Annotated in this window: 61 protein-coding genes, 4 pseudogenes, 3 riboswitches and 1 other annotated feature (1 of these 69 running past the window's edge); of the genes and pseudogenes, 13 read left to right on the top strand and 52 right to left on the bottom strand. The window is 34.9% G+C overall.

From position 1 onward, the window contains the following. The 4 genes and pseudogenes from BWGOE10_RS16430 to BWGOE10_RS16445 form a co-directional block, all read right to left on the bottom strand. Nucleotides 1-284 (bottom strand): annotated as a pseudogene (locus BWGOE10_RS16430) (IS4 family transposase); the annotation flags it as partial. Nucleotides 285-459: 175 nt separating this feature from the next. After that, nucleotides 460-1,563, bottom strand: a complete 1,104-nt coding sequence (locus BWGOE10_RS16435; protein WP_070144078.1) for a Ger(x)C family spore germination protein — start codon at nt 1,561-1,563, stop codon at nt 460-462. Further along, complete coding sequence (locus BWGOE10_RS16440; protein ID WP_070144130.1) at nt 1,560-2,663, bottom strand: GerAB/ArcD/ProY family transporter; 1,104 nt, start codon at nt 2,661-2,663, stop codon at nt 1,560-1,562. The genes BWGOE10_RS16435 and BWGOE10_RS16440 overlap by 4 nt, the downstream gene beginning before the upstream one ends. Before the next feature lie 4 nt (nt 2,664-2,667). After that, complete coding sequence (locus BWGOE10_RS16445) at nt 2,668-4,215, bottom strand: spore germination protein (protein ID WP_070144079.1); 1,548 nt, start codon at nt 4,213-4,215, stop codon at nt 2,668-2,670. A 395-nt stretch (nt 4,216-4,610) separates the two neighbouring features. On the opposite strand from BWGOE10_RS16445, the pseudogene BWGOE10_RS16450 reads away from it, so the two are divergent. Further along, nucleotides 4,611-6,003 (top strand): annotated as a pseudogene (locus tag BWGOE10_RS16450) (short-chain fatty acid transporter). Here BWGOE10_RS16450 and BWGOE10_RS30255 read toward each other — a convergent pair. From BWGOE10_RS30255 to BWGOE10_RS16465, 4 genes are all read right to left on the bottom strand, one after another. Continuing rightward, complete coding sequence (locus BWGOE10_RS30255; RefSeq protein ID WP_081338159.1) at nt 5,947-6,300, bottom strand: group-specific protein; 354 nt, start codon at nt 6,298-6,300, stop codon at nt 5,947-5,949. The pseudogene BWGOE10_RS16450 and the gene BWGOE10_RS30255 sit on opposite strands and share 57 nt — an antisense overlap. Then, on the bottom strand, nt 6,297-6,872 hold the full coding sequence (locus BWGOE10_RS16455) for an NAD(P)H-dependent oxidoreductase (protein WP_070144080.1): 576 nt from the start codon (nt 6,870-6,872) through the stop codon (nt 6,297-6,299). The genes BWGOE10_RS30255 and BWGOE10_RS16455 overlap by 4 nt, the downstream gene beginning before the upstream one ends. Before the next feature lie 23 nt (nt 6,873-6,895). Further along, entirely contained in the window at nt 6,896-7,285 is a 390-nt protein-coding gene (locus tag BWGOE10_RS16460) for an SWIM zinc finger family protein (RefSeq protein ID WP_070144081.1), read from the bottom strand. A 263-nt stretch (nt 7,286-7,548) separates the two neighbouring features. Then, nucleotides 7,549-7,869, bottom strand: coding sequence for a hypothetical protein (locus BWGOE10_RS16465; protein ID WP_002110869.1), 321 nt, complete (start codon nt 7,867-7,869; stop codon nt 7,549-7,551). A 38-nt stretch (nt 7,870-7,907) separates the two neighbouring features. Next, nucleotides 7,908-8,006, bottom strand: a riboswitch (SAM riboswitch). A gap of 121 nt (nt 8,007-8,127) precedes the next feature. Between BWGOE10_RS16465 and BWGOE10_RS16470 the strand changes: the two genes are divergently transcribed. Further along, nucleotides 8,128-8,319, top strand: coding sequence for a hypothetical protein (locus tag BWGOE10_RS16470; protein WP_002137285.1), 192 nt, complete (start codon nt 8,128-8,130; stop codon nt 8,317-8,319). A gap of 31 nt (nt 8,320-8,350) precedes the next feature. Here the strand turns inward: BWGOE10_RS16470 and BWGOE10_RS16475 are convergent, their stop codons facing one another. From BWGOE10_RS16475 to ybaK, 16 genes and pseudogenes are all read right to left on the bottom strand, one after another. Continuing rightward, on the bottom strand, nt 8,351-9,073 hold the full coding sequence (locus BWGOE10_RS16475) for a YwiC-like family protein (RefSeq protein WP_070144082.1): 723 nt from the start codon (nt 9,071-9,073) through the stop codon (nt 8,351-8,353). A gap of 184 nt (nt 9,074-9,257) precedes the next feature. Next, on the bottom strand, nt 9,258-9,959 hold the full coding sequence (locus tag BWGOE10_RS16480) for an ECF transporter S component (protein ID WP_070144083.1): 702 nt from the start codon (nt 9,957-9,959) through the stop codon (nt 9,258-9,260). Further along, nucleotides 9,932-11,593, bottom strand: coding sequence for an ABC transporter ATP-binding protein (locus tag BWGOE10_RS16485; RefSeq protein ID WP_070144084.1), 1,662 nt, complete (start codon nt 11,591-11,593; stop codon nt 9,932-9,934). The genes BWGOE10_RS16480 and BWGOE10_RS16485 overlap by 28 nt, the downstream gene beginning before the upstream one ends. Beyond that, on the bottom strand, nt 11,566-12,444 hold the full coding sequence (locus tag BWGOE10_RS16490; protein ID WP_070144085.1) for an energy-coupling factor transporter transmembrane component T: 879 nt from the start codon (nt 12,442-12,444) through the stop codon (nt 11,566-11,568). The genes BWGOE10_RS16485 and BWGOE10_RS16490 overlap by 28 nt, the downstream gene beginning before the upstream one ends. Nucleotides 12,445-12,467: 23 nt before the next feature. Beyond that, the gene (locus BWGOE10_RS16495; protein WP_070144086.1) at nt 12,468-13,292 is read right to left on the bottom strand and encodes a DUF4430 domain-containing protein; all 825 of its coding nucleotides are present in this window, start codon (nt 13,290-13,292) and stop codon (nt 12,468-12,470) included. Nucleotides 13,293-13,348: 56 nt separating this feature from the next. Next, entirely contained in the window at nt 13,349-15,106 is a 1,758-nt protein-coding gene (locus BWGOE10_RS16500; RefSeq protein WP_070144087.1) for a DUF4430 domain-containing protein, read from the bottom strand. Nucleotides 15,107-15,614: 508 nt separating this feature from the next. Further along, nucleotides 15,615-16,100, bottom strand: a complete 486-nt coding sequence (rraA, locus tag BWGOE10_RS16505; protein ID WP_070144088.1) for a ribonuclease E activity regulator RraA — start codon at nt 16,098-16,100, stop codon at nt 15,615-15,617. 265 nt (nt 16,101-16,365) lie between these two features. Further along, nucleotides 16,366-17,214, bottom strand: a complete 849-nt coding sequence (locus BWGOE10_RS16510; protein ID WP_070144089.1) for an endonuclease I family protein — start codon at nt 17,212-17,214, stop codon at nt 16,366-16,368. Between the two features lie 486 nt (nt 17,215-17,700). Beyond that, nucleotides 17,701-18,057, bottom strand: coding sequence for an ATPase (locus tag BWGOE10_RS16515; RefSeq protein WP_070144090.1), 357 nt, complete (start codon nt 18,055-18,057; stop codon nt 17,701-17,703). 224 nt (nt 18,058-18,281) lie between these two features. After that, nucleotides 18,282-19,163 carry a 5'-methylthioadenosine/S-adenosylhomocysteine nucleosidase gene (locus tag BWGOE10_RS16520; RefSeq protein ID WP_070144091.1) on the bottom strand — a complete coding sequence of 294 codons (882 nt, stop codon included), beginning with the start codon at nt 19,161-19,163 and terminating at the stop codon, nt 18,282-18,284. A 177-nt stretch (nt 19,164-19,340) separates the two neighbouring features. After that, nucleotides 19,341-19,444, bottom strand: a riboswitch (purine riboswitch). A gap of 186 nt (nt 19,445-19,630) precedes the next feature. Further along, nucleotides 19,631-20,656, bottom strand: coding sequence for an alpha/beta hydrolase family protein (locus tag BWGOE10_RS16525; RefSeq protein ID WP_070144092.1), 1,026 nt, complete (start codon nt 20,654-20,656; stop codon nt 19,631-19,633). A gap of 15 nt (nt 20,657-20,671) precedes the next feature. Beyond that, nucleotides 20,672-21,343: pseudogene (locus BWGOE10_RS16530) on the bottom strand (transcriptional regulator); the annotation flags it as partial. Between the two features lie 488 nt (nt 21,344-21,831). Beyond that, nucleotides 21,832-22,521 (bottom strand): hypothetical protein, encoded by a 690-nt coding sequence (locus BWGOE10_RS16535; RefSeq protein WP_070144093.1) that lies wholly within the window; start codon nt 22,519-22,521, stop codon nt 21,832-21,834. 22 nt (nt 22,522-22,543) lie between these two features. Then, nucleotides 22,544-23,143, bottom strand: coding sequence for a matrixin family metalloprotease (locus BWGOE10_RS16540; protein WP_070144094.1), 600 nt, complete (start codon nt 23,141-23,143; stop codon nt 22,544-22,546). 106 nt (nt 23,144-23,249) lie between these two features. Further along, nucleotides 23,250-23,594: a hypothetical protein gene (locus BWGOE10_RS16545; RefSeq protein ID WP_236735984.1), complete on the bottom strand. Its 345-nt coding sequence runs from the start codon at nt 23,592-23,594 to the stop codon at nt 23,250-23,252. 281 nt (nt 23,595-23,875) lie between these two features. Beyond that, complete coding sequence (gene ybaK / locus BWGOE10_RS16550) at nt 23,876-24,352, bottom strand: Cys-tRNA(Pro) deacylase (protein ID WP_070144095.1); 477 nt, start codon at nt 24,350-24,352, stop codon at nt 23,876-23,878. Between the two features lie 340 nt (nt 24,353-24,692). Here ybaK and BWGOE10_RS16555 point away from each other — a divergent pair, with 340 nt between their 5' ends. Further along, entirely contained in the window at nt 24,693-25,973 is a 1,281-nt protein-coding gene (locus tag BWGOE10_RS16555) for a histidine--tRNA ligase (protein WP_070144096.1), read from the top strand. Nucleotides 25,974-26,130: 157 nt separating this feature from the next. Here the strand turns inward: BWGOE10_RS16555 and BWGOE10_RS16560 are convergent, their stop codons facing one another. Both BWGOE10_RS16560 and BWGOE10_RS16565 read right to left on the bottom strand, forming a co-directional pair. Next, nucleotides 26,131-26,412: a DUF1292 domain-containing protein gene (locus BWGOE10_RS16560; protein WP_002013967.1), complete on the bottom strand. Its 282-nt coding sequence runs from the start codon at nt 26,410-26,412 to the stop codon at nt 26,131-26,133. Between the two features lie 363 nt (nt 26,413-26,775). Then, nucleotides 26,776-27,828 carry a pyruvate kinase gene (locus tag BWGOE10_RS16565; protein ID WP_070144097.1) on the bottom strand — a complete coding sequence of 351 codons (1,053 nt, stop codon included), beginning with the start codon at nt 27,826-27,828 and terminating at the stop codon, nt 26,776-26,778. 253 nt (nt 27,829-28,081) lie between these two features. On the opposite strand from BWGOE10_RS16565, the gene BWGOE10_RS16570 reads away from it, so the two are divergent. After that, complete coding sequence (locus BWGOE10_RS16570; protein WP_070144098.1) at nt 28,082-29,755, top strand: alkaline phosphatase; 1,674 nt, start codon at nt 28,082-28,084, stop codon at nt 29,753-29,755. A gap of 236 nt (nt 29,756-29,991) precedes the next feature. On the opposite strand, the gene BWGOE10_RS16575 is transcribed toward BWGOE10_RS16570, so the two are convergent. The 5 genes from BWGOE10_RS16575 to BWGOE10_RS16595 form a co-directional block, all read right to left on the bottom strand. Next, nucleotides 29,992-30,678: a hypothetical protein gene (locus tag BWGOE10_RS16575; protein ID WP_070144099.1), complete on the bottom strand. Its 687-nt coding sequence runs from the start codon at nt 30,676-30,678 to the stop codon at nt 29,992-29,994. A 337-nt stretch (nt 30,679-31,015) separates the two neighbouring features. After that, nucleotides 31,016-31,774: an SDR family oxidoreductase gene (locus BWGOE10_RS16580; protein WP_070144100.1), complete on the bottom strand. Its 759-nt coding sequence runs from the start codon at nt 31,772-31,774 to the stop codon at nt 31,016-31,018. A 56-nt stretch (nt 31,775-31,830) separates the two neighbouring features. Then, on the bottom strand, nt 31,831-33,495 hold the full coding sequence (locus BWGOE10_RS16585) for a putative ABC transporter permease subunit (protein ID WP_070144101.1): 1,665 nt from the start codon (nt 33,493-33,495) through the stop codon (nt 31,831-31,833). Continuing rightward, nucleotides 33,488-34,213, bottom strand: coding sequence for an ABC transporter ATP-binding protein (locus BWGOE10_RS16590; protein WP_070144102.1), 726 nt, complete (start codon nt 34,211-34,213; stop codon nt 33,488-33,490). Before BWGOE10_RS16590 ends, BWGOE10_RS16585 begins: the two co-directional genes overlap by 8 nt. Before the next feature lie 102 nt (nt 34,214-34,315). Further along, entirely contained in the window at nt 34,316-34,510 is a 195-nt protein-coding gene (locus tag BWGOE10_RS16595; RefSeq protein ID WP_070144103.1) for a hypothetical protein, read from the bottom strand. Between the two features lie 180 nt (nt 34,511-34,690). Here BWGOE10_RS16595 and BWGOE10_RS16600 point away from each other — a divergent pair, with 180 nt between their 5' ends. Beyond that, the gene (locus BWGOE10_RS16600; RefSeq protein ID WP_070144104.1) at nt 34,691-35,050 is read left to right on the top strand and encodes a DUF3796 domain-containing protein; all 360 of its coding nucleotides are present in this window, start codon (nt 34,691-34,693) and stop codon (nt 35,048-35,050) included. Next, nucleotides 35,038-35,238: a helix-turn-helix transcriptional regulator gene (locus BWGOE10_RS16605; RefSeq protein ID WP_070144105.1), complete on the top strand. Its 201-nt coding sequence runs from the start codon at nt 35,038-35,040 to the stop codon at nt 35,236-35,238. The genes BWGOE10_RS16600 and BWGOE10_RS16605 overlap by 13 nt, the downstream gene beginning before the upstream one ends. A 165-nt stretch (nt 35,239-35,403) precedes the next feature. Here the strand turns inward: BWGOE10_RS16605 and BWGOE10_RS16610 are convergent, their stop codons facing one another. The 4 genes from BWGOE10_RS16610 to BWGOE10_RS16625 form a co-directional block, all read right to left on the bottom strand. Then, complete coding sequence (locus tag BWGOE10_RS16610) at nt 35,404-36,366, bottom strand: cytoplasmic protein (RefSeq protein WP_070144106.1); 963 nt, start codon at nt 36,364-36,366, stop codon at nt 35,404-35,406. 286 nt (nt 36,367-36,652) lie between these two features. Next, nucleotides 36,653-37,357 (bottom strand): YjjG family noncanonical pyrimidine nucleotidase, encoded by a 705-nt coding sequence (locus tag BWGOE10_RS16615; RefSeq protein WP_070144107.1) that lies wholly within the window; start codon nt 37,355-37,357, stop codon nt 36,653-36,655. 87 nt (nt 37,358-37,444) lie between these two features. Continuing rightward, nucleotides 37,445-38,467, bottom strand: coding sequence for a tyrosine-protein phosphatase (locus BWGOE10_RS16620; RefSeq protein ID WP_070144108.1), 1,023 nt, complete (start codon nt 38,465-38,467; stop codon nt 37,445-37,447). Between the two features lie 180 nt (nt 38,468-38,647). Continuing rightward, a complete protein-coding gene (locus BWGOE10_RS16625; RefSeq protein ID WP_070144109.1) occupies nt 38,648-39,370 on the bottom strand; it encodes a GNAT family N-acetyltransferase in 723 nt (240 codons plus the stop codon). Nucleotides 39,371-39,493: 123 nt separating this feature from the next. On the opposite strand from BWGOE10_RS16625, the gene BWGOE10_RS16630 reads away from it, so the two are divergent. Continuing rightward, nucleotides 39,494-40,333: a DUF2785 domain-containing protein gene (locus tag BWGOE10_RS16630; RefSeq protein ID WP_070144110.1), complete on the top strand. Its 840-nt coding sequence runs from the start codon at nt 39,494-39,496 to the stop codon at nt 40,331-40,333. 17 nt (nt 40,334-40,350) lie between these two features. Further along, a complete protein-coding gene (locus tag BWGOE10_RS16635) occupies nt 40,351-40,800 on the top strand; it encodes an NUDIX hydrolase (protein WP_070144111.1) in 450 nt (149 codons plus the stop codon). Between the two features lie 197 nt (nt 40,801-40,997). On the opposite strand, the gene BWGOE10_RS16640 is transcribed toward BWGOE10_RS16635, so the two are convergent. The 6 genes from BWGOE10_RS16640 to BWGOE10_RS16665 all read right to left on the bottom strand — a co-directional run bounded on the left by BWGOE10_RS16640 (nt 40,998) and on the right by BWGOE10_RS16665 (nt 46,017). Next, nucleotides 40,998-41,273: a YbeF family protein gene (locus tag BWGOE10_RS16640; RefSeq protein ID WP_070144112.1), complete on the bottom strand. Its 276-nt coding sequence runs from the start codon at nt 41,271-41,273 to the stop codon at nt 40,998-41,000. Between the two features lie 105 nt (nt 41,274-41,378). Next, complete coding sequence (locus BWGOE10_RS16645) at nt 41,379-41,759, bottom strand: VOC family protein (RefSeq protein ID WP_070144113.1); 381 nt, start codon at nt 41,757-41,759, stop codon at nt 41,379-41,381. A gap of 61 nt (nt 41,760-41,820) precedes the next feature. Beyond that, complete coding sequence (locus BWGOE10_RS16650) at nt 41,821-42,861, bottom strand: ROK family transcriptional regulator (protein ID WP_070144114.1); 1,041 nt, start codon at nt 42,859-42,861, stop codon at nt 41,821-41,823. 122 nt (nt 42,862-42,983) lie between these two features. After that, the gene (locus BWGOE10_RS16655; protein WP_070144115.1) at nt 42,984-44,177 is read right to left on the bottom strand and encodes an MFS transporter; all 1,194 of its coding nucleotides are present in this window, start codon (nt 44,175-44,177) and stop codon (nt 42,984-42,986) included. 56 nt (nt 44,178-44,233) lie between these two features. Next, complete coding sequence (locus BWGOE10_RS16660) at nt 44,234-44,797, bottom strand: maltose acetyltransferase domain-containing protein (protein ID WP_070144116.1); 564 nt, start codon at nt 44,795-44,797, stop codon at nt 44,234-44,236. Between the two features lie 221 nt (nt 44,798-45,018). Next, nucleotides 45,019-46,017, bottom strand: a complete 999-nt coding sequence (locus tag BWGOE10_RS16665) for a tryptophan--tRNA ligase (RefSeq protein WP_070144117.1) — start codon at nt 46,015-46,017, stop codon at nt 45,019-45,021. A 43-nt stretch (nt 46,018-46,060) separates the two neighbouring features. Next, nucleotides 46,061-46,269, bottom strand: a binding site (T-box leader). A gap of 224 nt (nt 46,270-46,493) precedes the next feature. On the opposite strand from BWGOE10_RS16665, the gene BWGOE10_RS16670 reads away from it, so the two are divergent. Further along, nucleotides 46,494-46,793, top strand: a complete 300-nt coding sequence (locus tag BWGOE10_RS16670; protein WP_070144118.1) for a hypothetical protein — start codon at nt 46,494-46,496, stop codon at nt 46,791-46,793. Nucleotides 46,794-46,896: 103 nt separating this feature from the next. Here the strand turns inward: BWGOE10_RS16670 and BWGOE10_RS16675 are convergent, their stop codons facing one another. Both BWGOE10_RS16675 and BWGOE10_RS16680 read right to left on the bottom strand, forming a co-directional pair. Continuing rightward, a complete protein-coding gene (locus BWGOE10_RS16675) occupies nt 46,897-48,018 on the bottom strand; it encodes an AI-2E family transporter (protein WP_070144119.1) in 1,122 nt (373 codons plus the stop codon). A gap of 65 nt (nt 48,019-48,083) precedes the next feature. Continuing rightward, nucleotides 48,084-48,332, bottom strand: coding sequence for a GlsB/YeaQ/YmgE family stress response membrane protein (locus BWGOE10_RS16680; protein WP_002033357.1), 249 nt, complete (start codon nt 48,330-48,332; stop codon nt 48,084-48,086). 137 nt (nt 48,333-48,469) lie between these two features. Here BWGOE10_RS16680 and BWGOE10_RS16685 point away from each other — a divergent pair, with 137 nt between their 5' ends. Together BWGOE10_RS16685 and BWGOE10_RS32930 are read left to right on the top strand one after the other, a co-directional pair. Beyond that, complete coding sequence (locus BWGOE10_RS16685; RefSeq protein ID WP_070144120.1) at nt 48,470-48,940, top strand: GNAT family N-acetyltransferase; 471 nt, start codon at nt 48,470-48,472, stop codon at nt 48,938-48,940. A gap of 28 nt (nt 48,941-48,968) precedes the next feature. Continuing rightward, a riboswitch (cyclic di-AMP (ydaO/yuaA leader) is annotated at nt 48,969-49,113 on the top strand. 97 nt (nt 49,114-49,210) lie between these two features. Continuing rightward, nucleotides 49,211-49,354, top strand: a complete 144-nt coding sequence (locus BWGOE10_RS32930) for a hypothetical protein (RefSeq protein ID WP_000945246.1) — start codon at nt 49,211-49,213, stop codon at nt 49,352-49,354. A gap of 54 nt (nt 49,355-49,408) precedes the next feature. On the opposite strand, the pseudogene BWGOE10_RS16690 reads toward BWGOE10_RS32930, so the two are convergent. The 5 genes and pseudogenes from BWGOE10_RS16690 to BWGOE10_RS16710 form a co-directional block, all read right to left on the bottom strand. Beyond that, nucleotides 49,409-50,163, bottom strand: a pseudogene (locus BWGOE10_RS16690) (class I SAM-dependent methyltransferase). 215 nt (nt 50,164-50,378) lie between these two features. Continuing rightward, complete coding sequence (locus BWGOE10_RS16695; RefSeq protein WP_070144121.1) at nt 50,379-50,930, bottom strand: DUF2179 domain-containing protein; 552 nt, start codon at nt 50,928-50,930, stop codon at nt 50,379-50,381. Nucleotides 50,931-51,150: 220 nt separating this feature from the next. After that, nucleotides 51,151-51,564 carry an ATP synthase subunit I gene (locus BWGOE10_RS16700; RefSeq protein ID WP_002110920.1) on the bottom strand — a complete coding sequence of 138 codons (414 nt, stop codon included), beginning with the start codon at nt 51,562-51,564 and terminating at the stop codon, nt 51,151-51,153. A 53-nt stretch (nt 51,565-51,617) separates the two neighbouring features. Beyond that, on the bottom strand, nt 51,618-52,940 hold the full coding sequence (locus BWGOE10_RS16705; protein WP_070144122.1) for a hemolysin family protein: 1,323 nt from the start codon (nt 52,938-52,940) through the stop codon (nt 51,618-51,620). Between the two features lie 119 nt (nt 52,941-53,059). Continuing rightward, on the bottom strand, nt 53,060-53,467 hold the full coding sequence (locus tag BWGOE10_RS16710; protein WP_081338161.1) for a MerR family transcriptional regulator: 408 nt from the start codon (nt 53,465-53,467) through the stop codon (nt 53,060-53,062). A 301-nt stretch (nt 53,468-53,768) separates the two neighbouring features. Here BWGOE10_RS16710 and BWGOE10_RS16715 point away from each other — a divergent pair, with 301 nt between their 5' ends. After that, complete coding sequence (locus tag BWGOE10_RS16715) at nt 53,769-54,656, top strand: DMT family transporter (protein ID WP_070144123.1); 888 nt, start codon at nt 53,769-53,771, stop codon at nt 54,654-54,656. 21 nt (nt 54,657-54,677) lie between these two features. Here BWGOE10_RS16715 and BWGOE10_RS16720 read toward each other — a convergent pair whose 3' ends face one another. Both BWGOE10_RS16720 and BWGOE10_RS16725 read right to left on the bottom strand, forming a co-directional pair. Then, entirely contained in the window at nt 54,678-55,214 is a 537-nt protein-coding gene (locus tag BWGOE10_RS16720) for a hypothetical protein (RefSeq protein WP_070144124.1), read from the bottom strand. A gap of 20 nt (nt 55,215-55,234) precedes the next feature. After that, nucleotides 55,235-56,089 (bottom strand): pentapeptide repeat-containing protein, encoded by an 855-nt coding sequence (locus BWGOE10_RS16725; RefSeq protein ID WP_070144125.1) that lies wholly within the window; start codon nt 56,087-56,089, stop codon nt 55,235-55,237. A gap of 195 nt (nt 56,090-56,284) precedes the next feature. Here BWGOE10_RS16725 and BWGOE10_RS16730 point away from each other — a divergent pair, with 195 nt between their 5' ends. Beyond that, nucleotides 56,285-56,458 carry a DUF1272 domain-containing protein gene (locus BWGOE10_RS16730; protein ID WP_001162783.1) on the top strand — a complete coding sequence of 58 codons (174 nt, stop codon included), beginning with the start codon at nt 56,285-56,287 and terminating at the stop codon, nt 56,456-56,458. A gap of 69 nt (nt 56,459-56,527) precedes the next feature. On the opposite strand, the gene BWGOE10_RS16735 is transcribed toward BWGOE10_RS16730, so the two are convergent. Beyond that, nucleotides 56,528-57,004: a heme-degrading domain-containing protein gene (locus BWGOE10_RS16735; protein WP_070144126.1), complete on the bottom strand. Its 477-nt coding sequence runs from the start codon at nt 57,002-57,004 to the stop codon at nt 56,528-56,530. A gap of 246 nt (nt 57,005-57,250) precedes the next feature. Next, nucleotides 57,251-57,671 carry the 3' portion of an SGNH/GDSL hydrolase family protein gene (locus tag BWGOE10_RS16740; protein WP_070144127.1) on the bottom strand. Its footprint extends 146 nt past the window's final position, so the window shows 421 of its 567 coding nt (coding positions 147-567); the start codon falls outside the window, past its right edge — the gene reads right to left on this strand; the stop codon is at nt 57,251-57,253.

A 57,671-nucleotide genomic window follows, 5' to 3' on the forward strand; every position in this document is an offset into this window, starting at 1 on the left:
TGTAAAAGTTGGACGGCCGCCTTATTAAACCGTTGATTCAGTCCCTCAGGACTGATGAGTACTTCTGTTGATGCTTCTAAACAGCTAGATAACTGAGTTAAAGAAGTCATAGCTACATTTTGGCTCAACCATACACATAAAGCTACTAAATCTTTTGCTTGGTACTTACTGGTTCGTTGTACAAAGCAAACATCTCTAGCAAGATCCCGTAAGGTATTTGGAGATAAAAAACTTTGAATCTCTTGAGCAAATAGTTGTAATTCGTCATACACAGAAACAGACATAAAAAACGCCATCCTTTCCTATGATTCTACAGAAAGAATAGCGTATTTTTTCATTCTAGGGGGTATTTCTTTTTATTAGCTTGATAGCGATGGGGCGAAACCCCTATTAAAGGTATTTCCCCTTCTAAAATAGAAGGTACTTGCAATTTTATTACGAATTACAGTTGAATTCATGTTACTTAATCGTTCCCATCCCGCTAATTTTAATATTAACCTTGACGTTTACATCGCCTTTTGCTAATTCGTTATTCCATTTATTTTGGACTTTTTTCCATTCTGGATATGTGTAAGTTCTTGCATATTCTCCAAGCCCAATAGGGTCGATTTTGGCAGTTTGTATTTTTTGTATTAATTGCTTGAAATCAGCTTCCAGCTTAGTTTCAATCGCCTTTTGTAATTTTGCTGCGTCCCTTCTTGTATTAAACGAAAAAAGCCGTTCTGTAATACCGATTCTCATCTTTACATCGACATTAAATATAAAATGTTTATCATATCTTGCCTTTGTCTTTACTTTAATACCATAGGCAGTAAAACTTATCAAATCTTTATCTTGGCTATTCGAATTTAGCTTAATTGGAACTGTAAATGGAAACTCACCTGCAGTTCCCTGTTGCAAAATGCGTAATAGTTTGTTTTCATCAGGTTTTAGCGTTAATTTATACCTTCCTTTTTCATCCAATAAAGCTGTACCTGTCACCCATATTTTATCCTTTTTTTTCATCTCAGTAATATTTGCTGTTACCCCTTTGTCTGCTCTTTGTTCATATAGTTCTTGAAGAGTTGTTTTTACTGTGATATTTCTTAAAGAAGCTGTATCAACTAGTGTCGTTAAATATATCGGAAGCCGCGGCTTATCTTTTGGGCTATAGAAGATGACGTCCGAAACAGGTCCATCTACAGCGACAACCCTTGCGGTAACTGTATTTTTGGGATCTCGGTAAAATGGATCGAGGTAATTTTCCCAGTCTTTTCTTTTCAGTAGCCTTTTTCCAACTAAAATAATCTGTGTTTTACTTCCCGCGGTAAGCGCCATAACCGTAGCATCAAATTGGTCTCTAGCTTTTCGAACCGTAGCAGATTTTACACCAGTAGTTTCTTCTTTTATCTTTGCTTCTTTATTGAAAACAGGACTTGATATATACACTAATAAATTATCATTACGATCTAAATCGATGCCAAGAACAAGAGTAAGAGAAACATCTTCAACATTTCTTTGATCAAAGCATCCAGTCATCATGAACACCGATAACAAAATACAACATAGTACTTTTCTTTTCAATGTATCCTCCCCTGGCGAAACTTCTCATATAGACAGCAATACAGCCATAAAATGATAGGTGATATATAGGTTAATCCAAAACCAGCATTCGATAATGTCTGTTGCCAAGTTTCGGCTTCATTCCAACTAGGATGAGTCCAAAATATGAAGCCGATAATGAGCAATAAGAGAACAACTACATGAGAGCTGTGATCTTGTTTTCCAAGTAATTGGCTTGAACAAAATACAGCGCAATATATGATGGGAATCCATGCTGTAGAAACAACGGGTAAGTAAAGAGCCAATAAAATCATGTCAAAACGTTCTAAAAAACGAAACTCAATTACTTTAAGTAAATTTAGTACTGGTTGGTTAAATTGCGTAATGCTATCAGGGCTAAAATAGGCAAAGCAAACAATAGTAGCGAATAAATAAAATAACATCGTTAAAGTATTTGCAATAACCATTCCATGGACTGCATACTGTTTTTTTTGTAAAAAGGGATATAAAAAGAACGCAATATCAAATCCTAAAAAAGCAAAAATAGTGGTCGGTACAGCGGTAAATATAGGTTTCCACCCCTCTTTTAAGAGCGGAAAGAATGGCATCCAACTTCCGTGCTCTTTAAGAGGTATCAAAAAAAATAACGGAATCCAAAGCATCATATAAAAAGTAAGTTCGGAGTACCGCCCTATAATACGAGGGCCGTTACGTGCAACAAGGAAGGTAGGTATCGAAAACAAAAAGATAACGACATAGTCAGGTGTTTTTGGAAGAAGCCATCCCTTAAGATAGAGCATAGCGTTCACAAGAACGATACAAGAATAAAAAGCGAAATACATCATGTAAATAACAACGAATGCTTTCCCTACTATTTTTCCAAACAATCGTATAAGAATGTCATAAATCGTATCCTCGGGATATCTTGCAGCAGTTTTCACCATAAAAACACCTGATATTGTGGAGAATATCCAACCAATCAATATAGCTATCCATCCATCTGTTCCAGCTTTTTCTGCAAGCACGCGTGGAAGCGATAAAACGCCAGTGCCCACCTGCATGCCATTAATTAAAACAATGTACTGTATAAGCGTAATGTCATTATAGGCATACTTTTTCATAGTTTCACCTTTTATTTTGATTCTTTCCTTGTCGAATAGATTGAATTGTTCCATTACCCTTAGGACGCTTTCTTAAAGCCCATAAAGGTAAGCGTATGAAAGTATCTTTCATATCCGCAAAGCGAAATGGTGCTAATGGCGTTCCGTAAGGGGTACCTAGCGATTCAAGACTGATTAGATGTCCAATTAATGTCATCCACCCGATAACAAGTCCAACAATTCCAAATAAGGCAGCTGCTAGCATCATCGGAAAGCGTAAAAGCCTTACTGCCGCTCCCATATCATAATTAGGGATAACAAAAGAAGAGATGGCGGTAACAGCAACAACAATAATCATAATGTTGCTTACAATTCCCGCCTGAACAGCCGCCTGTCCAATGACAATACCACCTACAATTCCAACTGTCTGACCGATTGGAGTAGGTATCCGTAAAGCCCCTTCTCTCATCGTTTCCAATGTTATTTCCATAAGTAATGCTTCCAAAACTGGAGAAAAGGGTACGCGCGTTCTTGATTCTGCAATAGATAAATACAGCTCTACAGGAATAACTTCAAAATTAAAGGAAATAAACGCAACATAACTCGCAGGCAAAAATAAAGCAATCATAAAGGCGATAAAACGAAGCACCCGAATAGACGAAGCACCTAACCACCTTGTACCGTAATCATCCACTCCTTGAAAAAAGGAAATAAAATTTGTTGGAGTAATTAACACATTAGGCGAATGATCCATTACAGTTACAAATCTGCCTTGTAGAATGTGAGATACTGCCAAATCAGGTCTTTCAGTTAATATAAATTGCGGAAACGGTGAGTAAGGATTATCTTCAATGAATTCTATAAGTTCGCCATTACTAGCAACAGCGTCAACTGTAATATTTTGAATTCTTGTTTCTAATTCCTTCAGCACATCTTCCGAAGCTACATCTTTCAAATATAAAATAGAAATCCTGGTTTTGCTTCGTACACCAATTACTATTTCTTTTATCGTTAATTCACGATGAGGAATATATCTTCGAATCATTGCGATATTTTGACTTCCAGTTTCTATGAATGCTTGATGCGCACCTTTAAGAGCTATTTCATTATGAGCGTCTTCAACACTTCTTTGTGGCCATCCTTTTGTATCCAATTGATGTGCTGTTGTTCGACTGTGAATTAATAAAACACTATCTCCCCCAAAAATAGCATTTTCAATCTGATTCAATGTATTAATAATCTTAATTTGTCCTAATGGAATTGGAAGTTCTGTATTGGTATCAAAATCACTATTCATCAAAGGACTTAGAACATGATTTTGAATCAATTCTTTATCTGTTAATCCAGACAAATATACTAAAGCTGCTTCTAATCCATCTACTGTTATTTGAAACCGCCGAATTACTAAATCAGGAGCTTGACGAAATATGTTCTGAATATCAGCTATGTTTTTGGATAAATCAGCGTCTAAGAGGGAGTCTTCAATATTTTTTTCCTGAAAATGAGTATTGTCTCGTATTGAACATAACTTAGAATTGTCTCTATATTTTAAACGCGTCAAAAATTTAGCCATGATTCCCTCACTTTTTGTGTACCTTTTATAGTATGTTTAGTATGCATATATTAAGAAAAAATATTCTAATAACCAGAGAGGTAATGCCAAAATTATTACTATAGAGTTTTTGGTTCATATTCATAAAAGCACGTCACCCTTTCTCATTAACATAAGAGAATCGTAACGTGCTTTTTACTTCAAGAATAGTCTAAATCCTTAAGTTGATGGGCATGGGGTAATACCCCTCTTTGAAATATTTCAGTTCAAAATGAAATAACATTTCAACATAGACTATCAATCTACCTAGATATTACGACAACCTTCTTAATCGTCTGAATTTTCCGCGCATTAAAGGTTATCACCTAAACAACCTCGAATATTGTAATAAATATACATAAGGAGGTTGATCTATTTTGTTTCGTTCATTTACAAATGGATGTGTTGCCCTTGTGCAGCGTTTCTTACCAGAACCGTTTATTTTATCATGTTTATTAACTGTTTTCGTTATCTTCTTCGGCATGTTTGCAACGCACCAAACACCGGTCGAAATGATTACGCATTGGGGCAATGGCATTTGGGGACTTCTCACCTTTTCTATGCAAATGGCTCTTGTACTCGTGACGGGATCTGCTTTAGCAAACGCTCCTCTTATTAAAAAAGGATTAACGAAAGCAGCGAAACTACCGAAAACGAACCGGCCAAGGTATTATCGCAATTTCAATTGTAAGTTTACTAGGAGCATACATAAACTGGGGATTTGGTATTGTTGTCTCTGTTTTATATGCAAAAGAAGTGGCAAGACAGTTAGAAGGATTAGATTATAGGTTAGCAATCGCTTCTTCTTACTCCGGATTTCTCATTTGGCATGCAGGCCTTTCTGCTTCTATCCCTCTTACGTTAGCAACAGGCGGCGAAACTTTAATCAAAACAACGGCTGGAAGTATTAAAGAAGCGATTCCAATAACAGAAACGTTATTCTCACCATACGCTCTCGTTCCAGTCATTATCTTTTTAATTACGATGCCTCTCATTAATAAAGCAATGCATCCAGATGAAAAACATACGATTACAGTGGATCCAAGTGTATTCCGTGAAGAAGCTGCAGCTCAAGAAGTAGAGCAAAAAACATTCGCTGAAAAAATGGAAAATAGTATGATTATTACACTTTGCATCGGGTTATTAGGTCTTATTTATATTTTTAACTATTTTAGTACGAAAGGCTTTAACCTTACACTTGATATCGTTATTTTTATGTTATTAATTGCGGGTCTTATTTTCCACCGTACTCCGATTCAATATATTCGCGCTTTCTCTGACTCAACAAAGAGCGCTTCTGGTATTTTACTTCAGTTTCCGTTCTATGCTGGAATTATGGGCATGATGATTGGAGTAAATAGTGAAGGGCTTTCGCTTGGAGGAGCTATTTCTACTTTCTTTATTAGCATTTCAAATGAAACTACTTTCCCGCTCTTTACATTTTTAAGTGCTGGAATTGTTAATATTTTCGTTCCATCTGGAGGCGGTCAATGGGCAGTGCAAGCACCAATTATGATTCCAGCTGGCGCTGAACTTGGTGTACCTGCTGCGAAAACAGCGATGGCAATTGCATGGGGCGATGCTTGGACAAATTTAATTCAACCTTTCTGGGCATTACCGGCATTAGCAATAGCTGGTTTAGGTGCTCGTGATATTATGGGATTTTGTGTTGTTAATTTACTTTATGCAGGATTTATCATTAGTCTATGTTTCTTATTTATTTCCCATGCAATTTATAATCGTTCCCCACTCTATTTCCGTAAGATTTAATGCCTCAAATGCAAAAAAATCTTCACATATTTTTTCAATCAAATGTGGATTTTCCCTCAAGAAATTCCACTGTAATACTTTAGGAAGAAAATGTATTTCATATTCTTTACTTCCCCGTACTACCTCATCAACTTCTCTTTCACAAATCCCTCTTATTAAATAATCATTTCTTAATTGTATCTGGATTTGTTTTAACGTTTCACTACACTTCTTCAATTGGACTAAACACTTAATATACGTACGAAAAAGTTCGTCATCATACTTACAGCAATTTATAATACGATCAAGTTCATTCATAATGTACGAGCCTTTTCTTCTATTTGTAATAACCACTTTTCCCGCTTCTCTACTTTACTCGTTTTCACAGATTGAAAAACAGACCGTTTTATATCGCGAATACCACAAAAACGTAAAACCCCTCGTTTCATCATAATCCAATCTGCTGATCGATATAATAGTGCCACGTACCATAACGGTGAGTCTAACGTATTAATAACCCATGCTTTCTTTCCTTTCAATAAACCTTTCGGTAATGACCCCTCATATTTATAAGCAAATCCAGCTACAAAAATACGATCGATAAATCCTTTTAAAATAGCAGGCATGCCCCACCACCATATCGGATATATGAAAAGAAGAGTATCCGCCGCTTTCACTAATTCTCTATATCGCTTCGTCTCTTCTTCATATAGTAAATCCCGTCTTTTTTTCTCTTCATTAAATACAAGCACTGGATCAAATTGTTCTTTATATAAATCAAGTAGCGTAACAGAATGATTTGTTTCCCCAAGTCCTTTTTGTACATGCTCTAAAATTGCTCCATTTAAGCTTGAAGGATTAGGATGAGCATATATAATTAGTACGTTCACTACAAGGCAACTCCCCTCTACAATTAAATCTTCCCTTTCTTTAACATCTTCTCTACAACTTGCACATTTTTCGAACTTTGTAACAAACGATTTAATACTGTTAGTAACTCTTCTTTTTCTAAACCGTTCAGTTTCTCTTTAACCGTACTCTCACCAGCACCTTGAATATCGTACACAACTGCCGCCATATGCTTACAATAATTTTCATAGGGACACTCGCAGCTGCTTTTTGTAAAATCAGTAAGGTCAATAATTACTTCATAGTTTCCTGCATTTCCAGTAACGAAAGCAAATACTTTCTTTTCTTGTATTTCAACATCTTCTACATGTCCCTCTTCATAATATTCATAACCTTTATCTATAATGTACTTTGGAATCCATTTCGTTATATCTTTTAATAAGTAAGCGTACATCCTATCACCTCTTCCTTTAATTCCCTTTTGACTTCAAAAACCCTGCATGTTATTCTAATTACTGTCAAGTAGCGAGTCTACGTGACAAAACGACTGACACCTATTCGGCGAAGGTGTCTCTTTTATTTGCAGCCGATAATGAAGTGCCTCTTTCAGGCACATTCAATCTTTGACACTACACACTCAACACCATTCCCTTGTATCAGGCTGCTTTAGCAGTCTTTTACGCTACATACTTCGTTATTTCAAGAAAAAAAGAGAGCCTAGCTCCCTTTTCCCGCTTTATAAAATACCCCTTTTTCAGCATAGCGATATTCATCATCAGCTAAAGTAATTTTCCCATCCAGTTTGAGTTCATCTAATAGTCTTGATAAATAAAATTGATGTAACATTTTTTTCGTGAATTTTCCTTCATGATGCGAAACGATATGTTCTTGAATATCTAACAATGATATTGGCTTATCTTGCTCTATCATATATTCATAAACTGTACTACGCAGTTTTACGTATTTTTCGAGTGTCACAGTACTCCGCAACCCCTTTCTTCTTATTATATGTTTTCGTAATCGGTTTTTTTGCAACAAAAAAACCTCTCCGATAAGAAGAAGTTACGTATATCTTCGTCTTATCTCCCAGAACAAATATGTTCTGCTGGAATTAGCACCTGCATCGCGGTTGCTGGGTTTCATCGGGCCAGTCCCTCCACCTCTCTGGATAAGAAAATATTCACTTTAAATTTAACTATACGTAATTTTATTATAATTGTCAAATAAATATAAAAAATTATATTTTCTTCTTTATTGTTCATACTACAAAAAGATGCACAAAAGGAGGCTACTACGTTGCAAAAGAATGCTCGTGGATACGTACAAGATTCTTTTCATTCATTACAAGAAGCGAAACATTGTTTAGAAGATGCATTACAAACTGTTGAAGAAGATTTTAATCGTGCACGTATTGAACAATCCCTTTACGCTGTAGAGCAAGCATTACAAAGATGCGATTATACCGTTCACATTTTAGAACAAGAATGAAAACTTCCCATCACAAGATGGGAAGTTTTTTTCAAATGGCATACTTCATCATTATTACCGTTATTATTAAAAAATATACAGAATTAACAATTTCTAAAATCCCTACTTTTAATATAGAAATCTTTTTGCCATACAACATAATGGCCCGAATTACACTTGGTACAAATATGAGTGAACACCATGGATTTATAGCAAATACGATTACCGTTAATACAATATGATATCCCCAAGATATAAAACGATACTTCGGATTATTTTTTTCACGAATCATCGTTTTCACATAAAACGTACTTCCTAAAAAATATAGAAATGAAATAAGCGCAATGAATAATGCTGTTTTATCTATGAATTTCATGGAGAAATAATAACTGATTAAACCACCTATACAAAATACAATAATCGCACAAATGTCATTTAGTAATGCTCGTTCATTTTTTTGACGAGCGTAATACATATTTACAATAAACAATGGAATCATTAATACTGCGAATAAAAGAATTCGCCATTCATATAATAAAGAAATCATCCCAAATACAAATGCAATGATAAAATAAACAATGGCAGCGTGTAGAAATTCTTTTTTTCGTCTTTGCCTTATGTACATGAGAAATGGATAAGTAGCTAGATAGATAAAGAACCAGGCTAAAAACAATGGGATATGATAAAAAGTAGGTTTACCAAGTAATACACTTAATAGAAATGGTATAACAAACATAGCCCATGCACCATGTTGCTTCGGAATAACTAACTTCATTAACTATACACCTCCCCCTTGAAAAAAGTTCTCACCTACTATTATACAAATAATTTTATAGGATAAAGGATGTATATTGGATCTATTTTTTGACAATAAAAAATGCTTCTTACAATATGTAAGAAGCATGAAAGAGGCAAACGAATATGTAAGTCGCGACCCTACCTTATATGAGTATGCTTTTCTATGTCACGTTATGCTCATCTAATATACCGTATTTCTTTTTAAATCTTGTGAGGATCGTAATCCATGACGTACTAAATAACAAAAGGAAAATAACATTCGATATCGCGTGACTAAGATCGAAAGAAAAACTTGCGACATAGTAAGCAATAACTGTTTCCCACGTTGCTTCCTGTATAAAACCAAGAAGACCCCAGAAATTCATAATCCAGCCAAATAAAAATCCAACGACGAATCCGTACAACAGTCTTCCCCACAGTTTTTTCATTAAAAATGTATTACGTAATAGTCCAGCTATAAATCCGATCATACCCCAAGAGAACATTTGCCACGGCGTCCACGGACCTTGTCCTAAAAAAATATTAGATACAATGGCCGCCGTTGCCCCAATCATAAAGCCAGTTTCACTCCCAAAAACAATTGCAGAAACGATAATAACAAACGAAGTCGGTTGTACACTCGGTAAAATCGAAAATGGTACTCGGCTAACTGCTGCGATCGCCGCTAACACAGCAACGATAACAATTTCACGTGAAACAAACGCCTTCCTTTCAAAACGGATATAGAAAGGTAACATAATGATAGCTAATAAAAACAAACTACTTACCATGTAATAACCGTCCATAATAAGAGTCGTAAAGAGTAGTGTACACATTACAACGGCAAAAATAAATATTATGAATGCAACATATCGTTTGGACACGCTTCGTACACATCCTCCCACGTTAATGCATACGGTAACTCTTTACGAATGAATCGATTAATAGATGTTGTATAAAAGAAGTTACCACTAAAGAATTCTTTCGGAGCATCATTCATAATGACCTTCCCGTCAAATAACATCATGCACTGATCTACATACTTTGCTGCAAACTCAATATCATGCGTTGCCATTACAATTGTTGTACCTTCTTTTTGCAACTGTTTAAATAGCTCTCCTACTCTTTCCTTTTTCCATGGATCTAATCCCTTTGTCGGCTCATCCAGTAATAATAAAGTTGGCTTTGATAATAACGTTGTACATAATGCAAGTAGTTGTTGCTCTCCGCCACTACAATCATGTGGATGGCGCTCTTTAAGCGAATCTAGCCAAAACTTTTCCAACATCTCTTCTGCTATTACTCTTCCCTCTTCACCATATAATTCATGAGCACGCTCATAAACCTCTTCCCAAACTGTATCAAATGTAAAATGATAGTATGGATGTTGCGATACGTACCCTATACTTTTAAATCGTTCTTTCGAATCAATTTTATGTATCACTTTTCCATTCCACTTTACTTTCCCTCTTCTAGCTTTTTGTAATCCTGCTAAAATCGTTAACAGTGTAGACTTCCCAGTACCATTTTTTCCAACGAGAACTGTCCATTTCCCTCGTTCGATGTTCACTGTTAAATCTCGCAAAATGATTGGACTATTTTTTTCATATTGAAAAGATATATGCTCTGCACTTAAAATCACTTCTTGCTTCTCACGTTGTTCCACTTGCTCATTCCTATATGTTATCGCTGAAAAATCATTCATTTTCATTTGTGCTTCTCGTACTGTAAACGGGATATCTATCGCATTCCACTCTAAAAACAATCTTGGAATTTGTGGAATAAATGGACGAAATTTTTCTACTTCCCACATTTTCGCTATAACAGTGTTAGGACTACCATCATAAATGATTCGGCCGTTCTCCATACAAACAACGCGTGTTGCGAGGGGTATGACTTCATCTAAACGATGTTCACTTAAAACTATCGTAATTCCGAGTTCTTCATTAATACGTTTTAACAATCCTAAAAATTCTTTCGCAGCAATCGGATCTAACTGTGCTGTCGGTTCATCCAATAATAGTAGCTTCGGCTGCATAACTAATACTGCTGCTAAATTTACTAGTTGTTTTTGACCACCAGATAAAGTATGAACAGATTGATGTAACAAATCTTGAAATCCTAAAAAGCTAATGAGTTCCGCTATTCTTTTTTGAATAATATGTGATGATAGCCCGATATTTTCTAAAGAGAATGCTAATTCTTGAATAACTGTATCCATTACGAGCTGATTTTCTGGATTTTGAAATACCATCCCAATTTCTTGGGCAGATAATAAATCTGGTACATCTTCTAATAAAGCGCCATCATAAAATGTATGTCCAGAACGTGTGCCAATTGGAAGTAACTCCTTTTTGAAATGTTTTAATAAAGTTGTCTTCCCAGAACCTGAACCGCCAGCAAGTACTATAAATTCTCCTTTTTGAACAGAAAGAGAAATGTGCTGTAACGCGTATTCATTCTCATCAGCATATATAAATGATAAATTCTTTATTTCTGCATGCGCCACCATATCCATTCCCTTCCTTCCATTACAATCGGTAAACTAATAAACATCATAAATAGGAAAAACATCATTCCATCATATTGCTGGAATAGTATTGATTCCACTTTCGGATAAATGATCAATTTCCCTCCGCCGTAATAACTAAATATGAATGAAGTTATTAGTAGCAAAATTAAATAACTGAGCGTATACCAATCACGTCTTTCCATTCTATATCGAATATAAGTCGTACGTTTCGTTACACCAAATCCGCGAGCTTGCATAGAATCTGCTGTTTGTAGTGCATCTTCTAACGAACAAACTAATAACACTTGCAGTAATTTCATCCCATTTTTTATACGCTCAATGAGTGAACCTGAATCTAATTGCACACCTTTCGTTTTTTGGACGAGTGTAATTTTCTTTAACCGCCTAATAAACAAAGGAACAAACCTCACTGTAATCATCGTTAACAATGCTACTTTCGGTGATATTCTTGAAAACAAATATAAAAATTTATGACTCGAAATAATATCGTTATAGGAAGCAAACGTAAACATAATCGCAACTAATAATAACCCCATAACAAGTCCATACATACAGGCCTCAAGCTTAATCCGGCTATCTCCTAAATGAAATAACGTAGTCGCTCCTCTATGTGTTAATAAAGAGTTAAATAAAATAACCATCAAAAAGAACACGATAGTACTAGGTAGCATCTTTCTTATTTTCTCACCATTACCTTGTACTATATTTAAAATTACTATTAGTATAATCGCTCCAATTAAAAAAAGAGGATGAAGACACATCATACATAGTATCATCACCCCAATATAATAGAAAAAATTCACAAAAGGATGTAAAGAAGAAAAACTTATTTTCATAGTCCTTTACCGAAGATCCTTTCCTATTTTAATACAAACACCCACTCGATTGTATCTCCTGGTTTTACTTTAACTACACCAGCACTATAGTTTGGAAAAGCACCGTTCACACGATATTTCCATCCACTAGTTGCAGTAATATCTTTTTCATATAAATCATTAATACCTTTTACATAAATATCACCTTTAGAGCCCATTGCATCAACCTCTAATCCTGTGCTCGTTAGCACACTATAAACAGTGTCTCCTTCTTGTACATCAACCTTCTTCGCACCTAATAAATATCCTTCATTTCCTTTTACGGAGATAGTAACTTGTTTTGCTTTAGGTACTGGTGGTACTGGTGGTGGTACTGGATCTAGTGGTGGTACCGGTGTTGGCGGAGCTGGTACATTATTGTTCTCTTCTGGATTTTTCTTTTGTTCCTGCTTTGGTGTTTCTTTCGGCTGATTAACAACCTTTGCTTCTTCTTTAACCTCTGGAGCTTTCGGTTGCTGGGGTTTCTCTTCTTGTACTTTTTGTTGCTCTGGTTGTTTATTTACAGCAGGCTGTTCCTTTGGTTTCTCTTCTTTCTTTACTTCAGGTTGTTCCTGCGCTTTTTCTTCTTTTTGTTTCTCTTCTACTTTTTGCTCTTGTTTATCTTTCTGCTCTTCTTGTTGGTTCTGTTCCGGTTCAGCTTGTTTCTCTTCCGGTTTTGGTACAGCTTTTTGTTCTTCCTGTTTCGCTACTTCCTTTTTTTCTTCTTGCTTCGGTTCTGCCTTCTTCTCCGGCTTTACAGCCGTTTCTTCACATCCGGCTAATAACCCCAATGAAAGAATTAAAGAAATGAACCATTTCATCTTACTCATGCTGCCCCTCACCTTTCATATAAAAATTAGGAGCAAATGATTGCTCCTAATTTTTGTTAAGCTGCTTTACGTCTCCATAATACATATGCAGAAGCGATACATAATACACCCATACCTACTTGTGTAGCTGCACTATGAGAAGATGCTCCTGTTTGTGGTAATTGATTCTTATTCGTATTTGTTTCTTTATTAACTCGTTCGTTATCTACAACAACTTTTAGATTTTCATCTTTTGGTTGTTTTTGTAACTCTTCTTGTTGTTTCGGTTGTTCTACAACTTCTTTTTCTTCTACAGTTGGTTCTGGTTCTACAATTGGTTTCGTATCGATTTCATTCTCTACTACATTTGACCAATCATAAATCGATTTTCCAAGCTCTTTAAACTGAAGTAAAGCTAAAAATGCTTGCTCTGTAGCCATTCCACTACCGTTTTGATCACTTGGTAACCATTTGAACTCACCATTTTGAAGCTGATATGACATTAAATTTTGTACTGCTTTATTAAGACGATTGTGGTCTACATCTTTAACTAACGATAGTCCAATAATTGCTTGTGCAGTACTATTAGAGTTCTCTTGTCCATCAGCGGCAAAACCGCCATTGCCTAGCTGCTGCTTGTATAAATAATCAACAGCTTTTTGGATAGCTGGCTTCACATCTGCTTGATCTTGATAAGGAGCTAATGCTGCTAATACCATACTTGTTACATCAACGTTACTAGCACTTTCTTTACTACTTGAACTATCATACGTCCAGCCACCGTCTGTATGTTGCGTGTTTAAAAGTGCTTGTACTAAAGCAGCTCGATTCCATTTCGCTTCAACTGGAACCTCATATTTCTTTGTATCTAATGCAAGTAATGTAAATGTGTATCCTGTAACGGAATTCACTTTATCTGATTCAAATAAATTTTGTACTAAATTTTGTCCCTCTACCTTTGTAGGATCTACGTTCATTGCATTCATCATAATAATCGTTCTAGCTAAATCTGTTGCTGAAAAACGATTTAAACGCTTCTTAACTTTTTCAGCTACTGGCTTAACATAGTTTATTTTCGTTTCAAGTGGAACATTTACACCTGAACGAGCAAGTCCAATCGCAACCCAATCACTACCAATTCCATCTTGTAACATCTTTTCTGACGTTTTAGAAATCGCTTCGTTTAATTGTACTGCTGAAATTTCGACTTTCTCTTGCTTTGGTTGTTCTGTTGTTTTATCTTCTAGTTTTGGTTCTTCTGTTTTACCATCTGGGTTTTCTGTTTGCGGCTCTTCTGGTTTTGGTTCCTCTGTTTTACCATCTGGGTTTTCTGTTTGCGGTTCTTCTGGTTTCGGTTCCTCTGTCTTTGGCTCTTCTACAGTTTTACAAGTGCCAAATTTATCTAACGTTTGTTGCAACGTTTCTTGACTCATATTGCTCCAGTCTGCGACGTAACGAAATGCAACAACATCCCCAGACTCTAATTTATAACTATCCGCCCCAACTTCTGCTGATTTGTCATTTACATCATACAACCAACCGCTCGTTGCTCCGGCCATTAATCCATCGATGCCCTTTATATACGTTCCAAATGACATACTTTCAGATGTTACCTTGTCACCCATGACTTTTTGTAGCAAACTAAAAGCTGTTTCTCCATCTTCAATGGAAACTTCTTTCGGACATAACATAATTCCTTTTTGTGATTCACCAATAATTGCAAGTTTCGCTGTCTTTCCTTCAGCAAACGTAATATGTACTGTATTCGCAAAAGAAACAAATACAAGTGCCACTGCCATTAATGATGTAAGCAGCCATTTCTTTAACATTGCCATCCCAAAATTCCCTCCCTTTACTAACATTTACACAAAAAAAGACCCTTTAAGGGTATGCGGTTGACACTCTCTTTTTGTAAGTGTCGAACAAAAATGCACAACACCTCCTACCCGCATTATTCGCGGCTATATTTGTATAGGAAAAATAATTTCGTTTATGAACGCACCATTGTGATAACATTCACTTTTCTAGGCAAAATTTACTCCCTTTTCAAGTTATCCCGCTATTCGCCGAGCAGTAAGACCCCCACCTCAAATTCAGCGAAAGCAAAGAAGTTAGGTGGGGATCAACTGCCCGTAAATGCCCGATTGGTGAAGGCTAATAATCAGTGGGGATGAACAAAATCCCCACTGATTAAAGTTTCACTTTATCGTAAATACGATAAACCTATACATTCTGCAAATTTTGATTTTCTGTATTATTTTACTATTGACAAAGAATTTTGTCCATGCTTTATCGGATTTATTTTCTAAGAATAATAGCTTAATAGCCTTCCATTAATAGAAGTCATCCCTCACTATGTAAGCTTTTATCACTAACAATAATTCCATCTTCATCTACATAAACATATTCATTCGGTTTCCATTCAACTTTACCAAATTGCAATGAAATATTTCGCTCTCCTTTTCCTTCTTTTACACTTCTATTCGGCATCGTCCCTAACGCTAAAATACCAATATTAATATTTTTTAATTCACTAGAATCGCGAACATATCCATTTACAATAATTCCTGCCAACTTTCTTTCTTCCGCAATAGCTGCCAAATTATCGCCGAGTAACGCGCAATTAGTAGAGGCCTCACCATCAACAACTAATACCGTTCCTTCTGGTAATGTTTGCAATCCCTCTTTCACTAGTACATTATCATCCTTCACTTTTACTGTTGCGATTTTCCCATAGAATTGTTCTTTCTTCCCATAAGATTGAAAAGACTGGCGACATATTTGTAATTCTTGTTCAAATTCATCACATAGATCGGTAGTTTTCCACATCTCTTTCCCTCTTTTCTTTTTATATTACATATTCTTGGATCTTTTTCGTTTCCCTGTCTAATGTTGCAATAATTTGTATGTACGGTGAAAGTCATATACAAATGAAGGAAAATAAAGCTTACCACTTGAAACTATTGCTTTAAGTAAAAAGCTTTATTATAATCTATTCCACTCCTATGAAAACCATTTGTTCTAACATAAACATAAGAAGGGATTGATCATAATGATCAATCCCTTCTATCAAAGTATAATACCTTTAAACATCTTAGTTCCAAATTTTATTCACCCATTCAGGATGATCAATAAAAGGATTGCGATTATGTTGATATTTTGTAAAAATCACTTCATTACGCTTTCGCTCTAGATTATCGACAGGGTCTTGTTCATTCCATTTTAGTAAAACAGATAGTTTTCCCATGTATGGATCTTTATTGTTATTCACCTTTTCATTTAGCTCTAAGTCTATTTCGCCGTTGTCTCCTTCATAACGAACAGCCATGTAAAACAGCATTCTAGCGATATCTCCTTTTACACTATCACGAGGTTCCCAAGAATCACTATCATATTTACATTCTGTCGCTTCCGAATGATTCACACCACCATTATCAAAATCCAGATTTCCACGTGAACTATTTACAGATACATCCGTCGCTCTTAAATGATGCAGATCTGTTCCAGCTCCTGCAGCCGTTCCAAAATCACCGTGAGATTTTGCCCAAACATGCTCTCGGTTCCAGTTATCAACTCCTGAACCATTCGTAAGTTTCCCTTGCGAACGCCCAGTATATAAGAGCAACACATTATTTTTATTATTTGGATCTTCATCAGTATCTCTTAGCGCTTCCCAAACCGCACTGTATGATATCTTTGTATGATTATCAATAACATTATGAAGTTCCTTCTTTAATTCTAAACCCGTTTTTCCTATAGCGTTATTATAATATGTATCGTCATAGTTTTTTACAGTAATCTCTTGTGCTGAAAACGTATCTACTTGTGGAGATACTGAAACTACTTCACCCTGTATGATATCTGTGAATGATAGAGATGCAGAACCTAAAATAAAAAATGAAGATAGTGTAACCATAGCAAGTTTTGTGTTTCGGAACTTCATATACCCATTTCCCCTTTAAAATATAATTTGAAGTCATTCACTAAAAATTTTCTCCCTAAAACTACGAAAACGTTTAAAACTCCATTCCCCTTCTCTTTTTATTTAATACAAAACCCTATTCAGTCTGTATCATTTCCACACTTTTGGTTTATCTACTTTTCACAAGGAATATCCTTCTCTAGTAAAGATTATTAAACTATTCTTTACAATTAAAAAGTAGTTTAATGATAACTTATAAATTTCAATTTTTTTATGCAATTATACATATTTGATGAATCGTTCATAAAAACATTTTGAATAAAAATCATTCAAAGAAAACCGTGCAACAAAACATATAGAGTCTAGGACAAGAATAATAAAAATCAAGATGATAGCTCGACCTTTCCTTATTTCCATAACCGTCTTTATTTTTGTGTAAAACCCTTCTTCCTCTGAAGAATATGTACAAAAATAGATTGGATACCATGAGGCACCAATCTATTTTAATTAAAGAAACTGTGTTAATTCTGAGTTCACAACACGTTGTGCAGTAATGATAACACTTTCAGCTGTTATTCCATAAACACTATATAGTCCACCAGGTTGATTAGGTACAATTTGAACTTCATATTCGAATGCTTGTCCAAAAGCAGGATGAACTAAACTTAGAGTTTCAATAGCAGAAGTATTAGAATTCACATTGAAGTTTACCTGTTCAATTAATACTATTGAACCGTTAAGTCTAAAAACTCTAGCTACTCCAGTAAGTGGGCCAGCAGTACGGTTAAGGATCTTCACCCTAACTCTATTTGCATTAGCAGGTTGATTTCCTAAGTTTTCAATAGGACCCGTAGTAAAAGCCATATTACATTCACCCCCATTATATTATTATGATATTCAACGTTATATATTAATGCTATAAACTAATTACTCAATTTATTTTAAATAAAAAAGCTCATTTCTTATCTTTTTCAAATAAGAAACAAGCTTTTCTTTTCCAACTACTAATCCTAATATAGGTCTATCTGTCTCGGAAACTTTTGGAGTTACTTGATGTTTATGTTGAGAATAGAACTACCTTTATTTACTTATTTATTTGGCACCGAATCTATATACTTTTTAACTACTTCATATACATATTCTTGATTTGCCGCTGCTGTATTCGGGTTGTATTTTCCGCCGTTTGTTTTATTGTTAGATAATACTCGAATTCCTAAGAATGGTACGTCATAAGCTTTTGCGATTTGCGCTGCGGCAGCGCCTTCCATTTCTTCTACAGATGTACCGTATTTTGTATGGAACCACTTAATTCGATCAACTTCATTATTCCAAACGTCTGCTGAACCTATAGTACCTTCTACCACTTTACCTTTTGTATACTTGTCTTTTACTGCATTAGCTGCTGCAAGTAAATCCTTATCTCCCTCGTAGTATCGGATTTTCTCAGCATTTGGATCTTCTCCTGCACTTCCTTCAGAAGCCATCAGGTCCATAGATATCCATTTTGCCGGCTCAATCCCTTGGTTCTCATTCATATTTGTTGTTTTTAATGAACCTATATTCGCGACTTTTTTTCCTAAAACAATATCAAATACGTTTAAATTAGGATCATGTCCACCTGATGTTCCTTGGTTAATAATCGCTATAGGCTTATATTTTTCAATAGCCACTGCTGTAGCGGCTGCTGTATTTTCCATTCCTTTACCTGTTTTCGCAACGATTACAGGATAATTGTCTACAGTTCCTTTATAAAATACAAAAGTTCCAGATTTTTCTTCTTTCACATTTTTTAACCTTTTTGCAAATTTTTCAGCTTCTATTGGCATTGGGCCTTGAATTAAGATAGGGTTTTGAGTGCTTTTTGCCTCTGCTACTTGTTTTGGACTAGCATTACATCCTGCAAGTATTGAGAATGATAATGCGATAGTAGTTGCTAGAGCACCATATTTTTTCAACAGGTTTTTCTTCATAAATAATCTCTCCTCTTTCTCTTGTTGTTTTCTATACTCGATGTTTTGGTCCAAAGAAAAAAGCTCTAGAAATTGTAGAAGAATCTCTACTTTCTAGAACTACGGTAGTCAAAGTTAATTAAGCAAAAGATGAGACCATTGCTAAATTATAGATCGGTAGCGGCTCAATACACCGAACGACCGAATACTTTAACCCGTAGTCCAGTTCTTTCATTGGGAACTAGGTAGAAACGCTCGGACCATATTACCGAGTATATACGAGTGATGTTATTTAAAATTATTATATTGGTAATATAACAAACTATTAGTGTACACGCAATATAAAAGTGAACATTTTCAATAAAAATAATAAAAATGTTCGTTTTTGAAACTTAAATCATTAGGGTTTTTAATTTTAAAATGGATAACAACGATAAAAAACTTATACCCCATATACTAAACTAGATTAACCTACAACAACCGATCTTTTACAGACAATTACTCTCCCTTCCAACTTCCTCACCTTCTCCTAATATTGAGCTGAGAGTCTTACTGCCCGCATATTGCGAAATAAAATGCGTATCCATCCAATTCACAATAATTTCTTCCAGCTTCGGATGAAGCGGCTTATCTGCACCTTCCGCATAAATCTTTTTAAATTCTAACGCTTTAAAATCACCTTCAAAATATTTTAAGGTATGATCCATATTTTTTATTACATATACTTCAGAATCACCCTTAACATAATTACCAATTCGCTTCGCTTTTTCAGGATTTGTCTGAAAGTCTTTATCACCAGCAATTGCTAGTACTGGACATTTTACTTTCATTAAATCTTTATAAATGTCATGCTGAAAATGCTCTCTAAGCCATTTTGCATTCATTGGCTTAAAACCAATTTTAACAATATCTTTTTTGGAGTTTATCATTTTCTCTGTTGCTTTTTGCGCCTGCTTTTCTCCTCGTTTCTCAATATTGAGAAGACGCATTAACTTTCCTTTTATTCCTTTTTGCTCTTTTAACTCTTTATAAATAATCTCTCTTTGTCTTTTAGTAGCTTCTTCTAACGATTCCGCAGCTCCTGTAAGAAGTATGAGTCCATTAACTGGTGTTCTTGCGTTTACTACAGTCGCTAACATACACCCTTCACTATGACCAGCTAAAATGATATTTTCCGGATCAACAAATGGTTGCTCTTTCAAATACGCAATAACAGCTTCTATATCGGATACTAAATCCCACATCCCAGCTTTCATAAATTCACCCTCACTGGCTCCAACACCACGTTTATCAAAACGTAATGTAACTACTCCGAGGTTTGTAATCAGATGTGCCAAGTCTTTATACATATTCCCTTTCATATTCAGTGGCACTATCGTTCCATCACGATCAACTTCTCCAGATCCAACGATAATTACAACAGCAGCATACTTCCCATCATCTTTCGGCTTCGTAATCGTACCACGCAAAGTTATTTCACTATTTATCGCTACTTCATATTCATCAAAGACCATAATTTTGTCCTCCCTCTATTCTTTTATATCCAATTTGAATTTCAAACTCGCTATCATATTTTTATACTCTAGTAAGTCTTTCATCGATGCGAAAATCGGGTTCTCTGCAATACTTTGTAGCATACTCCGCTTTATAATCTCTTCATTTCTAACCGTTTTAGCGCCAAGCGGAAATTCTGCAAACCATCCATCAATTGCATCAAAATATGAATCGCCGTGTAAATGCAGGCTATTTACTGTAAAACTAGCTGCACAAACTGTTGCATACTTCCGTAGCATTTCTAATGCACGTTCAAAATTTTCTTGCATACAATATACTTGTGCAGCAGCATAGTATACTTTTAAAGTCATATTAGGATGTAGTTTTTCTATTTCATACATGTCTATTAACATAAAAGCTCTATTTAAAATTACCTCTACCTTTTCAGCGCTTGAGGCATTTACTACTACATAATTCGGTATTGTTGCAACGAGTTGTATTAAATGTTGGTACATACTAATTTGCATCATTTCATTCGCCTTTTCAGTATTTCCAAGCATTTGATACGCCTGCGCGATCAAATCTTCCTCTGGAACTTTAGGACGTATCGTTCTGCCAAGCAATTGCAACACTTCATTTGGTCTATTGAGTATAAGATAGCAAGTTGCTTTAAACGATACCGCCTCTTTCACAAGAGAAACATCATCATAAAATAAAAAAGAATCTCCATTTAAATTATATTTAGGTCATAGATGTTAGACTCAATAAAATCAAAGGCAGAAACATATTTGATATGTACAAAATGTTCCTGCCTATTTTATTATGTGGAGTCCCGCCACATCCATCAACTTAAGAATTTTTTAACACCCATAAAACAAAAAATGTACATTTTCATCAGGAGATGTCAATTTTCTCGTTTTGGGGGATTTGCTTTTCTTAGTTTGATTGTAATGGAGTACTGCCAGTATTTTTGAAAAAAACACGCTAGGTAAAAAAATACAATAAGCCGTCCATTTGGACGGCTTATTTACATAATTCTCGTTATTGTACCTTTTCGGGGGTTCGGGAAAAAATGCCCAAAATCGCAAAAAACTTTACCTTCGCAAGCGTTAATACCAAAACGAAACCAACTGTACCATTTTAAATAGCACAGTTGGTTTCGTTTCTATTATTTGGTAGCTTAATTATTTTCGTTTTATTGTTTTTCCTTTTTTAACTTTTTAATTTTTTCCTTTAAGTCATTTGTTTTTATGAATTTTTCTTTAAAATCTTTATTTTGCGGACTCACAGTATCTGTATTTTCATCCACTGGAAATCTCCCTTGGAAATCACCACTAGTTACATATTGACAACTAATTGGGCCTTTATATTTTTCCAAAAAAAGAATTACTTTTTTATTTTCTTTTATAACAGGAGCATTCTCAAAAACTACTTCAAATTGTTGGCCATCTTTCATTGATTGCTCCGTATCAAATGTCTTTTTATTTTTTGGATCGGACTTATATTCGAAAACTCCACCAGTTTGAAGAACCGTTATTTTATCGCCTACTTTAAGCTTATCATTACTTTCTAATACATCTGTGACAACAACTGTTGAAATGGTAAAATATACTTCGTTATATATCGTATATTTATTTTTAACTATATTCCCTTCAATTGCAGAGGAGCTGTCATTTACCAAAGTGGATGTGTCGTCATAGTATTTCACCATTTTTCCACCCATATTAATTACAGGAAAATCATTTGACTGGGAGTTATTTGCTACCTCAGCAGTTTTTATCTGAGTTTTATTTACCGTTGCATCGGTTTTACTATTAAACTGAGAACATCCAGAAGCCAATAATACAACTGTTGTTATTATAGAAAATGGAATATATTTTTTCATTTTAAGGTCCTCCTATTAATTATTATGGGTACATCCTTGTAATTTCATCTAAATCAGCTTTACTTGGCGCAAGTACTTGCGGCCATTTAATACGCATTACACTTGTACTAATATCGTTATGAGCAAGACCCATAGCATGCCCTATTTCATGAGAAACAACACGTTCAGTGTTGGTATCGTAGTTTTGCATATCTGCATAGTAGTAATCGTTCATATTAATCTTAGACCAACTCCAATTACCTGTTGGTGTTCCGGACCATGAGTTTAGCTTGGTACTACTACGGTACCATTCTGTTGAACCATACCATCCTGTATTCCCAAAATTACTAAACATTATATCAATATCACTATCTGGTCTGTTAGTAGTTTGGCTAAACCAAATAGGTGTCCAGGTAAGTCCACCATTACTATTATTCCATTTTGTCATTGCGTTTACAGATGAGTTCCTTTGATAAGTATTTGCATTTCCAATGTAATATAATTTATTACCTACACCGCCAATCATTCTATAACTATTATACGCATCTGCTGCATAAACCTTGTTTTGAATGTTAAAACTCAAGAAACCTAAGATTAAAATTAGCGAACTTAAAACAAGAAATCTTTTCCTGCTTCCCCTCATTGATAACCTCTCCTTTTTTAAGTTTGATTATTTTCTAATCAGCGAATACCATCTTTGGAGAAAATACGTACCCTCTCTTGTTTATTGGACCAAAAATTGTAACCCCCTAGTTACCGTTTTGTTTATCCTCCTTTCGAACATTGTTTAATTTAGGTACCTGTATAAATTTTATAATATTCACACAATAATATTGATTCGTCATTTCCCGTGTGTTTTCTACAAATTTTACAGAAGTACGTAGATTGGCAGAACATTTAAATAAACAACAATTTCCTACTCGGTGTATTTTTGTAGTAAGCTGATTTTTTCGGCTCGTTTGCTTTTCTGGCCAAGCCGAAGGACAAAAAGCAATTGAAGACCAAAAGACAAGATCAAAACAAAAAGGCACTCCCTCCGAATCCAATAGAAGGATAGCCTTTCTTTTACCGATGGTTATTTCTTGAACCCTCATTAAAACACTCTCCCATCCTTTATTTATTATTAAGAGTACCTTTAATCTTAATATTGATAATTATGATTGTTTATTTAAGGTCTTCGCGCCGAGGCTTTGTCCTTCTCCCAAAGCCAAACAAACGATTCAAATTACATGTCTATATTATATTTATTAAACAGAATATTCAATCTTTATTCATTTTGTAAATAAAAAAGGATAATCAGCCCTATAATGGACTAATTATCCTATAAATCTTTATCTAAATTTAATAAAACTAGAACTTCTTTTTCTATGTATATTTATTTCGTTACTTCTCCAAACTGCGCTCTCGTCACTTTCGTCAAATCTTCAACTTTAAGCTCAATTTGCACGCCAATTTTCCCGCCGCTTACAATTATCATTTCAAGTAATTGGGCGCTCTCATCAATACATGTAGAAAATAATTTTTTCATCCCTACTGGTGAACAACCACCGCGAATATACCCTGAAACTTTCGTAATATCTTTAACAGGAATCATTTCAATCTTCTTTTCACTTACTGCTCTTGCGGCTGCTTTTAAATTCAGTTCTTCATCTACTGGGATAATGAACACATGATAATCCTTACTATTCCCTTGAGCGATAAGTGTTTTATATACTTCTCTCACTTCTCGTCCAATTTTCTCGGCCACTGATACGCCATCAATTTTCCCATCGTCCGGATCATATGACATCATCGAATATTCAACTTTTTCTTTATCTAATATTCGCATCGCATTAGTTTTATCTTTTTTCATAGCGGTCTCCTTAAAAGGTTATTTCATATTATTAAGTTTTATTATATTATACACCCTTTTCCATTCCTCCTACATAACTTCACGCATATTTCAAAACTGAAAATATTGATATTTCAAAAATCATCTGTTATACTTTGAAAAAACTTATTAAGGAGAGATTTCATATGTGTACTTTCAATACTTCTTTCCAACTTCATCATCATACGTAACGCCGTGTATCCTAAGAAAATTTTTTCTTCGTGGGTACAGGGCTTTTCCTGTTGACCCACGAAGCGTTCATAAAGCTATGTGGGTATTTTTATACCTGCATAGCTTTTTTAAATTTAAAAGAGGAGTGATTATGGTGGAAATGAAAAATGTAAAAGGAACGAAAGACTATTTACCAGCGGAACAAGTACTACGAAATAAAATTAAAAGAGCTTGTGAAGATACGTTTGAACGTTATGGCTGTAAACCTTTAGAAACTCCAACGTTAAATATGTATGAGCTTATGTCTTACAAGTACGGTGGTGGCGATGAAATTTTAAAAGAAATATATACACTTAAGGATCAAGGAAAACGCGATCTTGCCTTACGTTACGATTTAACAATTCCATTCGCAAAAGTCGTGGCAATGAATCCGAACATCCGCCTTCCTTTTAAACGTTATGAAATTGGGAAAGTATTTCGAGATGGGCCAATTAAACAAGGAAGATTCCGTGAGTTCATTCAATGTGACGTTGATATAGTCGGTGTAGAATCAGTCATGGCAGAAGCTGAACTCATGAGCATGGCATTTGAACTATTCCGAACGTTAAACTTAGAAGTCACGATTCAATATAATAATCGAAAATTATTAAACGGTATTCTCCAGTCTATTAACATCCCTACCGAATTAATGAGTGACGTAATTTTATCATTGGATAAAATCGAAAAAATTGGGATTGATGGTGTACGAAAAGATGTATTGGAGCGTGGAATTTCTGTAGAAATGGCCGACACGATATGTAATACTGTTTTATCTTGCCTAAAGCTTACAATTGCCGACTTTAAAGACACTTTCAATAATACACTTGTTACCGATGGAGTAGATGAACTACAACAACTACAGCAATACTTACTCGCTCTCGGAATAAATGAAAATACGATATTCAATCCATTTTTAGCAAGAGGACTCACAATGTATACAGGCACTGTGTATGAAATCTTTCTAAAAGATGGCACGATTACATCTAGTATCGGTAGCGGTGGTCGTTACGATAATATTATCGGAGCCTTCCGTGGTGATAATATGAGCTATCCAACTGTAGGGATTTCATTCGGTTTAGATGTTATTTATACCACTCTATCACAGAAAGAAACAATATCATCTACAGCGGATTTATTTATTATCCCACTTGGGACAGAATTACAATGCTTACAAATTGCCCAGCAACTGCGTTCTACTACTTCCTTAAAAGTCGAGCTAGAACTAGCAGGACGCAAATTAAAACGTGCTCTTAATTATGCAAATAAAGAGAATATCCCTTATGTGCTTATCATTGGTGAAGAAGAAATATCTACAGAAACCGTTATGCTGCGGAATATGAAGGAAGGCAGTGAAGTAAAGGTTCCCCTTTCTTCCTTAAGTAGTTATTTATAAAAAGAACCACCCTCATTTGGGTGGTTTTTCTAGTGAAGAAATAAATAACCTTTTAGTTTACATAATATAATTATCAATCGCTATAAATGTATTTTTCAGCCATATACAAAAAGAGGGCAGATATACATCTCCCTCTTTTGTCTAACTATTTTTTTTATTATTCTTGTTCTTGCTCGTCCATAATCTTCTCGAACGCCGCAGATACTTTTTCAAATTCCTCGTCATTCTCTATGTATGAGAATTCATTATCTTCTTCTACTTTTAAAAAGAAGATATCAATGTCTTCCTCTGTTTCTGTTTGAATGTCTTCTACAAAGGCAACCGCAATGTATTCTGCTCCTTCGACATCCATCGCTCCAAGCACTTCAACTTCCTGTTCTTCATTATTCTCATCGGTAAGACTAAAAATTTCGCCTACTTCAATTGCTTCCATATTCATTCTCCTCCTATCATACTCTAAAAAATAAAACGTTCAAATTGCACACTTACTAACATATCTTTCCATAAAAAAGTTGAATTCATACAGAAAGAACAACAAATTCTTGCTGGTTCAGCAAAAGTATTCAACTATAAGGATATCATTTATGAATAGGAATGAACATATTTTAAATGAGATAATTGGATTAATTAATTTAAAATCCTTCTTTAGATTTTCGAAAGACCTCTATGTTCCATAATGATTCTTTCATATAGGCAGCAGGCATGCCACCTTTCAATCTGTAAGTAAATACTAAAATGGCACCTCATACCCTAATGCGTTTCCGTACGTTTTTAGGATGAGAGATACATCCTTCTATGTAAATTAAAGAGACTTATGTAGTAATTCCAGTACCTCTTTCATCGCAAAAGGACCATCTTTTTTTACATGCTCCGCGAATTCAGAAACGAGACGTAATGTTTTCACACTTTCGATTGGATGCTCCCCTGATGCACTTTCAGCAGAAAGCATAACAGCATTCGTTCCGTCCAATACAGCCTGAAATACATCCGTCACCTCAGCTCTTGTAGGAATAGAATGATCTACCATAGATTGAAGCATTTGTGTTGCTGTAATTACATATGTATTTGTTCGATTGCACTCACGAATCATCATTTTTTGTAACAGTGGAATAAATTGATACGGCAATTCCACACCTAAATCTCCCCTTGCAATCATAATTCCATCCGCTTCTTTACATATATCTTGAAAATTCTCGATTGCTTCCAGCGTTTCTATTTTTGCAATTAAACTTGGGGCAGTTTCTTTATGCTCTTGTATAAAATCCCGTATTTCTTTTATATGACAAGGTTTTCGCACGAAGGAACACGCAATAAAATCAACATTCTCTTCTAAAAGAAACTGAATATCTTTTTTATCTTTCTCTGTAATAGCTGGTAAGCTAACAGTCGCACCAGGTAAATTCACCCCTTTATGAGAGGCAATATTTCCACCGGTTTTTATTCTCGTTTCTATTTTGTCCGTACTTACCTTTTCAACGATTAACTCAACTTCTCCATCATTAATAAGAATTCTACTTCCAACTTTCACGTCATTCGCAATCCCTACATAATCAACACTTGCTTCTTCTTTATTCCCTTGAACTGGATTGGTATGTAAAATAAATAACTCCCCTGCTTCAAGTGTAATTTGTTCCTCTTTCATTTCACCCAATCTTATTTTAGGACCTTGTACATCCCCTAAAATTTTAATAGAATCGTCTAACGATTTCACTAAACGAATGATCTCTTTATGACTTTCATGCGTGCCATGTGATAAATTCAACCGAACAATTTTCATACCATTGTTTATTAACTGCGCTAATGTTTCTTTATTATTACTTGCTGGCCCAATTGTACAAACTCGATCAATTGTCATTTTCCCACCATCCTTTTTTAAATGTTTCCCCTAAAATAAAGAGAAGATTCTTTTTATAAGAAAGACCGTACAACTAAGGGTGCAAAGAAGTTTTATATGAGGAGAATGTTTTGCTGAAGAAGTAGCTTAAATTTAACTTGTTGACTCCATAGTTATTGTTAGTTTCGTTGCAATAGGGTACTACTAATAATAAATCTTGTTTACATACGAACGTTAGATTGAGATATCGAAAACAACCTATGGAGGAACCACAATGACTAATCTTCGTAAAAAGATAATGGGACTAACATTAGCAGGAACGATAGCACTATGGTCATTAGCAACAGGAAGCATAATGAACGATAACAAGGTAAAAGCTGAGGTGAAAAAAGTAGGAAAGCAACCCAAAAATGTAATTTTCATGGTTATAGATGGGACAAGCTCTTCTGCTACAACATTAGCCCGGTGGTACAAGGGTTCACCTCTTGCACTAGATCAAATTGTATCCGGAGGTGTTCGTACATATTCGGCAGAATCAGCTATTACGGATTCTGCACCGGCAGCCACAGCTTTAGCGACAGGAAACAAATCAAATTCAGGCTACGTGGGCGTATTACCTTCTGTTGTGAATTCACCTGGCTTAGAACTCATTAAAGAAAAATGCAAGTTTCATCCAGTTGCAAACGTCTTAGAAGGCGCAGAACATTCCGGCCGCGCGACAGGAATCATTGCTACATCAGAAATTCAGCATGCTACTCCGGCTAGTTTTTCTGCCCACCATGCTAACCGTAAGAATTTTGAAGTAATTGGTGAACAGCAAGTTTATCAAAATATAGAAGTTGTATTAGGTGGTGGCAAGGCAGCACTTCAGCCTACGACAAGCAATGGAATTCGTAAAGACAACGAAGATTTAGTAAAAGTAATTCAAGGAAAAGGATACGACTTTGTCGAAACAAAAGATGCCTTATTAAACTCCAAATCAAATAAAATCTGGGGTTCTTTCTCTAATACTGCCCTTGCGTTCGATATGGATCGTGAGGCAAATCATCCTAAGCAGCCAACTCTTTCCCAGATGACGAGAAAAGCAATTCAAACATTATCAAAAGATAAAGATGGTTTCTTCTTATTCGTAGAAGGCAGTAAGGCAGATTGGGCAGCACATGCAAATGACCCAATCGGGATGATTAGCGATGTATTGGCGTTTGATGATGCGGTTACAGAAGCATTAGAATTTGCGAAGAAAGATGGTAACACTATGGTCATTGCTTTAGCGGATCATGGGAATAGCGGTATTTCCATTGGTAACAGCAATACCACAAAAGGCTATGATACTACACCAGTATCAGCTTACATAGACCCACTGAAAAAGGCAAAAATGACACTTGAAGGTGCTACAAATAAACTAAAAGATGATTTATCTAATCTAAAAGAAGTCGCTGTACTTTACGGTTTAGACAACCTAACTGATGATGAAAGAAAAAAATTAAAAGATGCACAAAAGAAAACTGATGTAGGTCCAATCCTTACTAAATTATTGGCCAACCGGGCGAACATCGGTTTTACAACTGGTGGTCATACGGGTGAAGATGTATTCTTATACTCTTACGGTCCTCAAAAGCCATACGGTTTAGTCCAAAATACAGACATTGCGAAAATAATGGCCAAAGCAATGGGTTTTCAATTAGGAGAAATAACTAAGAAATTATTCTTAGATGCTGAAACAGCCTTTAAACAAATTGGTGCAACTGTAGCAATTGACAAAAAGGATGCACGAAACCCGGTGCTTGTAGTAAAACGCGATAATACATCGGCAAAATTGTCTGTTAATAAAAATATTATCTGTATCGGTGGAGAAGATCATGAATTAGGAAGCATCGTTGTAGAAAGCAACGGGAAATTCTATGTACCCGAAAAAGCAATTCAACTATTCACTAAGTATTCTCGCTAAAATAAAAAGAATCCAAAGGACCTGCTACATGCTCGTTCGCTGTACAAACCCAATATCTTTAGCGATATGGGACAAAAGACATTGAATTTCCTGTGCAAATAATTGTAACTCGTCATATTTAAAAACAGACATAAAAAAACGTCATCCTTTCTATAGAAAGGATGACGTTTTTTTCGTTATCTGGGTACAAATTTATCTTATTGAATCCATTCAACAATAGTATCCATAGTTTGAAACTATGAAAGCTTCGTCAATAATTGATTTAAATCTTTTTTCGTTTTCGTCGTTAATGACTTCATTTTATTAATATCGATCTTTTCTTTCTCCGCTCTTATAATTAATGGATACAAACTTTGTTCAATTGTTTTGTATTCAGTTGGATGTGATGCTTCTATATCTTTTTCAATTACATCCCACTTCTCATTAATTTGTTTTCCAAGTTTATTAACCGTTTCTAATTTAGGATTTGCAGCTAATTGCTTGTCTAAGCTTTCAATTAATGTAACGACTTCTTTTACATTTGCTTTCACAGCTACGCTTTTCTTCGGATCTTTCGTTGTCTTTCCGTTATTGTTTGTACTTGTGCTTTGATCTGTTGTTTTCCCGCTAGTAGTTTGATCATTCGTTTTTCCTGTCGTTTCTTTTTCTTTTGTTGTTTTACCGTTACTTTCTGTTCCTGATGATTCTTTCGTATTTTTTGCATCCTTATCTGTTTTTTCATTCGAAGAAGTATTTGTGTCTTTTTCAGTATCTTTCGTTGTTTTTGACGCTTCATCTGCACTTGTCGTTTTTGATTGCTCTTCATTTTGTGCAGTTGCTGGATCCTTCTTCGCTTCATCTTTATCTGTGAAGGTACTACAAGCTGCCATTGAAAGCATTGTACCAATTGCTACTGATGCGATAGCGACCTTTTTCATTTTCATAAAAATCCCCCTATGTTTACAATTTTATCCTTCTCTTTACGATTCTATTTTCCCTTAAAAAACTCCTTTTCACACGAATCACCATCTTTCCGACAGTAATCTTCATAATAATACGTACAAAAACTGATAAATTCATTTTAATATTCGAGTTTCTTCTACCTTATTTTTCTCCTCTGTAGTAAAAGAAAAAGAGTATATTGTCACATAGAGAATTGTAATCTACATGTGGCAATATACTCTCCTATCAATTTTTTATCTTTCTTGACATTTTATTTATACAAAAAAATAAAATTATCCCTAATTTTTTTGTTTCTCAACACTTGTTAACATAATAATTTTATGAATAACCACCATTCGAATGAATTACTTGCCCAGTAACCCACTTCGCTTCTTCACTTACTAAAAAAGCTATTAATCGCGCAGCATCCACCGGATCTCCAACTCTTCCTTGCGGGAATTTCCATACTAAATGATGCTGTAATTCCTCAGTAATCCATCCTGTATTCGTTGGTCCTGGATCCACAGCATTGACTGTAATCCCCTTCTCCATAGCAACTGGTGCAACTGACTTTGTAAATGCCTCTATTGCTCCTTTCGTTGCTGCGTATGCAAGTTCATCCGGCATTGGTCCTAATGACTGCCCTGAAGTTAGATTTATAATACTTCCACTCGTTTTGAGTGAATAATGTTTTATAAATAACGAACTTAATAGCATAGTAGCACGCACATTAACCGTATAATGTTTATCTAACTGTTCTACATCTAACTCTTCAATTTTCGTATGAGTAGAATAAGCGGCATTATTAATAAGAATAGATGGCTCGCCTAAACGTTCTGATACCATATACAATACACGATTAGGCGAATAAGACTGCGATAAGTTGATTTCTGCCATTTCACATCGAACGCCATAACTTTCAATTTCCTTTTTCAATAAAAAAGGTTCTTGATCATTCATTCCCCACGGCATTGATTTATCATACCGAGGCCAGTACGTGAAAAAAACGTCTATCCCCTTTTGAGCAAGCACTTTGCATACAGCTGCACCAATTCCATTCAGACGAGTTGCCCCTGTTACAATTGCTATTTTTCTCACTTTTTCTCCCCCATCTATGCATAGATCCCCTGCACGAATACAGAGGATCTATCTTCTTAATTAATATTTGACAATATACGCTCTGCACCTAATTTTAAAATTCTAATTAAAATTAAATTGGCAATGGTAAACAGTATAAATAAAATAATAAACATAACCCACAGTCCAACATGAAGGACAAAGTATAATAAACTTACTCCCGCTACAATAATTAAAGCTATTAAAATATTAGCTAAAAAATTCCACAAAGTTGTATATCGACTTTTAAATAATTTCTGCTCTGTATCCCAATGTATATCTGCAGTTTGTGCATCCCAGCGTGTTCCGATTAAATTGATTAACAATAATCCGTTCGCACTTAGTAAAAACCAAAGTACCATAAATATTGGAGAAACCCCTGCTACAAATGCCATCGTAATACCGAATACAGCTAAAATTGATATATTAATTAACCAAGCTGTTAATGTTTTTGCGAAAAAGATATCGGAAGCCTTTACTGGTAAGTAACGATTCACAAACCAAGAGCTTCCATCTCGAGAAAATGATGTTGTTGCAATTACGTTATTTCCCATTAAAAATAACGATGCACAAAGGCCAGCACCAATTGCAAAACCCGCTGTCTCTGGATTGTTTACATATTCCGTAATAAACTTTAAATTTCCATCTTGTACAAATAAAATAAAGAACAGCATAATCGGCATTACAAAAGTTTGCACAATGCAATTTAAGAAAAATTGCGGTGTACGGAATAACGTTTTAAATTCTTTTTTCACATATGCTTTTAAATGAGAACTTTGTACCGTTGATTTCTGTAAACCTTCTGCTGAAATTACCTCTTTCTTTGCTGTACTCGTTGAAAGTCCAATAACCCCTTTCAAATATGTACGCTCTGCAATGTAGTAAAACAGCCCGAAAAATGCGATAGAAATAAGAATGTATATTAGTACGTATAATATTCCCTTCCACGATGCATTTTCTACTAATCCCATTGCACCAAAATATGTAGTCGGAAAATAATTTGTCATTTGTATGAAAAGGGAGGATTGATTATTTGCAAGATAATTCGCAACTGAATCTCCAGCTCCAGATACTGCACTTTTATTTCTCCATTGCATAAATACATTGATTCCGACGATAAATAGTATACTTACGATTCCAATAAATATACTTCCTCGATCTTTATTTTTCGCTATATTCGTATACCTCATAATAATTGTCATAATTAACGAAGCTAGCACTAACGGAACGATCGGGAAAAATATGTAAATGACAACCATATAAATGTAATATGTAATGAAAGCACCACTCTTTAAACCGTAAGTAATAAAGATAGGCCATAAAATAAACGAGCTCATTACGTATTGTGTAATTAACACTGTAAAGAACTTTGCCGAAATAATTTGCGCTGGTTTTAACGGTAACGGTAGTAACATTTCAACATCATTACTATAGTAAAACACTGTTAAAATGTTCATAATACTCATCAAAAATACCCATATACTAGCAATAGCTAATCCCATTGCAATAATAATCCCTGGATCCTGTCCGAGATGTATCATTCCTTCATACATTCCGTGGGTCATCGAACCAAATATTAAAAAACCTACAAATAATATTGCTGCAAATGAAAATAAATAAGCCCATCGTTTCTTTTTATCAGTTATAAAATCTGCATAATTTAATTTCAATAATACTTTCGTTAACGTCCAAATTTTACTCATTACCCGTCATCTCCAAGAACATTTTTTCAAGTGATTCATTGGATTTAAAATGATCTCTCATTTCATTTAAATTTCCTTTAAACTGCAAATTCCCCTTATTAATAATAGCGACGCGATCACATATTTTTTCCGCCACTTCTAATACGTGTGTAGAGAAAAATACAATCTTCCCTTTATCTGCATGTTCTCTCATCATTTCTTTTAAAATATATGCAGATTTCGGATCCAGCCCTGTTAATGGTTCATCTAAAATCCACACATCTGGTTCATGTATAAGCACTCCAATAATAACGATTTTTTGTCTCATACCGTGTGAATAACTTTGAATTTGATCCGATAAAGCATTATAAAGATCAAACTTCTTCGCTAAAGACTCTATTCGTTCTTGTCTTACTTCCTTTGGTACTTCATACATATCAGCCATAAAGTTTAAATATTCAATCCCTTTTAATCGTAAAAACATATCCGGACTATCTGGAACATAGCCAAATGTTTTCTTCGCTTCCATCGGATTTTTCATAATATCTTTACCATTGATTGTAATGGTCCCTTTGTCCACCCCATGAATACCAGTAATCATCTTAATTGTCGTGGATTTACCGGCACCATTCGGTCCTAAAAATCCAAAGATTTCTCCACTAGGTACTGTTAAACTTAAATCTTTTACTGCATATGAAGATCCATTATAACTTTTTGACACATTCGTAATTTCAATCATTCCATCCAATCCTTTCCTTAATTACCAATTAACTATATTAATATTATAGCATACTTATATTTTTAGATTTTTATTATTTTTCAGTTTTATTAAGTTGCAGTTTTACCCTTTAAAATAAATATAAGTACCAAGTCCAACTATTAAAACGATAGCTAATATAATATAAATCATCGTAAGCCGTTTAATGTTCCCTTTTGTCGCTTTACTATAATTCGCATCACCATTCCGCCCAATTAACACCGTCGCAATTACAGTAACCACTACAAGTAATACAACAATCATTATCCAAGTTAACATTTTTTCCTCCCCCTCCATACAACCATTTTACAATATTATCCTCTTTATTTCGCAGCATATTTCTCCTTTTTTACTATTATTATGAAGCAAGCTGGAAAACTATTATTACCATTAACATCCATATGTGATATATTTATAACATAACGTGATATATTTCTAACATTATAAGGAGGACCTATCATGAAAACAACTTGGATAAAATATTTAGGATTTCTCGGTTTCTTCGGTTTCCTCGGATTTTTTTATGAAAAAGGATTGTTTACTATGTTCTGTTTCTTCTCCTTTTTCACAACGTATAGAAATGTGCATCATGATGAACTCTTTGAACAAATCGTAAATAAATCGTGCCGCAATGCATTTATCATTACGTTACTAACTACCGCTATTATTATGTTTATTGAAATGCTATTCCCAAATGGTGCGTTACAAGAAATTGATATCGCTCTTATTTTCGGCACACTCATTCTTACGTTCGGTTTCTCTATGTTTTTTTACGATAAACCAGTTGATGAAATGGAAGATGCACCATGGCGTTCGTAACGAAAATAAAAGAATACCGCGCCAAATTGAATATGACACAAGAAGATTTAGCGAAGAGCGTTGGTGTACGCCGTGAAACAATTAGCCATCTCGAAAAAGGAAAATACAATCCTTCCTTACAACTTGCTCATGATATAGCGAAGGCACTTCATAGTACGATTGATGAGGTTTTTATTTTTGAGGATTAATAAAGGGCAACAAGTCACCAGAATCACATAAAAAATACCGGCATCCTTCCCATGAAGAATACCGGTACTTCTCATTTATCCCGCTATTTGTGGGAGCCCTGCTGCCCGTAAACACCCGATTGGTGAAGGCTAATAATCAGTGGTGGATGAACAAAACCCCCACTATCACCCATACAAAATCGCATGAAATACACCTAACAGTAAGTATTGATCCTGTATATAATCATCATCGTATACATTCATCTCGATGTAATACATATCTTCCTCAAGACGAATATTCCAATCTGCGATTACATAGCCCTTTCGTAATAACTTTCCAATCCCAATTGAATTTTTGTGAACAACATATTCTTCTGTCTTATATGTAAAGGTAAATAAGAAATTTGCATCCAATAACTTTCCGTCACATACAATTATTTCTTGCTCTACTTCATCATTATCAATGTACGTTACTAAAATCTTTCTTTGGCGCCGCCTACTTACATCCTTTGCGATGATGCGAATATTGTCCTTACTATCCTTTATTTCGTAATTGATATTACTACCAACTTTCGGAATGAAGTCTAGCACTTTCATCAACGTATTTTTATAATAGCCCCGTACTACGCCTTCTTGTTTACTTCCATTGTAAACCTCTATCGGCTTCATGTCCGCTTTACTATCACACAGTCGTTTGTAAGAAAGCTGCATCATTCGCTCTCCTCTTAAGTACTGATCAAACGTCACAGGATATTCTATCGCGCGCAGTTCCTTATTTAGCTCATATAAATAGCGTTGAACGCTCTCTACTAATGTTGTAGTAGATATACGCTCTTGAAGTTCAAATTCTTGCCAACCGGAAGAAACCCTCCACTGATTGTCCTCTTCATAGGAGAAACCAAGAATAACCTCATCACGGTCAACTGTTTCATAATTCATCTGTACGTTCTGCCCGTGTTGAACTTGTTCCATCCACTGTCCTAAATAAATGCCCAGCTCTGCGACCTTCATGCATGACTTCTGAAAAAGTACTCTTTCACCCACACAAATCGTTAAATCCCCTTCGATAAAGCCATTTGCATAAGCAACATACCGTGGCTCATCCTTCTGTGGAATAGCCTTGTCTAACTCAAATAAAAACGTTAACATCCTTCACTCACCTCTAGTTGTTACACAGCTCATACATGACATCGCATCACTCTGAGAAACTATGTATATACACATATTTAATTAACGCCTTATAACACTTGAATGACATTAGTATAGTAGCGCTATTTTTTCTTCGCGAACTCCCTCAAAACAGTATACTCTCAATATATCGACCACAACTCAAGATATATCAGCGATTTCCCTAATATATCGACCATAACTCAAATTATATCAGCGATTTTTTCAATATATCGATTTACCGACACCGATCGACAATATGGAAATCTTATGAGAAGGAAACTACTTTTCCTTCTACAATTTCCATAATACGAAGCAGACTCTCCACTTCATAAGTCGGCTTAACGCTTGTCGTATTTTCTTTCAAACTCGGGTTATACCAACACGTATCAATACCGTAATCTTCTCCGCCTTTCATATCAGAAGTTAAGGAATCTCCAACCATTAGTACGCTTGATTTATCCGTAATCCCAAGCTTTTCAAATGCATAATCAAAAATCTCACGTGCTGGTTTCTGATGACCCACTTCTTCAGAAATAATAATATGTTCAAAGAAGTTTCGTAAAGGTGAATTTCCAATTCTCGATTGTTGTACCTTAGTGTATCCATTCGTAATTATACCTAACTTGCAATCTTGAAGACCCTCACATAATTGCACTGCACCTTCTATAAGGTGTACTTCTTTCCCTAAGTTTGCAAGGTATACGTCACTAAATTGCTGCGCGTCTACTTCTATATTATGAAGAGCAAATAATTGTCTAAATCGATCTACCGCTAATTCACTTAGCGTAATCATTTTATTTTCTAAATCTCTCCATAATCCATTACTAATCTCTTTATAACTTGCAAGATAATCATTATACCCTGTAGGCATGCCAAACTGTACAAACGCATTATGTAATGCGTTTCTTTCCGTTTCAGGGAAATCTAATAATGTATCGTCTACGTCAAATAGTATTACTTTGTATTTCATGATGCTCTCCTCAATTCCTATATTCTCATAGCTTAATTATAGCAACAATAAGAAAAGGAGGCTAATCCAAATCAGCCTCCCTTCTCATTATTTATCTTCTAACAATAACACTTTCATTCCCTCTAACGATTCTTTCGTAAAACCAAGAGCTTGTTCAGCGTACGCTTCCACTGATCCGTATTGCTTTTTAATTTCACCAATCGCAGCTTGTAAATACTCAGCACGAGCTTCAAACATCGCACCTAATATCGCTCTACTTTCATCGTTTTGTAATTTTGCACCTAAAAATGCCATCATTTTTTCGTTTAACTTCTCACGGAAACCGTTACTTAGTAAGTAGTCTTCCATTACTGTTTTTTCTGGCACACCTAGTAAAAGTAATAATAACGCTGACCCAAATCCAGTACGGTCTTTTCCAGCTGTACAGTGGTTTACTAATGGTAAGTTTTCTGGATTTTGCGCGAGTTGTAAGAAACTCACGAACGCCTCATTACCACTTACGAAATCTTGATTCATTTTCACAAGATATTCGCCCGGTTTCCCTAATACTGATAAATCACCAACTTGGAAAAATTCATTTATGTTCAAGTCTTTCGCCAAGTCTTGCATAACTGGTAAGCATACTTGACGAGCACCTGTAATGCCTGGATTCGGCTTATGCTTTACTTCAAAATCTGTACGGTAATCACAAATTAACTTTAAGCCCGCCTTCTGTAAATACTCAATATCCCATTCTGTTAATCCTGCTAATTCTTCAGAACGATACAATTTACCCCATTTTACTTTACGGCCTTCAGTCGTTTCATATCCTCCCATATCACGGAAGTTAAACGCACCTTGTAATGGCAATCTGCGCTCCGCGACTGTAACTGCTTGTCCATTACTTCCTACTAACCTAAAATAGGGACGCTCATTTTCACTCGGATTTGCAATTGTAGTAAATGACTCTCCATTTACCGTCACAAGTAATTCACCATTTTCTTCAATATGATCTGGTGAAGTACTCCAATAAATTTTAACTTCTTCTATATTATTTTCCCACTCTATATGTAACGTGTTATCTTCATTTCGTTCTACAGTTGCTTGTAACCAATTTATTTGTTGCTTCATACTTTCACCAACGCCTTCTTCGTATAGTCTAATCCTTCTCTATTGTATTATAGGAAAGCTTACTTTGTCGTTTCGATTTTTCTTTTTATCTTACAAACATGCAAAAAGTTCTTTTACTTGTTCATAAGTTGTACACGTATTCCCGCTAAATGAGTTCGCGAGGCTACATCATTCATCCTTCTAAACCCTTTTCACATATCGCTCCGTACAACTCAGCTGCTGACATCCATTCTTTTCAAAAACATCCTTCATCCACTCATCTTGTGCATTTGCTTCACCAATATAATAAGTAGCTCCTATTTCTTTTAATACAAACATGGTTTTTGTAAATAAGTCAGATTCATATCCTTTATTTCGCATACTCTGAGCGACTGCGAAATACATTAGTTTCCCTTCTTCTAATGTCCCCCGTTCAATATGAGGAACTACCATTCCTATTGGCTTTTCATTCAAGATTACTGTTAAACAATGTTCTTTCCATTGCCCACCAATTTCTTGTTCCATCATATTTACAAATTGATCATAAGCTATTTCTTCTTCCATCAGCTCATTCCAAAGAGAATAAAAAGCGTCTTCTCCGACCTCTTCAATAAGCTTAAAATCAATATCACTTTCTATATCTTCCACTTCAAATATATCTTTAAATACTATTATATTTTCAGCAATATGTTCAAATGAATACTTTCCAAAGCATTTCTTATATACATCATAATTGGGACTTTTCGAAGAAACTTCAAATTGTAGATTTTCTAATCCACCTTTTTTCGCCTCAGTAACAAAATATTGCACCATTTCTTCAATTTGCTCTTCTGTAAAAACTGCCGCATTATTTTCTTTTATCGTTATAGTAGAAACTTCTCTTCTTATTTTAAAGTTTTTTTCTAATTGTTTTATAATCGTCATACTCTTCCCTCATCTATGTAATACTTGAATTTAACTTTCTTCTCCTTGCATGAGCAGGATTGTCCTTGAATATATAGAATACAAGAAAAGATCGCATCTTTAAAGTGCGGAGGAGGTTCTCCATTGGATATTACAGCGCTGCAACAACAGTTAGAGCTTATACAACAAAATGATTATTCGCAAATGCAACATATAGATATAAATGAGCTAACAACGAATATGCTTAAGCACATTGGAACTACTGACAGTTACATTCGCTATCAGCTGATTTATAATTGTTTTTCTCACTTTATTCAATATGAGCTTCTACTCGATGATCAACTTAAATTACTTTTACATACTTGTTTAAGCGATGAATACTTATATTTTGATATTAATTCCCCATATACAGATGGGGTTTTCACACGCTCTTATACTGTTTCATTAATTGCTTTAATTCTCCAATTTTCCAACTCTCACTACTTTCTAACTGAGGAGGATATTACAGAAATAAAACAAAAGCTCATAACATATACAAATTTAGAGACTGATTTCCGCGGATATATTGAGGATAAAGGCTGGGCTCATTGTATTGCACACGTTTCTGATGCATTTAATGAAATTGTCCAAAATTCCTATATTACCTTTGAATGCTATGAAGAAATGACACATTGTTTATTAAATAAAATCTTCACTTCAGCAGATATTTATCATAATAATGAAGATGAAAGAGTTGTTACTCCTTTAGTATCAATGGTATATCATGACTTTGCACAAGAAGATTTGATTTCAATTATTCATAAGAAATTACAGAGACTTCCTCAAATTAGAAAACGCCTTTCTCTCAATGAATATTGCATTTTATGCGCCAACATTAAAACATTTTTACGTACATTATTCTTTAGAACAAAAAATGATCACAACTTAGCTTTTACCGCACATAAGACGGAAAAAATGTTAAAAGAACTGCCCAACTATTATTAAGTACAAGGAGAAAAAATATGGGTTATATTGAAGACATGAGACAACGAGTAGGAAATCATCCACTCATTTTAATAGGGTCACACGCCATTATATTAAATGAAAATAATGAAATATTACTGCAGCTCCGTACAGATTTTAACCGCTGGGGTATTGTCGGTGGCGCATTAGAATATAACGAAACACTGGAAGACGCTTTAAAACGCGAAGTATTTGAAGAAACTGGACTTACCGTAAAAAATGTAGAACTGTTCCGTACATACTCAGGACCAGATTTCTATCAAATCTATCCAAACGGCGATCAAGTTCATGGTGTACTTGTTATTTATATTTGCCGTGAATTTCAAGGTGAGCTTGTATGCGATCAAACTGAATCAAAAGAATTACGCTTCTTTCCGCTTGATGAGTTGCCTAGCAATCTTCCTCCTGTTATTGAGAGAATTATTAAGGAATTTCAGCACTCCCATTAATACATTAAAGATAGTCAAGATAGAACCTATCTTGACTATACTTTTCTAGAAATAATGGTTCTTTCTTTCATTTTAAATAGTAATATAAAAACCTCATTTCCCGTCATTATAACGCGAAATGAGGTTTTTATCGTTCACCGTAAATCCGTATTGTCCCCATAATAGATACTTTATTAAATATTTTTTCTGTAACAATATTATTCCTTAAATAAACGATATTCGTGTTCTCTTTCTACAACTTTATATCCCTTTACAAAAAGTATAGTTATATAAGAAACAATAAATGAAAAAATAGTATACATGCCCACCCAAAAGAAAAATTCTGGATCATACACTGTAACATTTAATATAAGAAAAACTACAAATGTTACAATTGGCATCATATAAAATGTACTCACTCTATATGTCACAGCAATTGAAAGCATACAAATAAGTAATGGATACATACATAAAATAAAAATGAATTCACTCACGTTTTTGTCCCCCTTTCTGAAGAAATAATAGATTTCTCGAAAACATTTTGGGGAACAACAAAGTTTTATATTTTTATCTTTCGTCAACTTTTAATACATATAATGTTAGATTGTTATCTCAATCTGATTTCCTTCCGGATCACTTACTACACTTTCATAATAGCCATCCCCTGTAGTACGCGGGCCGTTTAACACAGGGTATCCTGCTTCTCTTAACATATCAGTTAATTGGTTCACTTTTTCTTTACTACCTACAGAAAAAGCAATATGCGCATATCCTATTGTTTGTGTTTGTATTTTATCGTCTATCCCTACTTGCTTCATAAGTTCTAGACGAGCGCCACCTTCAAAAGTTATAAAATAAGATTCAAACTGTTTTTCCGAGTTGCGATATAATCTATTCGCTTCACCATTGAAGTACTTTTTATAGAAATCACGCATGACTTCTAAATCATTAACCCAAATAGCTACATGTTCAATTTTCATAACCGACACCTTTTCTTTTATGTTATACAATCAACAATTTGATGCTTAATTGCAAGTACATTTAATTGTCTTTATTTGTTTTAGTAATCATGAGATCAAGTCCAAGACTTTTTAATCCATGTAAATAATCTTCTTTCCAATCACTCACTGTTACTTTAGGAATATGTTCCGCTGGAATGTACTTCGGACAAGTTTTTACAATTTGATCTATTACAAATTGGTTCACTTCATCATCACAGAAGATAAACGCATGAGGGTTAATAATAGCTATAAATGCAGATATTAAACGGGTAATAGCATCTATATTGTATTTCTCTGGATTATTAGAATCTCTCACTTCATCTCCACTTCTCAAAGCTTGTAAGAAATTTTTATTATCATACTGCGGAACGAAAGATATCTCTCCTGAAAAAAATGTACTTCCTCGTACCACATCTCCATTTATCATAATACCTGCACCTGGACCATTTTGACCTGAATACAAATATACAAGAGATGAATTATCATTATTTCCAGTGTTTTTATGATAGCCAAGGACTGCGGCATTCATATCGTTTTCTATTACTACAGGTATAGAGAATAAATCCTCCAAATGACTTTTTAAATTAAAATTCTGAAACTTTTCATAACCAGGTATATAAAAAATACGACCATTATCAACCGAACCGGGCACACCAATTGATATAGAGCTTATTTTCGGAAATGTAGCTATAAGACTTTCTATATGTTTAGATAATAGGTTTACGCCAGTATCAATTAATACACTTGAAGTACTTCCTTGTTCTTTTACTTCCCCTAAACAGTTAAAAATTGTATAGTTCGTCTCATTTTTTTCTAAAAATATCGCTAAACCTAACATATATTCCGGATTATATGCATATCGTTTTGCTCTTCTTCCACCACTTGAATCATCTAGACCGACTAGAGTGATTTCACCGTCTTGTTTCATTTTTTCTATAAATTTACTTACAGTTGGAAAACTGATTTCTAATTTATTGCTAAGTTCAACTTTCGTTGCACTACCTCGCTCTAAAAGAGCTGCACGAATACTACGAAATATAGTCTCTTTAATCGATTTTGGAGTAACAAATTGTTCACTCACATCGCTCACCGCCTTAATCAACATGCTTATTAAACTCTTTTAATAAGTTGCGTTGACAATATATCATACATCATTTTCTAAAGCAATAGAGATGATATATTTCCGCTCGATGCACTCCTTATTTAGCTCCATTTATTCTCTCTCGTAACAGACGATACAATTCCAGACAAGAATACAAATAATAAAACAGCTAGCAAGGCATTGCGTATTCCGAAGACTTCCCCCAGTATACCTAAAAATGGTGGTCCGACTAAAAAGGCTGTATAACCGATTATAGAAACTGCAGCAACATTAGAAGTCGCATTTTCACGGTCATCTCCAGCAGCAGACAGACCAATTGGGAAACCTAGCGCTGCACCAATCCCCCAAAGTATTACACCAAATGCCAGAAAATACGAGTTACTCCCAAATATTACGATTGAAATTCCTATGATAGCCATAATAATAGTAGCACGTACGACAACGACACGACCGAAGTGATCAAGAAAATAACTACTACACATACGAGCTAATGTCATTGCCAATACAAAAATTGTGTACATAATAGAACCTGTCACTACACTTTGCTCATGTCCATCTACCATCACAATAGGTAGCCAATCATTTGCACTTCCTTCTGCAAATGCCATCCCGAGTACAAAAACACCAATTAAAAGCACCTTCTTTTCCATACGTAAAGAAGTACGCTTCGCTCGCTTGTTGTTCCGCCTTTTCTCCTTCTTTCCTGTTCCATACGGAAGAAAACGATACACCATACATACAAGTAATACAAACACGACCGAAATCGCAAGAAACTGATACAAAATAGGAATATGAAACAAAGCTGCAACAGATCCGCTGAGCGCTCCTACTAAAGTTCCTACACTAAAAAAACCGTGAAATTTCGGAAGAAGTGTTGTTCCTAATTTCTGCTCAATTGAAGAACCTTCTACATTCAATGAGACTTCCGCCAATCCATATCCTACTCCAAATACTATTAAACTACCAAAAGCCCCAATGCTAGAGACAAAATAAATATTAATACCTAAACAAAGCAATCCAACAATCATAAAAAACATACTGCCTATAATAACGTCTCTAGCTCCCTTACAGTCAATAAGATGACTTGCGCTCAGTAAACCAATTATTGAACCGACAGATAGTCCGAACAAAATCCAGCCCATTTCTGCATTTGACACTGCTAAAATATCTCGCACCGCTGCTGTTCTTGAAATCCATGTAGCAAACGCGACACCTGGCAAAGCAAATAAGAGGAATAGAGCGTTTCGAGAGGCAAGTAATGTCTTTGTATGATTGTCCGCACTATATTTCTCCATATGAAACACCTTTCAAATTGTCTATACGATAATTTACGAACTGGTGAAAACGCCCTTTATTCGTCTATCGTTTTAATAACTTTAGCTGGATTACCACCAACTACTGCATTATTAGGTACATCTTTTGTCACAACTGCCCCTGAAGCGATTACAACATTGTCTCCAATTGAAATACCAGGGTTAATAATGGCTCCCCCGCCAACCCAAACATTGTTACCAATCTTTACAGGTTTCCCATATTCTTTGCCAGAATTCCGCTCTACCGGATGTAAAGGATGAGTGGCAGTATAAATATGGACACCAGGTGCAAACATACAATTGTCACCGATTCGAACTTCACAAACGTCCAAAATAACACAATTGAAATTTGCAAAAAAACTCTTTCCAATGTGGATATTGTAGCCGTAATCGCAACGAAAATCAGGTTTAATGTGTGATTTCCCGTCAGCTGAAGAACCTAAAAGCTGATTTAATAACGTAAACCGTTGTTCATCTCCTGTCTCCATCGCCTCGTTATAAAGGCGTGTTAACCGTTTCGTTTCAATCCTATCAGCTACTAATTCTTCGTCATCCGCAATATACATTTCTCCCGCCAACATCTTTTCTTTCTCAGTTTTCATATAATCATCTCCTTCGTTATCGAATGAATCAAACTTATTAAATTAGTTTAATAAGTGACTTTAATTTAACTTATTAAACATGTTTAATAAGTATCCCTATGTTAACATACTTTTTAATATATGCAACTAATAAATTCAGTAAGAAAATGCGAATCCCTCATTTTACATGCAGATACAACGAATAAATAATTTAGATTCACATAGAAAAAACAAGGGAACGCTTAGCGTTCCCTCTCAAATCCAATCCGTTTTTTAATTTCCACCAAATTCACCTTCGCAATAGTCCGCGCTCTCTCAGCGCCTTTTTCTAATGCTTCATATAGTAAATGCGGCTCATTCATATACATTGCGTATTTCTCACGAGGTCCTGCTAGCTCACGATCAACAACGCGAAATAACTCTTTTTTCACATCACCCCAACCAATTCCAGTCTCATACTTTTCACGCATCGACTGAATTTCATCTTCTGTCGCAAACTCTTTATAAATCATAAATAACGTTTCAAGTTCTTTCGGTTCATTCGGAAGTGACGAATCTGTTTTTATTTTAAATATTAACTTTCGGAGTTTTTCTTTCTCAGCAAAAAGTGGGATAACATTCCCGTAACTTTTACTCATTTTTCTTCCATCAAGACCCGGTAAAATCGCTCCTTCTTCTTGTATCACATACTCTGGAAGCGTAAATGTCATGCCGAATGTATGATTAAAGTACGTCGCAATATCACGCGCAATTTCAATATGCTGAATTTGGTCCTTTCCAACAGGTACATGAGTGGCTTGAAATAATAAAATATCCGCCGCCATTAAAATCGGATACGTATATAATCCCATATTAACTCCAGCATCTATCTCTAACCCCACTTCTTTATTTTGCTCTATCTTCGCCTTATATGCATGAGCACGGTTCATAAGACCTTTCGGAGTTAGGCAAGATAGTATCCACGTTAATTCTAAAATCTCCGGTATTTCTGTTTGTCGATAAAAAATAACATCTTCGCTAATTCCAAGTGATAACCAAGTAGCTGCTACCTCTTTCGTATAACTACTGAACTTTGCTGGATCATGCACAGCATTTAACGCATGATAATCAGCTATAAAGTACAATGCTTTTCCTTCATTATTTTTTGACATTTGTAATGCAGGTTTAATCGCACCAATATAATTGCCTAAATGCGGGTAACCTGTTGGTTTAATTCCTGTTAACATAATTTTCTCGCTCATCCTAAATCCTCCTTTCTCAAAATAAAAAGAGCCCCTCATCCTAAAAAAGGACGAGAGACTCCCGCGGTACCACCTTAATTAGCTATATTATAGCTCACTTCAAGCTTCTATAACGTGAAGTAACCGTCTTTACCTACTCATTTCAGTAAGAAGCTCCAGAGCCCATTCCATATTCATCTCTTACTGATTCCCACCACATATCAGCTCTCTGAAAAGTTTTGAATATGTACTCTTCTCTTTCATTGCTTTTTAGTTATTTTTTACAGTTTATCACATTTCACCTTAATATAAATCTGAATTTTCTGATTTCTCAACAAGAATTTTCATTCTTTGACCCTTTAACCATAATTAACCCCTTGTTTTTAACACTCAGTGGAGACTTAAGAATTTTAACAATAATTATTACCCATTTATTCCATGCAATATATAATCAATATATAGAGAATTTATTTACAATACAAAAACGGGGTGAAGTTATGGGTTGGTTTACTAAAAAAATTGGTAAATTTAAGAACAGTATTCAGACTGACTATGATACTTTAGGGGTTATTATACATTTCACACCTATTGCTATATATTTATACACCTGCGATGAGTATATAGAAACATTTGACGGTGCGCTCACTTTTGAGACTGAAAACGGAAATCAAGTAGAAATCGGTGGTACTTTCATTTCTCTTGAAGTTGATGCGAATTTTCGCATGGACGATATAATATTTGATTACAAACTAAAGGAAAGCAATCTACCTATTGTTGAATTAAAAGCCTACGTATGATGTTTATTGATGGATCAGTCATGGCACAGCTCGGTACTCCTAATATGCAAATCAATTATTAATAAAAAAGAGCTAAAACAGATAAAACTGTTTTAGCTCTTTTTTAAGTATTCAACTTAACAAATCTATAACTATGCGTAACTAACACTTTTAATATCGCATATCCTGGAATTGCTAAAATAACCCCCATAATTCCAAATAAATTTCCGGCAGTTAAAATAATAAAAATGATAGTAATTGGATGAATGTCTAACTTCTTACCCATTACTTGTGGAGAAATAAATTTCCCCTCTGCTAATTGTACAACCATCATTACAATAATTACTTTTAAAATCATTGCTGGTGAGTCAATAAATGCAATAATTAACGCTGGTGTTATCGCAATAATAGGACCTACATATGGAACAACGTTTACAATCATCGCCAAAATAGCAAGTAATACCGCGTATTTAATGCCGATTATTAGATAACCAATGAATAGCATAATACCGATAAATAAACTAACAATAATTTGCCCTCTAATATACGAGCTAATCGCATAATGCATATCATCTAATATTCTCTTCGCAGCTGGTTGTCTTTGCTCAGATATAAACTTTAAAAAATGATTCGGTAATTGCTCACCATCTTTTAAAAGATAGAACAAAATAAATGGAACCATTACAAATGTTAAAACAACTTCAGTAAGTGTACTTAAAAATCCAGTTACATTTCCTGTTACTGATGATAATGATTTTGTAAAGTTCATTGTAGAATCTTTTACGATATTAGCAACATCAATATTTAAACTTTCCTGCATTCTACCAATTACATTACTTTCTCCAAATTTACGTGCTGCCCTTTCGATTTCATGCCCGAAATATGGTAAGTTATCTATTAAAGCATTTACTTGATCTTTAATAATCGGAATAACCGTCACCGCAAGAAAAACAAATAATCCAAGAACAATTATATATATCGAGGCAATTGACACAATTCTCGACACACCTTTTCTTTCTAAAAGAGAAACGAATGGATGCAATATATAAAATAGTACTCCCGCTAATAATACTGGGAAAAAGATTGTTTTTAAAAATACGACGAACGGTGTAAAGACGAATGATATGTTTGTAAGTAATAATATATTTACAAACAGCAACGCGAATCCAAGTAGTACAGCTAAATAATTTTGTTCTTTAAAAAACTTTTTCAACTTATCTCTTTTTCTTATATTTACTTTCTCCAAGTGTACCACCTCTCTAATTAGGAAAAGCCCTAAAAAGGGCTTTATGAAATAATCAATAATAGCCTTTATTTCCTTGCAGCTTTTACTACAAATGATACAATAAGAATTAACACAATTGCCCCTAATAATGCTGGTACGACATGAATCCCACCAAATGATGGCCCAAAAGATCCAAATAATCTACTACCTAACCAAGCTCCTAGTAAACCAGCAATTATATTTCCAAACATACCAGCTGGAAAATTTTTACCCGTTATAGAACTAGCAATTATACCTATAATAGCACCAACTATTAATGTGATAATCCATCCCATCTTTAGTCCTCCATTTCTATTATAGAATAAATCTATATACCACCTAACTTATTACGTAACTCTTATAATTATTATATCTAGAAATGAAAAATCTTGTCAAACACATGAAAACACAGGGAAAAGGAGCGTCATTATTTATGATTCAAAAATTAATAGCAAACTCTTATCATACTGCTTTGTCTATTTTAAACATTCAAATTCCTGCTTACGAAATTGAAGCAAAATACATAAATAGTACGGCCATCCCCCGTTTATACGATACTGTAACGGATATTCAAAACTGCGATGAGACATTCCATGGATATTTCCTGGAAAATTCACTCATTGGATTTATTTCTTTTAAAGTTGATGAAGATGTAGTTGATATCCATCGTTTAGTAGTCTCACCCGATCATTTCCATAAAAGGATAGCAACGAAGTTACTACTTTTTATATTTGACATGTTCTCTTCTTCAAAAACGTATATTGTACAAACAGGGAAGAACAATACGCCTGCTCTTTCTTTATATAAAAAACATGGTTTTATTGAAATACAAGATATCGTGCTTCCTGATGGCGTAGTTTTGACATCATTAAAAAGACAGAATACACAAAACAGTTTGACTTAAATGTTTATTTATGTTATTTTTTACTTTATAAAACCTTTTGCTGAGTCCAAATTTTGGAGCGGGGGAACCATTTATGTAGCTTTTTGCTACTTGGGGCGAATCTTTTTTAAGTAGGGACACTCTCACTTCCCGAGTCCGACAGCTAACCTCGTAAGCGTAATGGGAGAGGAAGGTGCTTTTTGCCTATGTTACACAGTATGCCTCCTTAGTTATAAATATGGGAACGATACCAATTAAAAACCTATATTTATAGAAAAGGAGAAATGTATAATGTTACGTTTATCAGATCATGCAATAAAAATGATGGAGCAAAGACTTCGACTAGAACAACACCGCACATATCAAGCAAATAAAGTTGTAGATAACTTACATCACAAATACTTCTTTCAGCATATTTTCCAGCCAAAAAGATAAGTACTGACCTTTAACAAAATACAGCGTACACTTTTTCGGTGTACGCTGTATTTTTCATTTTCTTGCTTTAATAATAAAAGTAGTCGGCACCATTCTAGCTTTATATATAGAATAGTATTTCGCAGACGGATCTGCCACTTCTCCAGCAAATACACAAGATGGTTCGGGCTCTTCTATTCTCTCAATTATAAATCCCGCCCTATTTAACTCATTTATGTACGTACTCATTTTTCTCTTATATAATGTCGCTTGTACTTCTTCTCCTTTAAATGTTTCAAACGTAATAGGAGTTTCCTCATGATATGAAGAGCATAAAACAATTTCTTCTGTTCCATACTGCAAATTTGAATATACCGGATGCTCCCAGCTAAAAATAAAGCTTCCTCCTGGTTTTACATATGAATATATAAGTCCCAATGTTTTTCTTAAATTAGAAGTCCATCCTAATGCATAGATGGAATATACTATATCAAAATGCTCTGTCGGTATATTTACTTCTTCTTCCATTGCCCCGCGTATTAACTTTGGATTCCAATGCTTTAATGTTTCATTTGCTGTTTCAATTTGTGTCTCTGAAAGATCGAGCCCCACAACTCTTTCGCACCACGCTCCGCCATATATTCCAAAGAATGTCCACTACCACATCCGATATCTAGAACCGTTTTATTCTCAATAAAATCAAACAAATGAATTTCATCTTCTGATGCCGTATACGGTCCATATTTAGGTAGACAATCTACTTGAAAAAAATGCGGCGCTACTATGTCCCAACACCTTTTATTCACTTGTAACATTTTTGTTTGATCCATACTTTACATCCCCCCTTCTTTCTCTTCCACCAGTACTTTTTATCCCGCTATTTGTGGGCAGTAAACGCCCGATTGGTGCGGGATGATAATCAGCGGGGGATGAACAAAACTCCCACTGATTATAGTTTCACTTTATACGTGAGGGCCTCATTTTCCTTTTAGATTGATGATATTCGCTAACAAAAAAAGAGTAGCTTCTCAGCTACTCCCTTTTCTTACGATGCATGATCATCTTTCTTCTTCTTCATTAACGCTCTCTTCTTCATCGCTTTCGTCAAGTATCCACCTTTAAACGAACGGATTTCATAAGAAGACATAAACGCTTTCGGTGCAATTTCATTAATAATTTCTAAAAGTTCTTTTTCTCTTGAACGCTTCGCGACGATATCTAAGCGATAACGAATAGAATTAATACCTTCACCTTCAAATACTGTAACACCAAATCCAAAGTGGCGTAATTCATCTACTAATTCATTACAACGGTCTAGTAAACTAACTTGATACGTAATATATCCAATTGCTAATTTATTCTCTATATAACCGCCTAATAATAGTCCTGCACTAAAGCCAATGACGTAGGCGACAATGTTCATCCAATTTGATAAATCTTGAAACACAATACCTAAACTGACAATGTAAATTGCTCCTTCTAACAATCCTACACCTGCAGCGGATCTTGTTTGATTCTTTACAAGCAAAATCGTACGGATTGTTAAAGTTGGAACGTAAATAATTTGAAGCACAAAAATAAGTAACGCTTGTAACATTGGTATCCACCTCTTTCGCAAATTCTTTTGTCATGATAACATACATAAGCTTTAGAAATCGATGGGTTTTTAAATTTTTTTTAATTTTTTTTCATGCTATTGAAATGCCTCAAAAATAAGCGTATTATATTTGGCGTAAATTCGATAAGTACCAGTAAATCACTCATATTATATCATTTATTTTCAAACGCAAAAAAGGAACCTGATTAGGTCCCTTTCCTCATAACTCTATGTTTTTCGAAGCATGTTCTCTTTGCTTCTCTTCTTCTTTTACTAGCTGCATATTTGCATAGGCTAAATTTGCAATCATTAAAAAGTGTCCACCTAATATTCCAGTACCAAATGCCCACATTTCCATTTCATGCTCAATTTCATACATAATGATAGCCCCTAATATTGCGGCTGCAAATCGGTTTAGAACTCCTAATCCAGGAGCCTTTTCTTTCATCACGATACTTCTTCCTAATTTCTCCACTCTGCGAGCTAATAGCCAAAGACAATATGCGCTAACTGCTAAACCAATACCGAACCCTGTCACTTGTTTCCCAAACGGAGTAACCGCCCACATTAGTAGTAAACCACTAAAGATCGTATACAATTGTAATCGATATACACGTAAGGCTACTTGAATCAAAATATCCGCTCCTAATTTCACATTTTATTATGTGCTAGAAGAAAAGCAGCAACTTACACAGTTGCTGCTTTCTCTTGTTCTTGTTCCATTTTTTGAATTTCAACACGTTTAATTTGATAAGCATCTTTTTCTAACACTTTAAATTCATAGCCTTCTGCTTCAACGTATTGTCCTTCCTCAATTTCATGATTTTGCATCATAATCCATCCACCGATTGTATCCACATCATCTTCTTCAATGTGTAATCCAAACAAATCTTTTACTTCTGAGATTAGAACTTTTCCATCAACAATTTTATGGTACTCGTTCACATGTTGAATTGGTGGTGCTTCATCTTCATCATATTCATCACGAATTTCGCCGACGATTTCCTCCAATATATCTTCAAGCGTTACAATTCCAGCTGTTCCTCCGTACTCATCATATAAAACAGCCATTGGAATTCGCTTCTTCTGCATTTGCAGTAATAAATCATGAATTGGAGTTGTTTCCATAACTTCAATAATCGGACGCATATACGTGCGAATCGATGATAAATCTTCTTGATCGTTGTTCATATATCGAATAAAGAAATCTTTTACATTGACCATACCGATAATATCATCTTTATCTTCTCCAAAAATCGGATAACGTGTGTATCGTTCATTTTGGATTACTTTCATGTGTTCTTCTACTGAATCTTCAAGATAGAAACCAACGATTTCCGTACGCGGTACCATGATTTCTTTCGCAATGCGATTATCAAATTCAAAGATATTATTTACATACTTGTATTCAGCTTGATTAATTTCTCCACTTTCGTAGCTCTCTGAAAGAATAAGACGTAACTCTTCTTCTGTATGAGCTACTTCATGTTCAGAAGCTGGCTTCAAACCGAATAAACCAGTTACAACACGAGCAGAACCATTCAATACCCAAATAAATGGATACATAATTTTATAGAATATCATTAACGGACCCGCTAATAACAATGTCACTTTTTCAGCTTTTTGAATTGCCATCGTTTTCGGAGCTAATTCCCCGACTACAACGTGCAAGTACGTCATCGTCATAAATGCAAGACCAAACGTTACTACTTGTGAAATAGACGGATTTAAATTCCATTTCTCAAATAATGGGTGTAATAATTTTTCTATTGTCGGTTCACCTAACCAACCAAGTCCCATCGCTGTAACTGTAATACCTAATTGACAAGCAGATAAATATTCATCTAAATTTGTTGTTACCTTTTTCGCTGCTAACGCACCGCGTTTCCCTTCCGCAACAAGCTGATCAATGCGACTTGAACGTATTTTTACAATCGCAAACTCTGCTGCTACGAAAAATCCAGTAAATGCGATTAAAATCGCAACCATGACTAAATTAAATATTTCCAATGAATCCCCTTAGTTAAAAAACTAAGGTGTCCACCTCCTGTATACTATAATGTTTTCTTATTTGTTCGTTAGAAAACATAGCCCGATACAAAAATTAAAGAGGTCGGATTTCACTTATTCTATAATAATAGAGCAAGTGTCTGTATTAAAGCTGTCGTTTGACCTGATAAAGATTTCGATATTTTTTCACGTTGTGAATCAGTCAATTCATCTAAAAGAGGCTTTAACTCCGTTAGCTCTGCTTCTAATCTATGAATATGGTCTGTCACTTCATTCACTTGTTTCGAAACGTGTTCATTGATACCGAGCAGCTTTTTCTTCTCCTCGATTCTCTCTTTAATCTCACAAAGCGGCATATGCATTTCTTTGCACTTCTCAATAAATTGTAATGTTTCAAATGCTGTTTCGTCGTAATAGCGATAATTAGATTGAGATCGCTCCGCTTTTAAGATTCCTAGATTCGTATAATAATCAATCGTTCGTTTCGACACGTGAGCCATGAGAGCCAACTGTCCGATTCGATACACCTTCCCAACGATCTTCCCCCCTTGTTTATATTACTATTATCATACAATACATAAACTGTACAGTCAAACGTGACGGTTTGTTATACATAATTTCATAACACCCTCCAACAATCAGAAAATTAAGTTATAATATCATTATAAAAGAAGAAAGGAGGCTACGCTCATGTACTACAACACTTCATTCGAAAACGATCAACCTGTAGGCCGTCTATAATCTAAGACGGGCATTCATATAACAAGTGCGCCATGCCTCGTCTTAGGGAATAAATCATAACCCTAAAAATAGACGGAGGTCATTCAAATGAAACAAACAATTTTAGGAGCTATATGTTTATCACTAGCAGCAAGTATTTGGGGCGGTATGTACGTCGTTAGTAAATACGTACTCGACTTTATCCCACCACTTACACTCGTTTGGCTACGCTTTATTATCGCTTTTGTTGTTTTATATGTGATTTTGAAAACAACTGAAAAAAAGCAAAAGAAAAAAGTAACCATCCAGAAAAAAGATTGGCTATTATTCGCTTGGATTGGATTCATTGGGTATTTCATTTCGATCACATGTCAATTTATCGGAACGAAATTATCCGATGCTCATACAGGCTCCTTAGTAACATCAGCTACACCTGCATTTATGGTTATATTTGCAGCGCTCATTTTAAAAGAGAAACTAACTGCTCGTAGACTGTTATCCACTATAATAGCGACAATCGGCGTCATTATCGTTATCGGATGGGATATTGAAATTGGCTCCTATTTTATCGGTACAATCATTTTAGTTGGGGCCGCTATTACGTGGGCTTTACTGTCCATCTATGTAAAAATTGCTTCAGCTCGGTTTTCATCTTTAGTTATTACAACGTACGCAATATTTTTTTCACTCTTTTTCATTACACCTTTTATGATATGGGAATTCCAATCAAGTCCTATTGAACATATGAACATGTACGTATTACTAGGCGTACTCTATTTAGGAATCGTCTCAACCGCAGGTGCATTTTTCCTTTGGAATAAAGGATTAGAATTAATGGACGCAAGCATAGGTTCATTGTTTTTCTTCTTCCAACCTATCGTTGGATCATTGCTTGGTTGGTTCTTATTAAATGAGACGTTAAGCAGTAACTTTTTCATTGGTGGTATCCTTATTATATGTAGTGTTCTAATTACTACTTTTGAAAAGCAAAAATAGTATAAAAAAACAGGAAGAGACTTAGTCTCTTCCTGTTCGCATAATTGGGTCTTGATCATGGAATCCTATACAAATTGGTATATTACTTTGCAAACCACTACATGCATTGATAAAACTGCAGACCGTTCTTGCGATTAAATATAAAGTTATTCCAATTGCTTTTTCATTTGTATCAAAGCCATTTTCACCATAAATATCAGCTAACTCTCCTAAAGATGGTCCTTTTATTTCATCCGTCCAATCACTTGCCCAATCATCATCCTCTACTTCAAGAAACATGTAATCGTCACAAACATAGAACTGACTATCCCACTCATTATCAAGATCATACTCAAAATAAATTGCCTTCGCTTCTTCACTTTCAGCAACTTTTAATGCTTCTTTCAAACCTATCCTCATACTTTCCTTGTATGAATCTAATGCAATCAATTTAATGCGCTCCGCATCCTCACTTGACGCTAGTGTGCTACAAATATCATAATACTTCGATTCCATTTGAGATACTGATAACGAAAATACGTCTTCCTGCATTTCCTCTAAATACTGAAAAATATCCAAACTATTTCACTCCATACTCTTTACACAGTCCAATGCGCTGGACGGGACAACGTTTTCGGCAATTTCGTATGTTTGTCCCCTTTCGCCGCATTAATTTGAACTTGCGTAAGAAAAATACTATTCGTAAAATCTGCTCCTCGAATATCTGCATCACGCAAATCTGCTCCGATGAGATCCGCTCCCCTTAAATTTGCATCTCGTAAATTAGCCGCAATAAGATAAGCTCCTCTTAAATTTGCTCCTTGTAAATCTCTTTTTTTAAGGTTAGCTCCCATTAGGTCTGCCCCTCGGTGACTGATCCTTTTCTTACTTGTAGAATTCATTTCCTTCCAGACTAGTTCACTCGTTTCCAGAAGGAGAACATTCACTTCCGCTCGGTGTAATGGAACATTTACTTTCATTAACTCATCTGCACTTAAATTCGAAAGGCGTTCCGTCTCTTCAATCGCTTTACTAAGCTCATGATGAATCGTTTGCGTCGCCTTTAAAATAATCGCTTCCTTCAAATACCAAAGCATTTCATGAAGCTGATGCATAACTGGAAAAGCATCATACATTTTTCTCGCATGCTGAGCATCCTTCCGCCAATCTATTCCATTAAACGTAACTTGAGAAATCTTTTGCCCAGCACCGAAACATTCAAACACTGTACAACCTTTATAGCCTTTTCCTCTAAGATCTCTATGTATACTACATTTATAATCTGATTGTAAATTTGTACAAGGTTTACCACCATCTTTATTTACCGCAAAATCTATTGATGCTGCGAACGGTAATGCCACACAACATAAACCAAAACAATTTTCACAATCCGCTTTTAAACTATCGTGATTTATATCCTCTTCTACATGAAAATAATCGTTATGATTAGTCAAAATATATACCCCCTGTTGTCTTTTGACTATTTCATAATATTCCAACTGCACTAAATAATCAATTTTAAAATAAATAGACCTATTTCATTTCAAACAACAACGTAATCCTTTTATTTCTTTTCATTTAAAAAGGACTTTCACTACAATATTAATTATAATTAAATTACGAACTTTCAAATAACAAGGAGGATTACGATGGCATTAGAAATGAAAACAAACTGTCAAATTTGCGACCATTCCCTTCAGCCCGATTCCGAAGCATACATATGCGTGTATGAATGTACATTTTGTGCACCATGTACAGAGGAAAGACAAAATGTTTGCCCGAATTGTGGCGGGGAGTTAGTACGTAGACCGAAAAAGAAATAATAAAAAGGCAAAAACGAACAGGAATATGTTCATTTTTGCCTTTTTATTTAACCTTTAAAATTACTTTTATTATTGATTTAAATGATTTTTAACTGCTCTTATAACCAATTCATGATCTACTTCTGGTGGTAATCCTGAGACTGTTATCATTCCAATAACCCCTACGTTTTTTATTTGGATAGGAAAGGATCCACCAAACGCAGCATATTCCGAGCCATCTAAACGGTATTTTTCATGATATGGAACTCCGCTTATTTCACTTTCTATCTGCATATAATACGAGCTATGATTATGCAGGGAAACGACCCGTTTTTTACGCTCAATCCATTTCGTATTTTCCTCAGTTGTGCCTGTCATCTTGAAATGAAATAATTGCACACCATTTTTTGCTATATCAACAGCAATCAATTTTCCCTCTCGCTTTGCTGTTTCAACGATAAATAAACCTAATTGCAATGCATCTTCATTTGTAAAAGAGGAAAATTGAAGTGTTTCCTCCTCTATTAAAATTTGTTTACTTATTTCACTCATATTTGAAGTACTCATATCTTTAACCTCCCTAATCGTTTTATAAAACATCGGCATTTTGGGGAATTACCAGACTCTATAGTACCGTAAAGCTTGTTTTCTTCTTACTGGTGCTATTATGAATTATATTTAATACTTTAAAGATGTATGTACTTTAAAGTGCTATAGGTACTAAACATTTGGTACAGGAATTATCTACTTCTGTGATTCAGCTAATTCATTATATGAAATACAAAAAAAAGCAAAGCGCCCACGCTTTGCTTCTTACAGAATCCCTTTTAACTTTTCATAAATTAACTTCGCTAAATATGCATAGCCTTCTGCTCCAAAGTGTAATCCATCTTTTTCTTCATCTTCTACGAATATTTTATATTTTTCTTCTTGAATCATCTCAGCATATAAATTGAGAAAATGGCTCCCTGTTTTTCTTGCTACTTCCTCTACCGCCGCTGCATACTGACTGAGTATTTCATTTGTTCTATTACGTTGTCTTTCTTCATCAACTGGCGCCGGACTAATAAGTAGTACTTTTTCTGGTGAAATCGTGCTTACAATTTTCTCTAAGTTTTCTTTGTACGATTGTAATGGCACCGGATCAAATAATACCGAATCATTCGTACCAAGAAAAACTGTTACAAAGTCTGGTTTATATGATAATACATCATCTTCAATCCTATTTAACGCA

This window comes from Bacillus mycoides (genome assembly GCF_001757995.1).
GTDB lineage: Bacteria > Bacillota > Bacilli > Bacillales > Bacillaceae_G > Bacillus_A > Bacillus_A mycoides_B.

Bases quoted from the DNA above. Each gene is read 5' to 3' on its own strand.
- BWGOE10_RS16440 (WP_070144130.1), bottom strand. From the start codon at position 2,663: ATGAAAAAGTATGCCTATAATGACATTACGCTTATACAGTACATTGTT.
- BWGOE10_RS16445 (WP_070144079.1), bottom strand. From the start codon at position 4,215: ATGGCTAAATTTTTGACGCGTTTAAAATATAGAGACAATTCTAAGTTA.
- BWGOE10_RS30255 (WP_081338159.1), bottom strand. From the start codon at position 6,300: ATGAATGAACTTGATCGTATTATAAATTGCTGTAAGTATGATGACGAA.
- BWGOE10_RS16460 (WP_070144081.1), bottom strand. From the start codon at position 7,285: ATGTACGCTTACTTATTAAAAGATATAACGAAATGGATTCCAAAGTAC.
- BWGOE10_RS16475 (WP_070144082.1), bottom strand. From the start codon at position 9,073: ATGAAGTTAGTTATTCCGAAGCAACATGGTGCATGGGCTATGTTTGTT.
- BWGOE10_RS16485 (WP_070144084.1), bottom strand. From the start codon at position 11,593: ATGGATATGGTGGCGCATGCAGAAATAAAGAATTTATCATTTATATAT.
- BWGOE10_RS16490 (WP_070144085.1), bottom strand. From the start codon at position 12,444: ATGAAAATAAGTTTTTCTTCTTTACATCCTTTTGTGAATTTTTTCTAT.
- BWGOE10_RS16495 (WP_070144086.1), bottom strand. From the start codon at position 13,292: ATGAGTAAGATGAAATGGTTCATTTCTTTAATTCTTTCATTGGGGTTA.
- BWGOE10_RS16500 (WP_070144087.1), bottom strand. From the start codon at position 15,106: ATGGCAATGTTAAAGAAATGGCTGCTTACATCATTAATGGCAGTGGCA.
- rraA (WP_070144088.1), bottom strand. From the start codon at position 16,100: ATGTGGAAAACTACCGATCTATGTGATGAATTTGAACAAGAATTACAA.
- BWGOE10_RS16510 (WP_070144089.1), bottom strand. From the start codon at position 17,214: ATGAAGTTCCGAAACACAAAACTTGCTATGGTTACACTATCTTCATTT.
- BWGOE10_RS16515 (WP_070144090.1), bottom strand. From the start codon at position 18,057: ATGGCTTTTACTACGGGTCCTATTGAAAACTTAGGAAATCAACCTGCT.
- BWGOE10_RS16520 (WP_070144091.1), bottom strand. From the start codon at position 19,163: ATGAAGAAAAACCTGTTGAAAAAATATGGTGCTCTAGCAACTACTATC.
- BWGOE10_RS16525 (WP_070144092.1), bottom strand. From the start codon at position 20,656: ATGGTCTTTGATGAATATGAAGTAGCGATAAATAGTGAAATAACTTTG.
- BWGOE10_RS16535 (WP_070144093.1), bottom strand. From the start codon at position 22,521: ATGAAAAAATATATTCCATTTTCTATAATAACAACAGTTGTATTATTG.
- BWGOE10_RS16540 (WP_070144094.1), bottom strand. From the start codon at position 23,143: ATGAGGGGAAGCAGGAAAAGATTTCTTGTTTTAAGTTCGCTAATTTTA.
- BWGOE10_RS16545 (WP_236735984.1), bottom strand. From the start codon at position 23,594: ATGAGGGTTCAAGAAATAACCATCGGTAAAAGAAAGGCTATCCTTCTA.
- ybaK (WP_070144095.1), bottom strand. From the start codon at position 24,352: ATGAAAAAAGATAAAACTAATGCGATGCGAATATTAGATAAAGAAAAA.
- BWGOE10_RS16555 (WP_070144096.1), top strand. From the start codon at position 24,693: ATGGTGGAAATGAAAAATGTAAAAGGAACGAAAGACTATTTACCAGCG.
- BWGOE10_RS16560 (WP_002013967.1), bottom strand. From the start codon at position 26,412: ATGAATATGGAAGCAATTGAAGTAGGCGAAATTTTTAGTCTTACCGAT.
- BWGOE10_RS16565 (WP_070144097.1), bottom strand. From the start codon at position 27,828: ATGACAATTGATCGAGTTTGTACAATTGGGCCAGCAAGTAATAATAAA.
- BWGOE10_RS16570 (WP_070144098.1), top strand. From the start codon at position 28,082: ATGACTAATCTTCGTAAAAAGATAATGGGACTAACATTAGCAGGAACG.
- BWGOE10_RS16575 (WP_070144099.1), bottom strand. From the start codon at position 30,678: ATGAAAATGAAAAAGGTCGCTATCGCATCAGTAGCAATTGGTACAATG.
- BWGOE10_RS16585 (WP_070144101.1), bottom strand. From the start codon at position 33,495: ATGAGTAAAATTTGGACGTTAACGAAAGTATTATTGAAATTAAATTAT.
- BWGOE10_RS16590 (WP_070144102.1), bottom strand. From the start codon at position 34,213: ATGATTGAAATTACGAATGTGTCAAAAAGTTATAATGGATCTTCATAT.
- BWGOE10_RS16595 (WP_070144103.1), bottom strand. From the start codon at position 34,510: ATGTTAACTTGGATAATGATTGTTGTATTACTTGTAGTGGTTACTGTA.
- BWGOE10_RS16600 (WP_070144104.1), top strand. From the start codon at position 34,691: ATGAAAACAACTTGGATAAAATATTTAGGATTTCTCGGTTTCTTCGGT.
- BWGOE10_RS16605 (WP_070144105.1), top strand. From the start codon at position 35,038: ATGGCGTTCGTAACGAAAATAAAAGAATACCGCGCCAAATTGAATATG.
- BWGOE10_RS16610 (WP_070144106.1), bottom strand. From the start codon at position 36,366: ATGTTAACGTTTTTATTTGAGTTAGACAAGGCTATTCCACAGAAGGAT.
- BWGOE10_RS16615 (WP_070144107.1), bottom strand. From the start codon at position 37,357: ATGAAATACAAAGTAATACTATTTGACGTAGACGATACATTATTAGAT.
- BWGOE10_RS16620 (WP_070144108.1), bottom strand. From the start codon at position 38,467: ATGAAGCAACAAATAAATTGGTTACAAGCAACTGTAGAACGAAATGAA.
- BWGOE10_RS16625 (WP_070144109.1), bottom strand. From the start codon at position 39,370: ATGACGATTATAAAACAATTAGAAAAAAACTTTAAAATAAGAAGAGAA.
- BWGOE10_RS16635 (WP_070144111.1), top strand. From the start codon at position 40,351: ATGGGTTATATTGAAGACATGAGACAACGAGTAGGAAATCATCCACTC.
- BWGOE10_RS16645 (WP_070144113.1), bottom strand. From the start codon at position 41,759: ATGAAAATTGAACATGTAGCTATTTGGGTTAATGATTTAGAAGTCATG.
- BWGOE10_RS16655 (WP_070144115.1), bottom strand. From the start codon at position 44,177: ATGGAGAAATATAGTGCGGACAATCATACAAAGACATTACTTGCCTCT.
- BWGOE10_RS16660 (WP_070144116.1), bottom strand. From the start codon at position 44,797: ATGAAAACTGAGAAAGAAAAGATGTTGGCGGGAGAAATGTATATTGCG.
- BWGOE10_RS16665 (WP_070144117.1), bottom strand. From the start codon at position 46,017: ATGAGCGAGAAAATTATGTTAACAGGAATTAAACCAACAGGTTACCCG.
- BWGOE10_RS16670 (WP_070144118.1), top strand. From the start codon at position 46,494: ATGGGTTGGTTTACTAAAAAAATTGGTAAATTTAAGAACAGTATTCAG.
- BWGOE10_RS16680 (WP_002033357.1), bottom strand. From the start codon at position 48,332: ATGGGATGGATTATCACATTAATAGTTGGTGCTATTATAGGTATAATT.
- BWGOE10_RS16685 (WP_070144120.1), top strand. From the start codon at position 48,470: ATGATTCAAAAATTAATAGCAAACTCTTATCATACTGCTTTGTCTATT.
- BWGOE10_RS32930 (WP_000945246.1), top strand. From the start codon at position 49,211: ATGTTACGTTTATCAGATCATGCAATAAAAATGATGGAGCAAAGACTT.
- BWGOE10_RS16695 (WP_070144121.1), bottom strand. From the start codon at position 50,930: ATGTTACAAGCGTTACTTATTTTTGTGCTTCAAATTATTTACGTTCCA.
- BWGOE10_RS16715 (WP_070144123.1), top strand. From the start codon at position 53,769: ATGAAACAAACAATTTTAGGAGCTATATGTTTATCACTAGCAGCAAGT.
- BWGOE10_RS16730 (WP_001162783.1), top strand. From the start codon at position 56,285: ATGGCATTAGAAATGAAAACAAACTGTCAAATTTGCGACCATTCCCTT.
- BWGOE10_RS16735 (WP_070144126.1), bottom strand. From the start codon at position 57,004: ATGAGTACTTCAAATATGAGTGAAATAAGTAAACAAATTTTAATAGAG.